We start from the raw sequence: 41,644 nt of genomic DNA, 5'->3' as shown, positions 1-41,644 counted from the left end.
ACCCTCTACCCCCTACCCCCTGCCTCCTTCAATACATTCCTCATCAGCCATGACACCCCCTGAGCCAAAAACTGATTTTGAAGACAATCTTCCCCAAACCTCATTTGAACCACCTCCTGGAAAAAGGCGATCGCTGTGGTTATTTTTAGCAGCACTATTATTGTTAGGAGGCGGAGCAACTATAGTTTGGCCTTTGCTCACTCCCCAAAATTCAGCACCTTCAACTGCTAACACTCAACCTCAAGGGGTAAGAGTCAAAATATCGACGGTACAAAGCGGCATAATTGAGGAAAGTTCAGATTTCATTGCTAGCCTAAAATCCCAGCGCTCACTCACACTCCAGCCAAAGATTCCGGGTCAAGTCACTCAGATATTTGTGAAATCGGGAGATCCAATCACAGAAGGAGCAGCAATTATCCAAGTAGACTCTAGAGCGCAACAAGCAACGGTAATAGGAAGCAATACTACCCCTCAGGCATTTTTAGTCCAACTGGAAAATGTCCGCGCTACACTCAAATCTCTGGAAGCAGAACGGCCATCCTACGTTTTTTATGTGAAAATGTACCAGCAGGACTACGAAAAGTATTCCGCTTTAGCTGAGGAAGGAGCCGTATCTCGACTGGCTAGGAATCAGTCTGCTAATAGACTTGCCACTGCTAAAACTAATCTTGATGCCATTGATTCCAGGATTCAAGCCCAACGAGCCACCATATTGCAGGCTGAAAAAACCTTGCAGCAAACTAATCTAAATACTCAAAACCAACAAGTTCAAATTCAGGACGGCAAAATTACCGCTCCCTTTGGTGGTACAGTTGGCGACATCCCCGTGAAAGTAGGTGACTTGGTTAATACTTCCACACAATTAGTTACTATCGCTCAAAATCAACCTTTAGAAGTTAACATCTTTGTACCACTACAGCGATCGCCACAGTTGCGTAAGGGAATGCCAGTGGATATTTTGAACGCCCAAGGTCAGAAGTTAGATAGAAGTAGGGTATTTTTTATTGCACCTAATAGCAGTAATAAAACACAAGGAATATTGATCAAAACCCTCTTTAACAATCCTAAAGGTCAGCTACGTGCAGATGAATTGGTAAGGGCGAGAGTGATCTGGAATCAGCGCCCCGGAGTCTTAATTCCGACAACAGCAGTAACTCGTGTAGCTGGAGAAACTTTTGTTTATGTAGTTGAAACAGAAAAATCTCCCCAAGGTATATCCCAACAAGTAGCTCGGCAAAAACCAGTCAAGCTAGGCCAGAGCAGAGGTAATCATTACCAAGTTATCGAAGGATTACAGCCAGAAGATCAGATTATTATCTCAGGACTGCTCAATCTTAGGGATGGTGTTGCGATCGTTCCAGAATCTTAGAAATAAAGACGCGATTTATCGCCGTCTTTACAATAATCAGTCCTTTGTAGAGACGGCGATTTATCGCGTCTCCTGCCTTAACCGAACCGTGTTGACAAGTCAGGGATATATTTTATATTTGTTAAAATTGTAAAAATTCCGAGTTCCGAGTTCCGATCTCAAAGTTCCGAGTTCCGATCTCGAAGTTCCGAGTTCCGATCTCAAAGTTCCGAGTTCCGATCTCAAAGTTCCGAGTTCCGATCTCGAAGTTCCGAGTTCCGAGCTTAAAGTTCCGAGTTCCGAAGCTAGTAGTTCCGAGTTCCGAAGCTCGTAATAAATAGAAATTTCAGTCTTATCCAAACTCATATTGACAGTGTTAAACCTAAGAGGATGTCTTAAAAGTATTTGGCTGTGATTTTAGGCACTTATTGATCCCCCCAACCCCTTAAAAAGGCTACGGTGTACAGACAAGTCTTCTAGAGTTGTCCCACAGGCTTTTGATTCCCCCAACCCCCTTAAAAAGAGCAGTAGCGAATTCTATTCACCCAATACTTTTCAAACATCCTCTAAGACCTAATCCCCAATCCCCAATCCCCATGTTTGTTGATTTCTTCATTAAGCGACCTGTATTTACAAGTGTTTGCGCCATTGTCATTTTGCTGGTAGGAGCTATCAGTATCCCTACACTACCCACAGATCAATATCCAGAGATTAGCCCAACTCAAATTAACGTTACTGCTAATTATGTCGGTGCTAATGCTGAAGTCGTAGAAAATACCGTTACGACTATCTTAGAGCGGCAAATTAACGGCGTTGAAGGCATGAAGTACATGACTTCAAATAGCAGTAACAATGGCAACAGTACGATTACCGTCACATTTGACGCATCGCGTAATAAAGATATTGCAGCAGTCGATGTGCAAAATCGGATTTCTATCGCCGAACCTCAGTTACCAGAAGTTGTGCAGCGAACTGGAGTCACCGTCACTAAACAATCTAATAACATCCTCTTAGCGATCGGGCTGTACTCAAATGATAAAGAATACGACAACATTTTTTTAAGCAACTACGCTGACCTTTACATAGTAGATGCCCTCAAAAGAATCAAAGGTGTGGGTGAGGTACAGATTTTTGGTGAACGCCGCTATGCGATGCGCTTGTGGCTCAACCCCAACAGCCTTGCCAGTCGTAACCTCACCGCCCAAGATGTGATCGATGCACTCAACGAGCAAAACTTACAGGTGGGTGCTGGGCAAATTGGGCAGCAGCCAACATTACCAAATCAGATGTATCAAATCGATTTGCAAGCTGTTGGCAGACTAAGTGGGATAGAGGAATTTGCTGACATGGTGATCAGCACATCTGAGAATGGTACGCTGGTAAAGCTTAGAGATGTAGGTCGAGCAGAGTTGGGAGCAGAAAATTATAGTACTTTTCTGCGATTTAAAGGCAATGAAGGTGTGGGTCTTGGGATATTTCCCAGTCCGGGGAGTAATGCTTTAGACGTTGCTAAGGCAGTGAAAGCTGAAATGATCCGACTGAGGAAAAGTTTTCCACCAGGATTGGAATATCAAGTGGCGTTTGATACAACACTTTTTATCGAAGCATCCCTAGCAGAAGTAGTTAAGACGTTGATAGAAGCGATCGCTTTAGTCGTCTTAGTAATTTATATCTTCTTGCAAGACTGGCGAACTACACTCATTCCGGTGATTGTCGTTCCCCTAACCTTGATTGGGACTTTTGCCTTTATCAAGGCTTTTGGATTTTCGATCAACACTCTGACCATGTTTGGTTTAACTTTGGCAACAGGATTGGTGGTTGATGACGCAATTATCGTCGTTGAAAATATCTCTCGCTTAATTGAAGATGAGGAGATGTCACCCGGACAAGCTGCCTCTGAGTCAATGCGGGAGCTGTTCGGGGCAGTAATTGCCACATCCCTAGTGTTAATGGCTGTATTTATACCCGTGGCATTCTTCCCAGGAGCTACAGGACAGATATACAAGCAATTTGCGCTAACGATCGCCTTTTCAATGGCAATTTCTACCTTTCTGGCCATTACCTTGACTCCTTCTCTCTCCGCCTTGCTGCTGCGTCCGGGGCAAAGACAACGCGGTTGGTTGGGTTGGATTTTTGGGCAGTTTAACAGGTTTCTTGAGTGGATGCGTCGGGAGTATGAAGGCGTACTCAAGGGTTTGACACGGATCAAAGCGATCGTCGTGGGAGTATTTATATTGTTATTGGGGGTGACGGGCTGGCTTTACATCAGCGTACCTACAGCCTTTATCCCTGATGACGACCAAGGTTATTTCATTACCATTATCCAAGGGCCAGAGGGAGTTTCACTCAACTACACCAGCAAAGTCATGGCTCAGGTGGAAAAAGAAATCCTGAAATTGCCGGAAGTCACAGGTACTTTTGCGATCGGAGGCTTTGGTTTTAGTGGTAACTCTGCCAATAGTGGAGCGATTTTTTCGACACTCCAGCCTTGGGACAAGCGTCACGAACCGGGACAGTCAGCACAAGCAATTATTGCCAAGTTGGGGGGAGTGCTAGGGGGAATTCCCGAAGCGAGAATTTTCGCAGTGAATCCGCCATCTATTCAAGGTTTGGGTAGTTTTGGCGGCTTCCAGTTTCAGCTACAAGACAGAACCGGTAACAGTGGTTTAAATAACCTACTGCAAGTTATGGGTCAGTTACTCCAAAGCGGGAATCAGACACCAGGATTGCAAGCTGTGTTTAGCACTTTTAGCGCAAATACACCGCAGATGTTGATTGAAGTAGATCGTAACAAAGCCAAATCCCTGCAAGTAGAAGTAGACGATATCTTTAATACCCTACAGTCTTACTTGGGTTCGCGGTATGTCAACGACTTTAATTTGCTACAGCGCACTTATCGGGTGTATGTCCAAGCGGACGCTCGGTTTCGCTCTAACCCGGCGGATATCGGTAAATTATACGTGCGCTCTGCTACCAATCAGATGATTTCCCTGAGCAATTTTGTGAAAATTACTCCTACTACTGGGGCGCAAACGATCAATCACTACAACTTGTTCCGCTCCATTGAAATCAACGGCTCCGCCGCTCCTGGTTATAGTTCCGGTGAAGCAACAACAGCAATGGAGAAATTAGCAGAGAAGGTTTTGCCAGCAAGTATGGGCTATGAATGGTCGGGGATCGTCGCCGAAGAGAAACAGTCTGGTGGTCTAGCGCCCTTAATTTTTGGATTGGGACTTGTCTTTGTGTTTTTGGTGCTGGCTGCTCAGTATGAGAACTATGTTGACCCAATAATTATTATGCTGTCAGTTCCTCTGGCTATTTTGGGGGCGTTGTCAGCGCAGATGTTGCGCGGTTTAGCTAACGATGTGTTTTGCCAAGTTGGTTTAGTAATGCTGATTGGTTTGGCAAGTAAAAATGCCATTCTGATTGTGGAATTTGCCAACCAACTGCAAGAGCGGGGTCTTTCAATTACCAAAGCGGCGGTGCAAGCATCACAAGAACGCTTGCGACCGATCATGATGACTTCCTTCGCTTTTATCTTGGGTGTTTGGCCATTGGTAAATCCCGAAGGAGCAGGAGCAGCTAGTAGAAAATCTCTTGGGACTGCGATCGCTGGTGGTACTATTGTCTCTACTTTCTTGACTCTGTTTTTTGTCCCAATTTTATATATCGTCATTGGCAACATTCGCCATCGCTTGAGTCCACGTCGTCGTCAGCTTCAAGAGGTAGATGTTAGTCAAGATGGCAAAGTTCCTTTTACTAGCCATCACTAAGGGAGCAGGGGAGCAGGGGGGCAGGGGGAGAATACATTACTAGTGACCCTTGACCTCCTTCGCCTCATCGATCGCCAGAACCTATCGTAAAATTGAAGATGATACATCAAGACTTTTAGGCACTGTGAACTTTTTTATTGGTTGTGCTGTTTGGGCGTATAAAGGTTGGGTGGGCGAACTCTATCCCCAAGGCACTCGCACCACCGATTTTCTCCACCTCTACAGTCGCCGCTTCACCACTGTAGAAGGTAACACTACCTTCTATGCCGTACCTAACCAAGAAACTGTAACCCGTTGGGCTGCTGAAACACCTACAGGGTTTGAATTTTGCCTAAAATTACCGCGAGATATTACCCATCAAGGGTTACTACAACCATATACATTTACTGCTTTAAAATTTCTGGAAGGGATGCGCCCTTTAGGTAAGCATCTTGGCCCGATATTTGCCCAGCTACCACCTAGTTATGCACCTGCATTGCTTGACGATTTAACGAGCTTTTTGTCAGCTTGGCCGCGTACAGATGCACCTCTAGCGCTAGAAGTTCGGCATCCCGACTGGTTTAAGGAACCCCATGCGAGTAATTTGACGGCGCTTTTAGAAAAGCTAGGCGTGGGACGAGTATTGTTGGACTCACGCCCCATCTACACCGGAGATGATGATCCTCAATTACAATCAGAACGGCGTAAACCTAAATTACCGTTGCAATTGAGTGTAACAGCACCTTTTACTCTGATTCGGTTTATTTCTCATCCTACTTTATCAGTGAATCAACCGTTTATGGAAGAGTGGGCGAAGCAGATTCAGCAATGGTTACAGATGGGAGTGCGAATTTATTTCTTTGTTCATTGTCCAATAGAAGAGCGATGTCTGACGACAAGCCGCTTCGCGTCTACGCCCAGCAGTGCGCGTCACTTCCAACAGCTATTGGAACAAAGTGGTACATCAGTTGCACCCCTACCTTGGAATCAACTTGAGCATCCCCCAAATCAACTCAGTTTATGGTAAATACAAAATGCACAAGTTTCCAAGTCATGGGATGGTATAATAACAACTATTTTTGCTGTTACTATTTGTTTGCCAGAATTTTCTGGTAGGCTTGAATAGTTTGTTGTGCGATCGCATCCCAGCTAAAATTTTGTAATGCATATTTTTGGGCATTTAATCCCCGTCGTCGGCATTCTGCGGGATTTTGCAAAGCTTCTTGCAGTAATTCAATCAGTGATTGTACATTTGTTGCGCCCACCCAACCGGACTCACTATCAAGTACCTGCTGATAAATATGCACTTGGTCAGAAATTAGCACCGGTGTTCCTGCTACCATCGCTTCAGCTACAGCAATCCCAAAATTTTCGTAGTACGAAGGTAAAACAAATAAATCCGCAGATTGTAGTAAACTAACTTTTAGTTCACCAGTCACAAAACCAGTAATTGTAGTGTGCGATCGCAGTGGTGAATTTTGAATCTGAAATTTTATCTTTTGTTCGTAATTTGGATCTTGGGGATTTGTTCCAGCCAAGACAAAATGAAACTCATAACCAATTTCTAACAGCTTCTCTAGTGCCGGAATCAACAAATTTAACCCCTTTTTCGGATCAATTCGTGACATAAACAGCACCAAAGGGATCTCAGCAGGAATATTGAATCGCTGAGACACGATATTTTCCTTCTCTTCTTTTTTAACACCCAAGGGAATTACTAAATCTGGCGTATCTACGCCAAATCGCTCTGATATTTTGGCTTCTTGAGCGCTAGTAAAATGAATTGCTGCCGCACCAGCTAAATTTTGACGTTCTATAATTGCGACATAAAGCTGTTTTAATTGCTTCTTTTTGCGTAAATCAGCTGGATCGAGAGTACCTAAAGGACGCAAAATATAAGGTATTTTTTGCTGACGACACACAATAGCAGCAGCACTACTTATGGGAGAGAATAAAGCATGAATATGTGCTATGTCAAACTCTTGAGCATGACATTTTAGCCAGTTTAATAAATCTAGGGAAAATTTGTAGCGACGAAACGGGGCACAACGAAAGTAAATTATTTCATAGCCATCTTGTTTAATTGGACGATTTAAAGGAACATCCAGAGGTGCTTGACCATTGTCGCCATTACTATCAGTTGTGAGAATTGTAACTTCCACTCCCTCTTTTACCAACGCTGGAGCTAATCCTAGTACCATTTGACTAGGGCCGCCGTAAATTAGAGAAATTGAGGGGACAATTTGTAATATTTTCATTTTTTTGTCATTAGTCATTTGTTAATAGCTAATTAAATAGGTAGGCGTAATTAAACATAAGATAAAACCTCACCCTGCCTCCGGCTTCCCTCTCCTTACTAAGGAGAGGGATTGAGGGTGAGGTTTTATCTTTAATTTGACTCACTTACTCCTGACTATTAACCAATTCTTGATAAAAATCTAATTGCTGTTTAGCTAAAGCCTTATTCGTATATTTGATCATTGCTTTTCGATAACCCATTTCACCGAGAGTATGAGCAAAATCAGGTTTATCCATTAATTGAACTAAGCAATTAGCAAACGCTTCGGTATCACCTTCGGGAAAGACTAAACCAGCATCACCAATTACATGAGGAATTTCACCAGAATCGGAACCAATCACAGGTACTTGGCAAGCCATTGCTTCAATTAGTACATGACCAAATTGTTCTTTCCAGCCAACAGAAGTTAAGGTTTTAAACTTGTAAGTTGTTTCTGAAGGCAGTACCAAAGTACTCATTAAATTGATATAGTTTGCAACCTCGTCATGGGGGACACTTTCTACCAAAATTAACCGTTCTTTGATATTATTTTCTGCTGCTATTTGGATTAATTCAGTTTGCAATTCCCCCCGTCCCAGCAACAGTAATTTCCAAGGTTTATTTTTTAACGTTACCAAAGCTTTTAAAAGCGTTAGCAAACCCTTTTCTTGCACAAAACGCCCAACAAAACCTACCACAAAATCCCCTTTTTCAATCCCCAACTTAGTTGCTAATTCTAGTTGGGCTTTGGGAGTAAATAGACTTTCATCTACACCTAGTTGTGGCATGACTTTAACTGGCCCTTGATATCCCCGCGATCGCAAAACTTCTGCTCCATCCTGATTGCCAGAAATAATGCCATGACTGTGGTTGAGATTATATTTTTCTAATAAAGCAACTGGTAATTTCAGTTCATAAGGTAGATTCCACCAGGTAAAAAATACATTTTTCGCCTTGATCCCTAAGAGTTTATTCAAAGCAATCATCTGACTATAAGCCAGCCCTCTAGACCCTTGTTCTACCTGGATAATTTGCGGACGAAATTGTTTTAACAAAGATATTAAATCAGCACCAAAGGTAAGGAGTCCTTGATGATTTTGACTAAAATTAGAAACAGGAACGATTTTAAACGTGCCTTCATCACGGTATTCAGTTTCAATGATTTTGTTTTGCACACCACCTGGTTTCCAACGCTTTGGGACTACAACTGTCACTTCAATGTCTGGTTCTAGTCGAGATAAAGCGCGTAATTTTTCACAGTTCAGGTCTACGATATAAGTGTGACTAGCAACTAAAATTTTCATTGATATTTGTCATTTTTTTTTAATAACTAATGTCCAATACTTCTCTACGAGAGGCTGCGCCAACGGCTTCTCTCCGAGACGCTACGCGAACGCTCAGTACAAGTGCCCAATTACTAAACTTGTTGATCCAATTGAGTATAAACTTGACCATCGTTCCATATTGATTGGATGACAGTACCCAAGGCTTTGAAAAAACCCAAAGTGTAAAAAACAGCACGAGTTGCAATTTTGATCGGGGAACCGCTTTTGTGACAAGGTGGGCGTCCCAAAACGTGACAGTCAAATAAACGGGCGTAGAGACGTAAAGCTTGAATAACAGTGAGGTTTTTCAGCCCCAATAAGAAATGGTTGTGGTAGAAAGTGAGTTGATATTTGAGCGATCGCATACTAATATCATGACAACCCCCTGTTTCTTCGCCTAAATGCACCAAATGCGCCTCTGGATCATACCAAATCTTATATCCAGTCTGGCGCACCCGCAAACAAAAATCTGACTCTTCGCGCACTGCACTACCGCCAAACCTCTCATCAAACCTCAGTCCGTACTTAGTAAAAATTTCGCGGCGAAAAGACATATTACAACCCCTTGCTGTCAGTACTTGTTGGGGCTTGATTGTATGTACTAAATCAATATGATACCAAGCAATTCCTGGGTCCATAGCTTGGGGAGGCAGATATTCAATCTCTAAATCTCCTCCAGAATCACCCAATTTCATCCTGTCAAATACCCGTCCAGCGACAGCCCCCACCTCTGGGTTTTGTAAATAATTTTTTGCATGGGCTGCTAACAATCCTGGCGTTAGCTGAACATCATCATCAATAAACAATATTATTTCACCAGATGACCGTCGTACAGCATAATTCCGCGCTCCTGGCAAACTTGCCCAATCTAAGCGCAACCATTTAATTTTACCTGCCCCCGCCATCTCCTCTAAATAAGCTTGAATTTCTGGCTGGTGTTTTGGGGTTTGGTCTATCACCAAAACTTCAAAATTCGGATAGTCCTGTTTCAGAACATCCACAATGCTGTCTCGTAGTGGTTCCTCCCGACCATATGTCGGGATAACCACACTAATTAAAGGCCAATTATTCATGATTTTTATTAAGCAATTTTACTATTTTTATAATAGCCTTGTAATAATTAATTTTGAGGAATTTCCGTAAGCTGCCATTGCTTTAATTTACATCCAGTTAATAGCCGTATGATTGGCTAATATTACATTTTCGCATTTTTAGTTATTTATACTCATACTGCTGCATAAAGATTATCAAATAACTCATTTTGCTTTTCGGAGTTATGCACAATTTGCGCTTGAGCTAATGCTCCTGCACTTAAAAATTCATAATGTTCTCGTTTATCGGTTCTCTCTAGAAATTGGATAATTTGTTGTAATGCTTGCTCTGCCAAATAGTCATAGGTGCTATTCAAAATTTCCCAATATTCATCAGTTTTGGTTTTTTCTCCGTACAGCCAATTACTCCAGTGCCTAATTTCATCAATTGGTAACTCTAAAATATAGCCATTTTCGCCATGACGAACAAACTCTGGTAAGGCACATACATTTGTCGTAATTGCCGGAGTTGCAACTGAAAAGCCTTCGATGATACTATAGCCATAGGTATCATGTAATGTTGCCATTAATTGAAAATGACTTTGCGATAATAACTCAATAACTTTCTCATTAGGAATATTTTTATGAAAGATAACGTTGTTTAAATTAAGTAATTTTAAATCCTCTACATATTTGGTGCGATCGGGAAAATCAGTCGGGACTCCTGAACCATGTTCAAGTCCCGATATTATATGTATAGTAATAGGTAAACCTAATTTTTCAGCTTTCTTCGCTAGCCTTAAAGCAACAACTCCGCCTTTGCGGGCAATGTGATTTCCGATAAATACAATCTGGAGATTTTCTTTTTCTTGATAAAGTTTAGATTGATGAACTCTGACTGGAAAACTTGGATGGATTATATCCAATTTTTTGATGATCTTTTCTTCTATCTTCCACCCTTCTATCCGCTTAACTAATCTCAACTTTGCATAATCAGAGATAGCGATAATTTTTTGGCAATTTTCCAGTGCTAATCGATTATTTAATAATTCATAAATTACAGCTTCTTGCTTATTTTGAGGATTTCTATATAAAACCCGATGATCCTCAAAAGTGAGAAACCAAGGTTTATTTGTGTATAAAATTCTGTTGAAACAATGGATAGCTTGGTATTTTTCCCATACAGGTTGCCATGCAATAAAGCTGCCTAAAGGATACCAAATTTTTTCTATAGGATATCTGCCTGCGGGAAAAGCCTTGGGGTAGATGAGTGTATGCCGAGAATTTCGAGGTAGGTTTGGAATGCTGAGGTGTTTTTGACCTGCTATAATAACTTTTACCATTTTTGTTTCATTTAAATTGTTTTTAAACGTTTTTTCTGGTTTTTTTGCTGAGGGTTTGCATCTTCCAAATCTTGTTTTTCTAGTTCTGGCAATTTAAAAAGAACTCCCGCATAAAACCAATAATAGACAGCAACCGGATCAACATCCAGAGGGTAGTAATAGGTGTTGCAGCTAATAAACAATATAAACACCCACAAAGCTGCTCCGTAACTGCGGAAATTACGGTTCTTTATGGAGCGATAAGTTTTAAAGGCAATAATTGTTAAACTTGTTACCAAACCCAGAAAAGCGAGTACTCCAAGAATTCCAACTTCATAAAGTACTTTCGGGTAGTAGGTTTCCACAAGCTTAGTTTGACCCATTGCACGGGCAGAGTTAGTTGCTCTACCTAAACCACTTCCCAATGGCCCATCTACGTTTTTCCAATTTTCTTCAAATTGCTGGACGATAAAATCTTGAGGTGGTGAAGCGTTCCATCGGCCGGTAAAACTCTCGGTTCTCTCTTGCACGAGAGCAGGGTTAGTCACCATCGCAATTCCCACAATCAAGGCAAGTCCTACACCTATGGGGATAAATCGTTTCAGGTTGCCAATTTGTCCGGTGAGCAATAGCAAAATCCCGAAGCAGATTGGTACTAAAGCTAAGGCAATTCTCTGTCCAGAGATTACAGCATTGATAAAGACTGTCACTAAAGAACCTAAACCCACCAGCCGCCATATTGGGGAGGGGTCGGTGAAGCCAGTGGCAAAGGTAAAAAAGGTGCTAGCAATTAAGAACCATGCCCACTGCCAAGGAGCTACAAATGTCCCTGGTAGGCGAATAACTCCTTCATCGGGACTATATACTAGCGCCCCACCAAAATAACACCTGGCTTCGAGTGTTGCTCTAAATAAGGCATCTCCTTCAAGACCTCTAGTACCTTGACATACACCAGTTATTAGTAACAGGTATTGAATAAATCCCAGCACACAGCAAATCAGTATGAGGCCAATCTGGAGGCGCGATAAAAATAGAAAATCCCGCTTATTGCGAATTAGATAATAAGCACAACCAATCAGTGGAACATAGCCTAAAAATACTTTCAGTCCTAGAATTCCCATACCTAATGGTATTTCTTTGGGTGCTTTTTCCAATAGTCCCACACTAGGCGGGTTAAACTGCTGACCACCATTAATAAACAACAGTGTTAGCAGACTGCAACCTAAAACAATATAAAGTGGGATTTTAATGCCTTGAGGAATAATTATGGGTAGCCCCTGTTTACGGCAAGTCTGCCAAAGTCCAATTAGCGCTGGAATATAAAAAGCATCTTTAGCTAATTGGAGTATAGGACTATTGCCCAAGTAGTAAGTGATAGTACCCCCAATAGGTACGTAAATAATGAAGGCATACAGCGCTTGGCGGGGGTATTTATAGGAAAGGGACATAATGAGTATCCCTAAGACACCAGGAATTGCTGCTTTAATTCCACCTACAAAAAAAAGCAGAATGCCAACAAAGACACTGCCAAAGGTAGCGGTGGTGAGTAAGCTAATGAATTCTTTACGTCCTTGGGCTGCTTTGCGTTTTTGGGCTAACTGTTCTTTGAGGCTAAGGGTAGAAGTTTCTTTTCCAGCCTGTTTTTTTGATTTTTGATTTTTTGACTTGGATTTCAGCATAGTGGGGCTGTAGCCTATCAGCCTTAAAAAACATCTAGTAGGACTCCGATTTGATTTTTGAAAAGATACTGAGACTGAAAAGCCTGTTTTATCAGGGTTTCATTTGAAATATTTTCACAAATCAGACAGGAGTCCTATATAGCTTACATACAAATCAATTGGAATGGCTAGAGCGTGTACAAGCCAAATTCATCCTTGACTGATTGAGTTAAGGATTTTCGATCAAAAATATTGAAGTTTAACTTCATTGAACCGTAAAAAAGATTTTCTCCTGTTTCTACAATGTAAACTGCTCCAGGAAATGGTAATGGTTGAATAAGTTTATCTTTGTTTTCTAATACGCCTTTGACTTTACCGTGATCTATATAATATTTGTAGTATCCATAACCCCGATTATATTCTGCGTTTTCTGGTAAAAAATTTAAGTCATATCGGATAATATTGGATGTACCGCACATTGAATAGAAATTTTTTCTTTTGATATATATATTTACTACCTTCTTTATATTTATAACCTTTATTGATAAACCAGCCATTAGAGTTAGGATGTTGCTTAATAAATTTAGCTAAGTTTTTACTGATGCAATCATCTGCATCAACTGCCATAGTGTGAGTTGGAGAAAATTGACGAGCATAGATTAATCCCTTCAAGATTTTTCGCCCTTTATCTGTGTCTCCTCTAGCTATACGGTCTGTCTCATTGGGAGGAGGAAAGTCAACTGTAATGTACGTAATCCGGGGATGATCAAATTTTATTTTTGGTTGTTCATGGCAAACGACAATAGCATGAAAATCAGGAGAGATTTGATTGCAAATTGATTTAATGCATCTTTCAAATCCTTGTGTGACACGCTCCCAGGAATTGGAAACTTGGGGACTTTTAAGTGGGATAACAAAAACAAGCATTTTATTACCTTTTTTATTACCTTATAGAAAATAAGCAAAGAAACGAAAATAATTGTAACATATATAGACCTCTTTTCTAACAAAGAAAGAGGTTTACAATATACGTAAAAGTGCAAATGCAAATGCTACATCTTTCGCAGATGACCAAGGCTGATTAATTTGCAGAAGTGGTAACGACGAAAAAGTTGCATTTTTGAAAGGTGAGATAGTCGCATTGCTCCCGGTCAGCATTGGCAGCTTATGCCATAACCCTGATCATTAGTTTTATACCAGAGGCGCGAACTAAAATTCTGCCGATATCACTCATTGCAGCTTCAGCAAGAGCGATCGCTTCTTGCAAGTTCGGTAATAATTGTGGATAGGTCTGGAAGGTTTGCTCTACAGACTCTTAGTTTAAAGGTGTCGTGGAATTTTTGCTATCTTCTTAAACTGCGGGGGTCGAGGGCATCTCTCAGCCCGTCACCGAGTAAGTTGAATGCTAGTACTGTGAGGATAATTAGCACAGTCGGTGGCCAGATTAACCAAGGTTGCAGTACCAAAATTGAAGCATTGCTAGCCAGGGAAAGCATATTGCCCCAAGAGGGATCTGGTTGTTGAATACCCAAGCCGATGAGACTGAGTATCGCTTCTGCACTAATAAAACTGGGAACTGCAAGAGTAGCAGAAATAATTATATAACTAGCCGTTTGCGGCAAAACGTGGCGAAGGATGATATAAAGTGGGTTCCCTCCCATTGCGCGTGCCGCTTGCACAAATTCTCGCTCTTTAATTGATAGTACCTGTCCCCGAATTACTCGTGCTAAACCAGCCCAGCTAATGACCGAAGTAATCACCACAATCAACAAAAAGCGCTGGGTACTGCTTAAACCAGGCGGCAAGACTGCGCCCAAAGTCACCAAAAGATAAATACTGGGGAAAGTCATTAGCACTTCTGCCAAGCGCATGATGATGCTATCAGTCACACCGCCGAAATAGCCGGAAATTCCACCGATGATCAAACCGAGGGGATAAGTAATGATAATGCCAAAAATTCCGATGAACATACTGATGCGGCCGCCATGCAGCAGGCGACTAAATTGGTCGCGGCCTTGGTCATCAGTACCCAAGAGGTTGAATTTTGCCCCGCTTGTTGTGCCAAATAAATGCCAATTTAAGGGAATACCAGGAAAGATTGTCACTTCATCCCACTTGGGTGGTAGTGGCAAAGTCATCTGCAACAATCGGTATTCTGGGCCGGAGATAAATAGACGCAGGGGTGAAGGCTTTGTAAAGTCTACAATGACTTGGCGATCGCCTGTTTCTAAATTTGTGTCTCCCTGAGTTGTCGGATAAATATGGGGCCCGACAAATTGCCCTGACTGAGAAACCCAGTGTACCTGAGTTGGTGGCAGCAGTGAACCATTGGGTTGTGAGGCATAGGGATCATAAGGAGCTATGAAATCTGCTGCAATGACTGCTATATAGAAAACTAACAGCAAAATTGCCCCAAATCGTGCCAAAGGATTTTTATTCAGTCGTCGCCACCAATCCATAGTAGTTAGGAGTTATGAGTTAGGAGTTATGAGTTATTAAGGTTTTATCTTAATTCATAACTTATTCACGATTAATAATTTTTAACTCCCCACTCCCCACTCCTAACTCCCTACTCCCCACTCCTAACTTCTAACTCCCAACTCCCCACTCCCAACTCCCCACTCCTAACTCCCAACTCCCCACTCCTAACTCCCAACTCCCCACTCCTAACTCCTAACTCCCAACTCCCCACTCCTAACTCCTAACTCCTAACTCCTAACTCCTAACTCGCAACTCCTAACTTTTCTAAATACCGTTGCTGTTCTTGCTGTTGTTTTTCGTGTTCTACAACAAACACATTTGAGTAGAGATTAGCCAAAATTTGTTTTCCCTGTTGTGTCAATGACAGATAATGCAGTCCTTCTTGGATATAGGGAAAAACGCCATTCCAGTAAAATTTAGCGTAGTTATTACGTAAATCGGCAGGGGTTTTATAGCCCAAAACTTTATTTACACCAGTTTCTTCAAACTCGTAAAATAAAGAAGTAATTTTCTTCAAGTAACGTGGGTCGCTTAGTTGCCCAATCAAATCAGCAGCACGTACTAACCCTGCAAAGCACTTTGTCTCTTGCTGATCCTCTGCCGCAGGCACGGGAAATCTAGTCAATTCAATATTGCTCTTAATCGCTTCAGCATCTATTAACTTGTGACCCCCAAAACGCTCATCAATAAATAGCTTTGCTCTATCAACATGATAGGGTGTGAGACTGGCATCAGAAGCGCCAGAAGCTACAGCAATCATTTTGCCATTCTTACCTGTGGCATATAAGTCTGCTGCTTCTCGGTCTTGCCGGCAAACTCCCTTAACGTAGCCAATATCATGACACACTAAGGAAATGATACAATGCAACCAGTCTTCACTGGAAACACCGCCTTCTCTAATGTGTTTCCCACGTAAAATTTCTTGCCCCACTAGGGCTACTAGGACAGTGTGTTCAACATTGTGATAAAGGGCATCGCTGTTGGCAATGTTTTCCAAAGCCATGTTACCAGCCCAGGCAATAATGTCCTGATAATCATTTTTGAAACAGCCATAAGTGCGACGGTAGCCTTCTCGAATTTCATCAACGAAGGCATCAATTAAAATTTCAGTGGCATTGAACATATTTGATTAATTTGGTAAATACCAATTATTTATTGATTTTATTGATTGATTTCAAAATTCCATAATCAGGGCCACCCTTGCTGGAATTTAGGGCAATGGAGTTTGCTCCTTTGTAACTCAGGTATAGGTCTGGATGCTAGCTTTCCCTATGTGTAGATTGCATGGTAGACCATAACTTCTTTGCAACATAAAGGGTTCTGAGGGATTATGGGTTGCGTAGAAAAAATAATTGGCTAGTGTACAAAGATACATTAATGTTTTTGATTTTAATTAGCTAAGTCTACATTAGCTTCATCAGTATTTCATAGCTAACCACTGGTTGACAGTGATCTAAATACATATTGTGTGTGACTTAGAGTAGCCAGATGAGATAATTTTTCGCATCATCATTTACATAATTTTCTTAGTAATTACTCGTAGTATAATATAGTTTATGCAATATTTTATACTATAAATTATGAAGGACATTTACTGATAAATGCGTCATAGTTGATATAAAGTAAATAAATTTCAAGTTTTCTTAAGAAAATATTTAAAGTTGTATGGGTAGACGAAAAGTGGAGGTGAGACTGTGAGCGATGAAAGAGTTTCAGAAGTCGGGGTGGAAGAACCTGTAATATCTGAGGATGCTAGCTTTACGAGCCAGTTAGATGAAAAACAAACCAGAGCATGGTTGAAGCCATTATTCTTGGGTGCTGGTTTAGGAATTGCGATCGCCTTTGGTGGGATGGGTGTATTAAATCGTCTTCCATCTGGTCAACAAAGTGCGATCGCGGATAAAAAAGTTAACCCAGCGCTGACAGTCACCATCGCTACAGTAAGAACCGCCCGTGTTGTCCGTACCCTCAAAACTACTGGGACTGTCGCAGCGCGTGATTTAATTCCGGTGTTACCGCAGACAAACGGCTTACAAATCAAAAGCATCCCCGAAGATGTGAAAGAAGGAGCTTTTGTGAAAAAAGGTCAAGTTTTGGCGGTATTGGATGATTCCATACTGCAAAACCAAATTAGCCAAGCAAAAGCAGATGTGGAATCTAAGCAAGCAGATGTAGAATCCAAACAAGCGGATTTAGCATCAAAACAGGCGGATTTAGCATCAAATAAAGCGATAGTCCAGCAAAAACAAGCCGATTTAGCTCAAGCTAAGGCGAGGCTAGAGGAAGCAGTCAAAAATTATCAACGCTATCAACAACTTGCTGACTCTGGGACGATTAGTAAACAAGAACTTGATACTCGTTCCTACAATGTGAAAACTGCCATCCAAGTTGTGAATCTCGCCCAAGAAAATGTGCGTAGTGCCCAGGCGAATATTGGCAGCGCCCAGGCGAATATTGGTAACGCCCAAGCTATTATCAACAAAGCCAAAGCCGATGTCCGCAGCAGTTCTGCCAAGGTGCAACAACTGCAAACTCAGTTGGGACAAACTGTGGTGCGTGCGTCGGTTTCTGGAACGATCGCCGAGAAACTAGTTAGAGTAGGTGATGTTACTGGTGTACCGCCGCAAACCCAAGTCGGGACTGTGATTGGTGGCACACAAAAGCTATTTTCTATTATCCAAGATCAAAAACTAGAACTTCAAGCAAAGGTTCCCGAAACTCAACTAAATGAGGTGAAAATTGGCGCATCCGTGCAAATTACTTCTGGTGTCGATCAGCGTGTGCGATCGCAGGGACGAGTTAGGGACATCCAACCACAAGTGAACGATCAAAGGCGTGAAGCTACAGTAAAAATTGACTTGCCAACAACAAGTTTACTTAAACCAGGGATGTTTGCGAGTGCCGCCATTACTACTAACTCAGGGATGAGGATGGTAGTGCCGCAAAAAGCAGTCCAGTCTCAAGCAGACTCAAGTGTAATTGTATTCACCTTATCGGGTGTAGATACAGTCCGCACCCAGAGAGTAAAGTTAGGAGATCCTGCTAGTGGTGACAAAGTGGAAATTATGAGTGGGTTGCAGTTAGGCGATCGCGTCGTAGTTGATGGTGCAGGTTATCTCAAAGATGGCGATAAAGTTCGAGTGGCAAATTGAAGAAGGAGTCAGGAGTCAGAAGTCAGGAGTCAGAAGCGATGCCCTGAGCCTGCCGAAGGGTCAGAAGTCAGAATGCAAACAGTGGCAATACTGCTCGTTTAAGCCTAAAAAAGCACTCCAGGGTAGGTTGGGTTTCGTTCCTCAACCCAACCTACAAATCTACTGAGATATCTAATCTAAAATCTAAAATCTAAAATCTAAAATTTCCCGATGTCTTTCAATATCTCCGCTTGGTCGATTAAAAAACCTGTTCCTACAATAGTTTTATTTTTAATTTTGACAGTGGTGGGTTGGTTCTCCTTCATATCCTTGGGGATTGATATTAACCCAAATATTGATGTGCCAACAGTTTTGATAAATGTCACCCAACCGGGTGCAGGCCCGGCAGAACTAGAATCCCAAGTGACGAAAAAAATTGAAGATGCCGTCGCGGGGTTGGGCAATATCGATTATATGATTTCCACTGTCAGCGATGGAAATTCTAGAACGACAATCAGTTTTGTTTTGGGTACAGATAGCGATCGCGCCACCAATGATGTCCGCAATGCGATCGCTCAAATTCGCCAAGATTTACCCCAAGATATCAACGATCCAATTGTGGAACGCCTGGAATTTTCCGGTGGCTCGGTGATCACCTACGCGGTTAAATCAGATCAGCGTTCTGTAGAAGAATTAAGCAACCTCGTAGATCAAACCATTAGCCGCGCCTTATTGGGAGTCCGTGGTGTCGCCCAAATTCAGCGTGTGGGTGGAGTTGACCGAGAAATTCGGATCAATCTCAATCCCGATCGCTTACAATCTTTAGCGATCACCGCCACCCAGGTAAACGACCAAATCCGCGCTTTGAACATTAACTTACCTGGCGGGCGTGCCGAAGTTGGTGGTAGCGAACAAAGTATCCGTACTTTAGGAAGTGCCACCAGTGTAGATATTTTGAAAACCTACGAAATTCTCTTACCAGAGGGTGGTTCCGTACCCTTATCCAGCTTGGGAACCGTAGAAGATAAATTTGGCGACGTGCGCCAAACTGCCCGCCTGAATAATCAACCTGTGGTAGCTTTCCAGGTATTGCGTAGTACTGGCAGCGTTCTGGTGACAGTGGAAGAAGGAGTCAAAGCAGCAGTTAAACAACTCGAAAAAACACTTCCCGCAGATGTCAAGCTGGATTTAATTTTTACTAGAGCCGATATTGTCCGCCAATCTTACCAAAGCACCATTGAGGAATTGATTCAAGCTTCCGTGCTGGCGATCGTTGTTATTCTAGTGTTTTTGCGTGACTGGCGAGCAACATTAATTACTGCTGTTGCCTTACCTTTATCAATAATTCCCACCTTCGCAGTGCAGCAAGCCTTTGGTTACACCCTCAACAATATGACTTTGTTGGCATTAGCGCTGGCGGTGGGCAACTTGGTAGATGATGCCGTTGTGGAAATTGAAAATATGGAACGGCACATGGCTATGGGCAAGTCAGCTTGGAAAGCGGCTTTTGATTCTTCTGAGGAAGTAGGATTAGCGGTTGTAGCAAGTGCCGCGACGATTATTGCCGTGTTTATGCCCGTTGCCTTTATGGGTGGGATTCCGGGGCAATTTTTCCAACCATTTGGTGTTACAGTTGCCGTTTCCACAATTTTTTCAACTCTTGTAGCGCGGATGGTTACGCCCATGATGGGGGCGTATCTCTTGCAGGAGAAACAGGAGCAGGGAGGCAGGGGAGCAGGAAGGCAGGGGGGCAGGGGAGTAGTAAAATTCTTTAATTTTAAATTTACCCTTCCAGGTAGCGGGAACGGAAATAGAAAACTCAGCACTGAAAAGCGTCGGCGTTTTCAACCTTATAGATCACTTTTAGAATGGGCATTACGCCATAGATTGACAACGATCGCGATCGCCTTAGCTTTCTTTATTGCTAGTCTGATGCTAGTTCCCTTAATTCCCAAGGGTTTCGTTGATGATGGCGACTTCGGATTTTCCAATGTATCCGTAGAACTAGCTCCCGGTTCCACTTTAGAAGACGTTAACAAGGTAGTCACACAAGCAACTAACATCATTCGGCAAAACCCAGTAGTTGAAAGGGTACTAGCAACGGAACAGATCAATTCTGCAACCCTTGCCATTAATCTCAAACCTAAAGAGGAACGAAATATTTCCCAAAAACAGTTTGAGGAACAAGTGCGCCCTTCCTTTGAGCAAATACCAGGAGCTAGAATTAGTTTTCAAAGTCAGTCACCAGGTGGCAGTCGTAAAGGTTTATCAATTGTTCTCAGGAGTGAAAATCCTCAAGCATTGAATCAAACTGCTGATGCCCTAGAAAAGCAGATGCGAGCTATAACTGGATTGGTAGAAGTGTCTTCTAGTGCGAGTTTAGTTAAACCAGAGATTTTAGTAATTCCTAACCCACAACGGGCAGCAGATTTAGGAGTGACAGTGCAAGCGATCGCTCGGACTGCTTCCCTTGCCACCATTGGCGACAATGATGCTAACTTAGCAAAATTTAATTTAAGCGATCGGCAAATCCCCATTCGTGTCCAAATCGACCCGAAAGCACGGGCTGATATCAACACAATTACAAATCTCCAAGTCCCCAGTCAAAATGGTAGATTAGTTCCCCTTGTGGCAGTGGCAGATATCCGCTTTGGTAGCGGCCCTGCTACCATTGACCGTTACGATCGCGCCCGTCAAGTTGCCGTGGAAGCCAATTTACAAGGGATTTCTTTAGGCCAGGCAGTCGAGACAATCAACAAACTACCTGTGATGCAAAACTTACCGCCAGGAGTTGTACAGCAACCTTCAGGCAGTGCCAAAATTATGCAAGACATTTTCGGTCGTTTTGGAGTAGCACTGGGGCTGTCATTAATGTGTATCTATGCAATTCTGGTGCTGCTGTATAACAACTTCCTGCATCCATTATCGATCATGGCAGCCTTGCCCTTTTGTTTGGGTGGCGCACTGATAACGTTGATGATTGCCCAAAAACCCTTGGGACTTTATGCGTTGATTGGTGTCGTGTTGCTGTTGGGGATTGTTACCAAAAACTCGATTTTGTTAGTTGACTATACAATCATCAATATGCAAGAAGGCAAAACCCAACGTCAGGCACTCGTAGAATCGGGTGTGTCACGTCTGCGCCCGATTTTAATGACTTCTCTGGCAACGATCGCCGGGACTTTGCCCCTAGCATTAGGAATTGGCGCGGGTTCTGAAGTCCGCCAACCAATGGGAATTGCCATAATGGGCGGTTTCACAACTTCCACCCTGCTGACACTGGTGGTAGTACCAGTAATATTTAGCTACATTGACAACTTCCAAACTTGGATTATGGATACATTGCGCTATGGCTTTGGCAAGAAACCATCGCGCCAATAATTGTAGAGACGGCGATTTATTGCGTCTTCTTAACCTTTTGATTAGACTGCAACAGAAGTAAACCTGCTAAAACTGCATCTGATTCATAGGCTGTAAACTTTGCCAGAGATAGGGAAAGGATGAAAGGGGAAAAGTTAAAGGGAGATTTAATTCCTTTTCTTTTCCCCTTTCTGTTTTCTATAGGACTTACGCAAAACTACACGCTGTAGGGGCAATTCATGAATTGCCCCTAATACGGTTCAGTTAAGGGCTACTGGTACAAAACTTTGGGTTTTTGAGACGCGATAAATCGCCGTCTCTACAAATGTTTTGGTCTTATCTGAACTGTATTGGAATTGCCCCTACCTGAAAATCAAGGTTTCGACTATTGGTTGCGTAAGTCCTGTTCTAAACTCGTGGACGAGTCTTTAATACTCATGGACGAGTCTTTGATACTCGTGGACGAGTCTTTAATACTCGTGGACGAGTCTTTAATACTCGCGGGAGAGTCTTTAATACTCGCGGGAGAGTCTTTAATACTCGTGGACGAGTCTTTGATACTCGCGGGAGAGTCTTTGATACTCGTGGGAGAGCCTTTGATACTCGCGCGAGAGTCTTTGATACTCGTGCGAGAGTCTTTGATACTCGTGAGCGAGTGTTTAGGACTTATTGAATAGCCTAAGAAAACCTCACCCTGTTTCTGCTACGCAAAACCTGTTCCTCTTCTTAGTAAAGCTATGGTGTACACACAAGTCAGACAGGTTTTACTCCAATACACTTGGGATAAACCAGAAAGCCCTCATGTAGAGACGCGATTTATCGCGTCTAAAATACTGGAACGTTAGAGAGACGCGATAAATCGTCGTCTCTACAGAGAATGTTCTCGTCAATTATTCCTTGACAAAGTAGTATGATTTATTGCGTCTTCAAAAACTAGCCCTGGCGAATGGAATTCGCCCAATACTTTTCAAATATCCCTAAGTGCGATCGCATTCCTGGCTATGATCGAGTGAGTAACTCTGGGAGTTGATCTAAGAAATGCCTAACACGCTATACGATCAAGATTTGCAATTATGGATTGAGCAAACCATTCAACAGTTACAAAATCATGAATTTGAGGCGTTGGATATTGAGCATTTGATTGAGGAGCTAGTTGATTTGGGTAAGGCAGAGAAAAATGCGCTCAAAAGCAATCTGACAATTTTATTGGCGCATTTACTCAAGTTACGAGTTCAGAATGATGTACCTGATATGATGAAAGGAAGCTGGTATAGCTCAATACTTGAACATCGTCAGCGAGTTCTGAATAATTTGGCAGATACTCCTTCTCTAAAAAGTTTTCTGGTAGAGGCGCTGGAAAAAGCCTACCCAGATGCTCGGAAGCTAGGCATTAAGGAAGGTAAGCTTGCTAAGTTTGGGGTTCGGATACCCTATGAAAGTGAATATCCCACTGTTTGCCCTTTTTCGATTGAGCAGATTCTAGATGAGGATTTTTATGGGTTGTAGAGGATTGCGTAGGCGTAGCCCGCACTTCTCTACGAGAGGCTGCGCGTAGCAAGATCGTCTCCGACGGGAGAAGGATACGGCAAGCTCAGTGACCATCGTAGACATCGCAATCATATTGGTTTATGTGTAGATGAATGGACAGGTTGACCGAAAAGTTCTACAATCTGACTGATTGCGGTAAATTTACCTATTGCCCAATCCACATAAGCATAGTAAAGATTTTCTAGTGATTGCGTTTGATTGCGGAAGCACTAAATTAATATAGGGAAGTCTTTCATAAAGGGCAGCAAACAAATGGATGTAAAGCTGATTCTAGCTGGATTAACAGTTATATTTACGCTTTCGTGCTTATTTTTTGGTACGAAAAATGGATTCTATGATTCAGACAACTATCACGGCAATGGCTCCGCACATTGAAATAAGTCTGTAGATACTTGGGCGACTTCCCGTAGAGTGAGTTGGCTAAGATAGCTCAGAACTTGCAAAGGGAAAATAAACAACAGCCAAACTCCTTTAGCTCCTAGTTTGATGGCTTTTGGTTAGCCCACCTTTCCGAACCAGTGCAAGTTCGGTGCAAGCGTCCTCCCCAATCAAAAATCTGTATTCTCAGGGTGTAGGGGCGCACAACAAAACTTACCCCTAAGTCACAAAACCAAAATTTGTGTAACTTTTGGCTTTTGGGATATGTCCATGATGATCAGGTTTGAGGGGAGGAGAGCATGAGGGATAATCTGTCGGTATCCTCTCGCGTAGATGCTGCGGAAGCGGGTAGTGAATTAGAATGTTTGCCCTATAGTGTCCAGCATGACAACGAGGGCGTGTGTTTATTGGTGAAGATGGGGCCACACCGCATCCTGTTGGACTGTGGTATGGAGGATATTTCATCCCTGGCGAAGGGGCTTACTAAATCGGTACATGGAACTAGTTCGCCTTTACCGGCAGATTTAGTTTTGGTTAGTCACGCCCACCCAGATCACGCCAGAGGCTTACTGGCACTGCATAAAGCTTTCCCAAAGTTACCTGTTTATGGCAGTGAGGTGACCACCAAGTTACTGCCACTGAATTGGCTAGACCAAAACGCTGAGGAAATTTCCCAATTTTGTCATGCCTTGCCGTTGCGATCGCCTGTGGAAATCCAAGAGGGTCTAATAGCAGAATTATTTCCCGCCGGGCATTTACCAGGAGCAGTAGCAATTCTGCTTACTTACACTACCCAGCAGCGTACTTACAAGCTACTATATACAGGCGACTTTTTCCTATCAAACTCCCGGTTGGTAGAAGGTTTGCGTTTAGAGGAACTGCGGGGCTTAGACTTAGATGTGCTGATCATTGAAGGCAGTTATGGCACATCCCGTCATCCCCATCGCCGCAACCAAGAAAATCAACTAGCAGAGCGAATTAATCGGGCGATCGCTGACCATTGTTCTGTAATCTTTCCCACTCCGGCTTTAGGATTGGGTCAAGAACTATTAATGCTCTTACGCTCTCATCACCACTTCACCGGACGAGATTTAGATATTTGGGTAGATGCTGCTGTTGCCACTGGGTGCGATGCCTACCTAGAACTACTACCCCACCTCCCCCCATCCGTCCAGAACTTCGCCCGCCATCAACCTTTGTTTTGGGATGAACGGGTACGTCCCCGCGTGCGTCGTTTACAGCCAGAACATCGTGCCACTGTGGGCAAGTCGCCTTGTATCGTCCTTACCGACTCTACATCTGATTTGGGTGAATATTGCCAATTAGACACTGGCCCCTGGCTGATCCTCCTGCCAGAAAAAATTGATATAAAAGTTAACAAAGAATATTTAACACCCACAACTGTCGAAACCTATCTTCTAGCTCAACATAGTGATGGCCCTGGCACTACGCAGCTAATTCATAATTTGCGGCCCCAACACGTAATTTTTGTTCACGGTTCTCCTGCCTACTTGGCAGACCTAACTAGCTTAGAGGAGTTACAAAACCGTTACCATGTGCATTCGCCGGCGGCTGACACCTTAGTAGAACTGCCCATCGGCGATACATTTTTACAGCCGGCAGCACCAGAGACTAACTACGAAGGTGAACTTACAGAGTTAGGAACAGTAATCACTATCACCCTACCTGATGTGATTACTGCTGATCCGCGTTGGCGGCAGTTTGCCGATACTGGTTTAGTCGAAGCTCGTTGGCAAGGGGAAGAACTAGTATTACGGGGATTGTCTCAACGAGAATTGCTCAACCAAAACAGCGATCGCTATACATGGACAGATGTAGACTGTTGCGGTACTTGCCGACATCAAAGGGGGCAGAGGTGTTGGAACCCAGCTTCCCCGTTGTATAACTTTAAGGTAACTCTAGAAGGTTACTGTCCTGCCTTTGAAGGTTTGTCTAGCCCTGAGTCCTGAGTACTGAGTTAGGTATTTATTAATCAGCACTCAGTAGTGATTATTCAGGATTTGAGTCAGTGTAATGGTTGCGGATGCGTTCAGCTTCAGGACAGTCTTCAGTCATTAGAGGTTCCACGTTACCGCGTGGTACTGAAGCCAATTTTTGCGTTACAGCACCAATGCTCTCAAGGCGAACCATTTCTTCCCAAGAACAAACTTCGTCCTCTTCTTCTGTTTCATAGCGTAGGGTCACTAAATCTCCCTCGATATCGATGATGCGGGCGCGTTCAATCCAGCGTTGCTGGTCCCGCAAGAAAACACATACCTCGCGCCCATCGCAACACAATTGATAAATCTTGCGGTGTAGCATGTATTGTTTCTGCCTTTTTAAACAATGTAGTTAAACCTATCAAAATCTCGGTTCTACCCCTTTACATTACACCCTTAGGAGGTTAATTTCACGGTTCAGAACAAGTACGTCTCCTGACTAATCGCAAGACTTGCTTGTAGTTGTCAGAATCTAGCGTAATCTTGGGTTATCAACCTGTACCAATCAACTCAATCTCCCTCAGGCTCATTCTCGGAAATGTCTGCTTCATAGAAGTCAAACAATCCGAAATTTGTCCTAATAAGGTTAGTATTTGCTGGTGAGTCCTTCTTACTATTATATAAAGTAATAAAGAATACTCCCACACAAGCGTTGATTGCGGTTGTTTAAGTTGCCTACTTATAGTAATTGGCATTACTGGGAAGTCCGCGGACTCGGCTTTATTTTTACCCCTATTGTGTTTGATCTTAACTCATTCTCTTGCTGACCTTCATGGTTTTCAACAACAACCCCCAAAGAGTTTTGAGTTTTTAGGGTTTTTACGTGATCAGGACTAGGGTAGGACTTACGCAAAATAGATTCCCCAATCTGTTTAAAAAGGGGGCTTTTAAGGCTACGGTGTCACACAAGCCCTAAAAACCTAGCTTAATAAGGCTTTCCTCGTTCCCCGGCTCCGCCTGGGAATGCATTCATTGAGTCTCTGGCTCACATGTCTGACTGGAGGCAGTAGCCCCTAATCGGCCATTCCCATGCTCTGCATGGCAACGAGAGAGCAATGGGAAATCGAGCTTTTTTGGACTTATGTGTACACCGTAAAGTAGTTTACTTCCACTTGTATGTACACCGTAGCTTTTTAAGGGAGACTAGGCGAGATAAAACTTTCAGGTTTTCAGTGCGTAAATCTTGTAAGGAAAAAGTAAGGGAGTAGGGATTAGAAAGACTTACACCAAGTTCCCTTGTGCCCTTCTGCTCTCCTGCTTCTGTTGAAGTATCAGCACTATTTATCCGGTAGGGTAAATTCCATGAGCACATTCGACGCGGATGCTTCTCGTTTAATTTGACCTGAGCGAACTGCATTGTATAGAGATGCGATCGCTGGTAAGTCTTCTGACTGATAGCATTTAGTGGTGAGCACTTGATGGAGCAAACCCTCAGATTCAACACTAAGATATCCAGTTTGGAAAGCAGATTCAACGAGTGTACGAATCATGTTGATTAGGGCAGAGTGAGCAATTGTTACATCTAGTGTGAAACATTTTCTTCTGCTGCTAGTTGATATGGAACATTAAAAGCATGTGATTATAGTTACAACTAATTAGTGATTTCCGTCACAAGATGGCTAGATTTAAAAATTTTAGATACATATATCACTGATATACGGATATAAGTTGGTACAAAAATTTCCAGTAACAATATTAAAATATAAAAAAATCTTTAGACAAGCTTCAAAAATATAGTCAACCACACGCAATCAAGCAAAAAACTGGCGGAAATCTTCATCCTTTTGACTCAACTGCACCCAGTCTAGGTTTAAGGACTGGAATTTTTGCACCAAGCGATCGCACGCCGGGCGTTCGGTAGCATAATGTCCGGCGTCGATTAAAATTAGATTGCAATCGCGGCTTTCTTGAAACTGATGAAACTTACAGTCAGAAGTCAGATAAGCTTGAGCGCCAGTTTTGGATACAGATGAAATGTAACTAGCCCCCGAACCACCCAAAACAGCAACTCGTGAAATTGTTTGCTGTAAATCAGCAGTTGGGGAGGAAATCAATTTAGGGGGAGCAAGTCGGGTTTGAATAGTTGTAAGTAACTCCTGTAGTGTCAGAAATGGCTCTAGCAAACCAACACGACCATATCCTAATCCTCCTTGTGTGGGTACTATGGGAGTAACTTCTTTGAGTTCCAAAATCTGAGCCAAAACGTCAGCAGTACCATCCTGCACTTGATCAAAATTCGTGTGGGCGCTGTAAATACCAATATTGTGGGTAAAGGCTAACCGTACCATTTCTGCGATCGCTTCACCACTGCGTAAAGATTTGGGAGGAGTAAAAATTAAGGGATGATGGGCAAAAATCAGATTAGCATTAAGAGCGATCGCTTCGTGCATTACCGCTAAAGTTGGTGTTAAACACACCAGAATCCGTGCTTTTTTCTGCAAAACTCCTGGCTCAATCTGCCAGCCACAATTATCCCAGCTTTCACACCAAGCAGGATTTGCCCATGCTTCAAACCAAGTAATTAAATCAGCAATTTTCATAATTATTTTCTTCAGCAATTAAAAATTGCCAATCAGTGTTTCTGTGGTTGAATATTTAATTTTAATGCTAATTGCTGGCGCATTTCCTGGAAAGGTTTGTTCCATACAGGGCAGGCATTCCACTCCCACACTGCCACTGGTATAAGTTGTTCTTCAGCAAGATAAGTTAGCAGACGATATTCATCTTCTGGTTCACGGGAAAAGGTGAAGGGGTTACGATAACCTGTGTCACACAGTTTATAAGATGTAATATGATCCTGACTAATACGTTGTAAAAGTTCTTTACCTTTGACGAGCAAATAATCCAAAAAAACTAGACTAAAAGGCTCTATATGTGCGCGATTTTGTGGCTCTTTTTGTACCCATCTTGCCCACTCAAATCCATACATAAAATCGTGAGCATAACGGAAGCGCATTTCCGTTTTATTTCCGAACATCTCTATCAGAGAAACCATCTTTTCACTAAAAACTTTTAAAAAAGGAATAGCGCCCTGATCTGCTACTAAAGCCTGCCTAAGCATACTACTTACAAGAAAATCAAAATCCCAGAAGATATTTTCTGGGAAATTTTGCAACTGAGTATACACTATGGATTCGAGAGTTTCCTGAAGGGCTATGATGAGTTTAATTTCGGTGTTTTGTTGAGTAATCAAATTTCCCAATTCTGCAAAACTGGTAATTAATTTCTTTTGGGGATTAAGTGACAACAGATTAACAGACTGCCGGGCAAGAATTACATCAATAAATTGGAAAGCATGAGTTGGTGTCAGTTTTTGCTTCATAGTAATTGAAATAGCCCAGACAGCTTACACCAAATATTAGTTTAGATTTAATTAACTAGATGATTAAACAATGACAAATAAACTTAACTTTTTAATTTACAAATTTAAACAAATTATTCAGTGTCTATCTGATTAATTTCGGATCAATGATTTTCATAGGAAAGTTATCACGACGAAATCATCATCAACCATTTGTCAATAAGTAATAGTGCTTAAAGCTTTGCCAAAATCAAAAGACCTCTTGCATAAATAATTTTTTATCTCACGCAAAGGCGCAAATTTGCAAGAAGTCTAAAGTCGTAAACACAATTTCTCAGTCAGCAATGCCTACGCCTGGCTACGCCTAAGCATCATACTTAAAAGCATATTACCGCTCATTTAACAATATTATACACATAGGATACGCAATAGAAACAGGGTATTTAAACCCTACAAAACTATACTTTAAATAAATGAAAACTGAGAACTATCTATCCAGAAATATGGACAACCAATTCTCTTAAATGACTGTGCTGGCGGTGTTCCCAAATATAAATTCCTTGCCAAGTTCCCAGCACCAAATGACCTCGATTAATGGGGATATGCTCAGAAGTTTGGGTGAGTACGGTACGAATATGTGCCGGCATATCATCGGCGCCTTCTGCATTGTGAATGTATTTTCCCGATTCTGGCACGAGTTTTGCCATAAAGTTAGCTAAATCTACAAGGACATCAGGATCGGCATTTTCTTGGATTACTAAACTGGCTGAAGTGTGGCGCAAAAATAGAGTACAAAGACCAGTTTCAACTCCCGACTCTGCAACTGTGGCTTCAATTTTCGCAGTAATGTTGTAAAAAGATTTGGCAGTGGTGGAAATTTTTAGTAACTTTTGGTAGTGACTCATTTGAAACAGTAATTATTGATGAAAGTAAAAGCTAATAAGCAATTCAATCTGCTTGATTTGGTTGTTGTTCCGCCGTTGATTGATTACTAGACTGAGTATGTCTTCTCTTAAAGAGGCTTAACACCGCATTTACAGATTCTTTTAGGAAATCGGGGATAATAGGTGTGCTAGGCAGATTGTGAGATAAAGCTGTAATGTTAGCCCGATCTGGCTCTGGCAGTTGTAAACTATTTTTAGAAGATTTTGTATCGTCTTGGTTGGTATTCATAGTTTTTGTAATTCAGGAATGAAATAAACTGTTACTTGATGTAACAAGGCAACAAAGGCGATTCCGGCAGTCACAAAAGTAGCGTATCTCAATCTCAAGGATTGAGAAATATCCTCTACTTGCTTCTGGTTCTCATTATAAGTCTCTCTCAAGTTAACTAACATCTGTGACTGGTATTCGTGAGGTGAGAACTTCAAATATTTATTCTGAAAATCGTCAGTTTCTAGGTTGGGGCTGACAAAAAATTTGCGTGGTAATAAAGCCCGTATTAGTAGCATAAAATTGACGAGAACTAACAATATCTCTAACGCACTGAAAAGACTAAATATCGTAATCAGTCTAGAGATTGTTAAAAAACTTAATAATGCAGTGTTTGTGACAAATAGGATGTTCATCTGAGTGATTAAAATTTGCCGTTCTTCTTTTTGTCTTTCAATCACTCGACGCACATCTTGGGAGGCTAATTCCAACGTTTCTTTGTCTATTGTTGGACTTTCCATGATTAATTTATGTTGTTTTGAATAACTTTAATTTGACTGTAAATATTTAATAACGGCATGAGCGATCGCTTCATTACCATTTTTAGCAATTAGTTCATATTGCTTCGGTGGTTGAGGTAACTCACGCAGAAAATCCCAAGTCCCTTGAAAAAACTCAGATGGGGTGATGATTTGATGCTGGTTATAATTAGTTATGCCTTCTAGTATAAAAGTTGCTTCGGCAAAATCATCACGCGGGATCGTAACAATAGGCACTCCCAATAGTGTGGCTTCAGCAAAAGTGCCGTAACCAGGTTTAGAAACAACTCGCCCACAAATAGGCATAAAATCTACAGGGCGGTATTTGCGATCGCTAATTTTCATTAAATTAGGTAAATCAGGGGCAGATTGATCAAAAACGATAAATTGCCAATCTGGAAATTGCCGCAGGTTATCATAGGGAATTTGCTGTAAACCCAAGCCGCCAAAGGTCAATAAAATAGTTTTTTCAACTGGTGCAGTTATTCCCCAAAGAGAACGTAAATCATCAGCAGAGTAACGGGGGGAACCGCCTGTTAATCCGACATCTGTGATATTATTAAAAGCTTGCATCGGTTCATGGAATGGTAGACGAAACAAGCGATCGCACTTTGAATACCAATCACTAATCCAATCGGCAACTGCTATAAATTCACCTCCCCAATCTCGGTAGATCAAGTCCCAGCCAAAGTTACTCATCATCCAGCAGGGAACATTTGCAGCTTTGGCAAATCCAGAAGCTAGGAAAGGAATATCTGCCAAGATGAGATTAACGCGATTTTGGCGGATAAAATTGACTTCTGAAGCAATCAGCGAATTTTGATGCTTCTTAATATCGAGCAACTTTTCTAAAGTCGCTACTTTATCCATTGTCAGACTATCAGTTTGCACCACACCCAAATCAAATGCACGGGGACGATAGATAAAATCGCCTTCTAGATAACACTCTAGTAACCAGCGTGGGGCAGTAGTCGCTAGAATTAGCAGAACTTCTGGACATAACTTTTGAATTGTCGCAGCTACAGAAGCCGTGCGCGCTGCATGACCAAAGCCGTGATTAGTTATGGCTAAATATAAAATTGGGCGTTCCATTTTCAAGTTAGGAGTCATTCAATTTTGGATTTTGGATTTTAGATTTTAGATTGAAGAAAAATCTAAAATTGGCAGAGTTAGGAGTTAAAATCATCATTTCCACACTGATAAGTTATAACTCCTAATTTTTAACTAAGTTTTGCAAAAGCTTTGAATCGTCTCAACTAATTGGTCAATTTCCGATTCTAAAGTAAAGTAATGGACGGTGGCGCGTATACAGCTAGGATCGGCAATTGTGCGAGTTAATATTCTTTGTGAGTCTAAAAATTGCACCAATTTGAGATTAGCTTGGGGCTGATTATTTGTAAGTTGAAAAGAAACTATACCGCTTTCAGGTGGGGAAGTTCGCAAACATTTAACATCGGGTAACGCCGCTAACTGTCGCCAGAGGTAATGACTGTTATGGCAAATTTGCTCGTAACGTTCTTGTGACGTTCCCCATTGCTGATGGATGGCGATCGCTTCCCGTAACCCAACATACAATGGATAAGCTAATGTAGACACTTCGTATCGTCGCCCATCTGGAAGCCAATCCACAGGTTGAGATTGACTATCTACAACAATGCCATTCAAGCCAATAAATGTTGGTTTCAGGCTTTCTCGTGCTTCTGGTCGCACATACAAACCACCCGCACCCGCAGGGCCACATAACCATTTGTGACCAGTGAAAGCATAAAAATCTACTCCCAATTCAGTTAAGTTTAAAGGCAACAAACCAGCAGATTGGGCAGCATCTATCAATAGTAAAGAATGATTATTTCTGCATACTTCGGCAATTTTATCAAGAGGTAAAACTTGACCCGTATTCCAGAAAACATGACTCAATATCACAAGACGGGTATTAGGGCGCAAATGTTGGACAATAATTTTTACGGGATCGCCCTCATTTAAGGTTGCCTTTAAGGGACAGGTAGTAACTTCTACAGCGAATCTCCGCGCGATTTCCTGCGATGTAGCAATCACGCCTGGATGTTCGCAGTCTGAAAGCAATATATGGTCGCCAGCACGCCATTCAATGCCCCACATGGCGATATTACAGCCAACAGTGACATTTTGGGTGAGGGTAATTGTTTGACTTGGTGCGTGTAACTCCGAAGCGATCGCTTCTCTTGCGGCTTGAGTCTGGGGTGCTATCCAGCCATACGCCTCATTGCCAAAGGGGCCAATATGCTGAACATGAGCTTGAGTTTGGGCGATCGCATCCATTGCTTTTTGGGGCATCGGGCCTTGTCCGCCGTAGTTAAAATAAGTCTTATTTGCTAAAGCGGGAAATTGCTCTCGATGCCGATGCAGCTTGATTGGTGATGCAGAAATACTAGTCATAATTTACAAGGGATATCTGTTGTTTGCAAGCTATTAATTAATATCAGAGGTATTCGTACTTTGCGGTATGAACAACGCTAAAAATAGTGATGAGATTAATTTAAGCCCTCGCTGCCAAATTTCATCTCGTAAGTTGCAAAGTTTAGTGTTGGATGAAAACTGCACTCTTATATTATAATACGTAGCCGCTTGTTATTAGACATTACTTGACTTGTTAACACTTGACCAAGTTAAATCACACAAGGAGATGATTAGACAAAAAATTGAATATGCTACAACAAGAAGACATTCGCAATGCGATCGCTATTAGTTTGGGTGCGATCGCAGGTGCTTTAAGTCGCTACTATCTGACATTGTGGTTTGCCCAACGCTTCGGCAGCAGTTTTCCTTATGGTACTTTTTTTATTAATCTTAGCGGTTGTTTAGCAATGGGATTTTTCGCTACCCTGGCTGTAGAGAAGGTGGCAATTATTTCCCCAGAAATGCGGTTATTAATAACAACAGGATTTTTAGGAGCATATACAACTTTCTCTACCTACGGTTTAGATACTATCTCCTTATTACGTAATAGCACTTTGTTAACAACAACTCTCTACTGGGCTGGCAGCGCCATCTTCGGAATTATCAGTGTTCAGTTAGGGGTACTTCTTGCCAGATTATGGAGGTAGAGAAATGAGAGAGATACTGATTTAAGCAAGTTTTAAAGTTATTCGTAAGTTATTAAGTGATAAGAGGTTTGACAAATGAAGAATCATGGATTTGGCAAATTAGTTATCTTTCTAAATCAATTGGAACAAGAGAGAATTAGTTACACTCTAGCCCATCATCGGGATGAAACCATTATGGTGAATGTAGCTGTGGCTGGAGAGCGATGGGAAGTGGAATTTTTTGAGGATGGTTCGGTTGAGGTAGAACGATTTGTTAGTAGTGGAGAAATTAATGGGGAAGAGGTTTTTAGTGAATTATTTGCTATGTATTCAGAGCCAGAAAGTCATTCTGCCAAACTTACCCAAAACGCTAACTTGGCAAGCAGAAGATGAAGGCGATCGCACAACAGACTCGGTTAAAACCTGCTCAACTAAAATACTCATTAATTTTCCTCTACTACTGTTGATGATTTTGCTAACTGTTCCCTTACCCATTGACGCAGATGACGAATTAAGCTCGTTTCCCCCATCGTTAAACTTAACTCCAAAAACTTCATCAGCACAGCAGCATCAAACATAGGCAATACTAACGACACCTCACGGGGTTGATAGTCATCATTAACCAAACTGCAAATTGTCAAAATCTCACGATCAAAACGCCACACCTCTGGCACACCCAACGCCGCATAAATACCCATCCGATTCATCGAACTGGTGGTACTATCAACCTCAATCGCCAAATCTGGGGGTGGATCAATTGTCAAATTAATCGCATCCTTACCGCGCACAGCTAACTCATTTTGAATGTAATAACACTCATCTGGCTCTAAACCCTTTCGTAAATCTTCTCGTGTCCAAGTTGTAGAACCTAAACTGCAAATTTCAATTCCTAACTCTTCCGTAGTAGCTTCAACAAAACGACCCAATAATCGTTTATAACGTTCGTGTGGTGGTAGCGGCATCATAATCTCCAAAGTTCCATCATCATAAGTCAGTCGCGTTCCTGGTTGTGACTCCAAGTCTCGCACTAAATTCTGATAGGTATCCCAGTGAATGCCTTGAAGTATAGTTATGTTTGTAGGTAATGATTTTGCCAAAGGCGTGTCAGAAGCGATCGCAGAAGTCATAGTTTTCTCCTTTAGCTATAAATATTCAGTTCTTTGAGATATTCCACTCATTTTAACTCGCACCTCAGATAGATCAGTGCCATCTTTGAAGATTAAATGAGTGCGATCGCATTTTATCTACCCTGTAAAATCGAACCTTTAATTTAACTGCTCATCTCAAGGCTAATCATTATTTGTATATGTGATTGCTGGGTCACGAAGTTCGTATCCGACTATGGCAGAGTAGAGACGGCGTATAACGTCTTCAATTTTATAACTTTTATCGCGTAAATCTGGATAGAAAGCCCCTTCATGTAGAATCTTGCTGCGGATTGCATAAGCTTCGTCCAGAATTTTTAATGCCATTTTGTCCTCAGTTAAATGAGTTATAAAAAGACGTTTAATAGCGTGTGAGACAGATTCACGCGTTAGATTACTGATACTCCCTTCGAGCGATCGCTTTATATCATCAGGTAAATCCAGTGAATCTTGCACCTTATTTAAGGTATCTTTTACAATTTTTTTTAAATCTGGGTATTCAAATTTTTTCTGTTCAGCTAATGGCTCAAGTGCTGATACAAGACCAACAAATCTTGCACGTTCTGTCGCCTCTAAACGAGCTGCGGCAAAAAGCTCCATTGAGACGAGCAGCCGTTTATTATTAATTGGGATATTAGAAGTGAAAGTTTGCTCCACTACTTCAACAACTAGGTTTGCTCCACTAGTTGACATACCACGAAATTCTATCCCCATCAGCATCCCTTCGTGTAGAGTCCGATCATATACTACACATGGCAGTGGAGTGTGATATTCTAACCGCAGTGGACATTTTAATGAGACTGCTGCCCACAAAACTGACATTGCAAACTTTAAACCAGCCTCCTCTGCTTCGCTAGCAGTAGCAAAACCTTCTAAATAGGCTGTAAATTTCTGAAATTCAAACTTTTTATTTTGGCGAGGAATCAGACGAACAATCAGATCATTGCCCAAAATGAGACAACTTTCTCCATCAAAACCAAACTGATGGGTATCACCAAGAATAATATCAACCTTTGAGCCATAGGGTCTAAGTTTAGGTTTGTCTGCTATTTCGTATCTTGTTTTTGGTAAATGATTACTTGGCATTTACTAATCTTACTCCTCTAAGTATTGCTAGTTAGGTAACTTTAACTATAACCGTTAAGATACCAAAACTGATGCCCAACAAACCTACACCTTAAAGTTTTCCGTAATTTGCTGAACTGTTTAACTCGCCATTTCTCTCACCATTTCCCGAAATGCGATCGCACCTTATACTGCTTATTTTTATTTACTAAATCATTGCTTCCAATTCTTTCAAAGCTTGAAAACTTCCGACTTGCCAACTACGTTCCACAGCAGCCGGTATAATTTGAGTAATAGCTATATCTTCAAAATTAGGATTGGTATTAGATTTTATGTACTTCCCATCTTTCAGCAAATAAATAGAAAGGCTCCCGCGATCGTAAACCCATAGTTCTGAGACTCCAATCGCTTCATAAGCATCAAGAGTAGTTGTCGATGTGACATCAGTTTCAATCGCTAAATCTGGCGGCGGATCATCAGGTTGTAAACGGCGATGACCAATCATCCGTTGATAATTCTGAATATAAAAGCAAGCATCAGGTTCAACTCCTGCTACACCTTGCCGTTTAAAGGTGGTGGAACCAAAAGGTTGATATCTAATATCTTTAGCCTTCAGCAATATTTTGACAATATCAGAAATTAAATCTTTAGGTATTTCATGTTCTGGTAAGGGAGCCATAATTTCTAAAGTACCCAGGCTATAGGCAATTCGTGTAGTTCTTTTTTCTCCCAATTCTTTTAAAATAGATTCAAATTCTTCCCAGCTAACATCTGGAATGGTCACGGTGCTACCAGGTGCTAACTGCATCTGGCTAACAGCTTTGAAAACGGGGATGGCAGCAGTCATAACTAAAATATAAATAATTATCAGGTTGCGGTGGATAATACAGCCCACCGTAACCTTTAGATTAATAGATTGAGTTTAACAAAAGCGGCTAAAAGCGATCGCTTTACACCTGAAATTTCTCAGCAATCCGCTTCATCGCCTCTTCGACATTCTCCCGACTGTTAAACGCCGAAATGCGGAAGAAACCTTCACCCGCAGCACCAAAGCCAGAACCGGGTGTTCCCACAACGTTAACAGTTTGCAATAACTTATCAAAGAATTCCCAACTTGATAAACCATTAGGCGTTTTCACCCAGACATAAGGTGCATTCACGCCACCATACACCGCTAATCCGGCGGCTGTGAGTTTCTCGCGGATAATTTTGGCGTTTTCTAGATAGAAACTAACCAATCCCTTAATTTGTGCCTGTCCTTCTTCAGAGTAAACTGCTTCGGCTCCCCGTTGGACGATGTAGGACACGCCATTAAATTTGGTGGACTGGCGGCGATTCCACAGTTTCCATAGTTCCACATCGGAACCATCGGCAGCTTTTCCTGTGAGTGTTTTTGGTACAACAGTTAATGCACAGCGAGTTCCCGTAAAACCTGCATTTTTGGAGAAAGAACGAAATTCGATCGCAACTTCCCTTGCACCTTCAATTTCATAAATTGAGTGGGGAATCGACGGATCGGTAATGTAGGCTTCGTAGGCTGCATCAAAGAAAATAATCGAGTTATTCGCTTTGGCATAGTCCACCCATGTCTTGAGATATTCCTTCGTAGCAGTTGCGCCAGTGGGATTATTGGGGAAGCAAAGATAAATTAAATCAACTTTCTTTGAGGGAATCTCTGCGGTGAAATTGTTGTCAGCCGTAATTGGCAAATAGACTAAACCCTCAAATTCGCCTTTCTCGTTGGCATTCCCCGTATTTCCCACCATTACATTCGTATCTACATATACGGGATAAACGGGGTCAGTAACGGCAATTATATTGTCATGACCAAAAATCTCCAAAATGTTGCCACTGTCGCACTTGGAACCGTCGGAGATAAAGATTTCTGAGGCATCGATCGCAGCTCCCCGCCCTTGGAAATCTTGAGTAGCAATTTTTTCTCGTAACCAAGCATAACCTTGCTCTGGGCCGTAGCCTTTGAAGGTGTTGCGATCGCCCATTTCCTCTACAGCTTTAATCATCGCTGTGCGGCAAGCCTCCGGCAGAGGTTCGGTAACATCGCCAATGCCCAGTCGGATAATTTTAGCATCAGGATTCGCTTGTGCAAAGACATTCACCCGACGAGCAATTTCTGGAAACAGATAACCCGCTTTCAGCTTCAGGTAGTTGTCGTTAATAGTTGCCATTATGTAAATTATGAAAAACGCCCTAAAATAGCTTACTGCTAATTTATAAGGGCGGGGAGTAAGAATTTTAGATTTTAGATTTTGGATTTTAGATTGAAATTTAATCCAAAATCCAAAATTGAATTGCCCAATGCCCCATAATCAACTAGACATTTATCGGCTGTTTATTACTCGCTGATGTGTAATAACCTTTACCATCGCCAATTCCGAACGGCGTGAGTGATTCTTGACCTGTAATCAATCTTGCTCCACGATTACGGCTGAAATAGTTCCATGCCCACTGAATTGTCACTATTAATTTGTTGTCAAATTCAATTAAAAAGTAAACGTGAATCAACAGCCAAAACAGCCATGCAAAGAAACCTTTAAGCTTGATAAAGCCCAAATCTACCACGGCAGAATTATGCCCAATCATCGCTAAACTACCGCGATCAACATAAGAAAAGGGTGGTAAACTGTTACCTGCAAGCCGCTTTTGGACTAGTTTTGCTACATATTCTCCTTGTTGGGTTGCTACAGGTGCAACACCAGGTAGTGGTTTACTATTTTGATGAGAAAAATTTGCTAAGTCGCCAATTACAAAAATATTGGGATGTCCCTTAATACTCAAGTCAGATTCAACGATAATCCGTCCAGCGCGATCGCATTCGGCACCTGTGTGTTCTGCTAGCACTTTTCCCATTGCTGAAGCTTTCACACCTGCTGCCCATAATACGGTTTTTGAGGCAATTTCTTTCACTTCATCGCCTTGTTTGAGGGTAACAATATCGTTCTCAATATTCGTTACCAATGTTTTTGTTTGGACAATCACCCCCAACCGCGTCAGAGATACTTCTGCTTCTTGTGATAACTCTGATGCAAAGGGTGGCAGAATCCGATCCAAACCTTCTAATAACAAAATATTGGCTTCCGATGTGTCGATGTTGCGGAAATCTTCTTTGAGAGTTTGGTTTGCCAATTCTGCGATCGCGCCTGCCAATTCTACACCAGTAGGGCCACCACCAACAATTACAAAAGTTAACCAAGCACGGCGTTTTTCTGGATCAGTTTCTTTTTCTGCGGCTTCAAACGCCGTAAAGATTCGACGACGCATTCCTATGGCATCTTCTACGGTTTTCAAGCCTGGGGCGAATTCTTCCCAGCTGTCTTTACCAAAATAAGAATGCTTGGCGCCTGTAGCAACAATTAACGTATCGTAAGGTATTGCTTCGTCACCTACAAGCACTTTTTGTGCTTGTGGATCAATATTATTCACCTCTCCTAGCAGCACTTTTGTATTCTTGCTCTTACTCAGTATGGAACGCAAGGGTGAGGAAATATCAGCAGGAGATAGGGTACCTGTGGCAACTTGGTATAAGAGAGGTTGAAATAGATGAAAGTTGCGTTTATCGATTAGAGTAACGTTTACCGCCGCCTTCGCGAGTGTTTTTGCAGCATAAAGTCCACCAAAACCACCGCCAACAATAACTACTTGATGGGGTGGATTATTGTCAAGTGAATTTACCATAAGAAATATTTCCCTGGGTAAGGAGTGCTGTAACTATTCTTTACAAATTTTATATCAAAATTGTCGTCATTGGTTCTGTATAGCTTTTTACATCTGTAACCACGAGGGAACGGAGGGTTGGGGATAAGGGGGCAATGCCCAATGCCCAATGTTGATTTTTAGTTACTCAATTTGGGGTACAATCGAAAGTCTGCAAATTAATGACGATGCTTGCTGACAGGAGATGCTTCTATGGCCCGGATGTATTATGACGAAGATGCCAATTTAGACCTTTTGGCTGGAAAAACTATTGCCATCATCGGCTATGGTTCTCAAGGTCATGCCCATGCTCTCAATTTAAAAGATAGTGGTTTGAATGTGATTGTGGGACTATATCCGGGTAGTAAGTCAGTAGCAAAAGCTGAAGCATCTGGGTTAACTGTGAAAAATGTTGCAGATGCTGCCAATGCTGCTGACTTGATCATGATTTTGCTACCTGATGAAGTCCAAAAAACGATTTACAAAAACGAGATTGAACCAAATCTACAAGAAGGAAATGTGTTAGCTTTTGCCCACGGATTTAATATTCACTTTGGGCAAGTTGTACCACCTGCTAACGTAGATGTGGTGATGGTAGCACCAAAAGGGCCGGGGCATTTAGTGCGGCGGACTTTTGAACAGGGGGAAGGTGTACCAGCGCTATTTGCAGTTTATCAAGATGCTAGTGGTCAGGCACGCGATCGCGCGATGGCTTATGCTAAAGGTATCGGTGGTAGCCGCGCCGGGATTCTTGAAACGACTTTCCGCGAAGAAACCGAAACAGATTTATTTGGCGAACAAGCAGTATTATGTGGTGGTTTGAGTGCTTTAATCAAAGCCGGATTTGAAACTTTGGTAGAAGCTGGTTATCAACCAGAATTGGCTTATTTTGAATGTCTCCATGAAGTCAAGCTGATTGTTGACTTGGTGGTAGAAGGCGGTTTAGCTAAAATGCGCGACAGTATTTCTAATACTGCTGAATACGGCGATTATACCCGTGGCCCAAGGATTGTCACTGAACAAACTAAAGCTGAAATGCAGAAGATTCTCAGCGAAATTCAATCTGGACAATTTGCACGGGAATTTGTTCTGGAAAACCAAGCTGGTAAACCCGGATTTACCGCCTTGCGTCGCAAAGAAGCTGAACACAAAATTGAGGAAGTTGGTAAAGATTTACGCGCTATGTTTAGCTGGTTGAAAAAGGCTTAATTAGAATGAGGAGCCAAAGACTAAAGTCGCGGCTATATGGACTAATCAGCGCGCCCACAAATTTTACTGTGGGCACGCTTCGATAATGACCGATCGCACCATCAAACTCTTCAGTAAAACATCATCATTTAAAATAATACAGGCGATCGCACGTAAATATCTAAGCTTTCGTCAACAAAATCACGATTTTTATCACTAACATTGCGATTTTTGTTATAAAGCTTTGCTTGTTGGTTGTGTTTAGCAGAGAATACAGTTGCGATCGCACTATTATCAACCAAAGCGATTCCCAATGCAAAATGGTATCACCTGCGTGTGCCAATATCATCACATAAATGGCGATCGCTCTTGCTCACATTGGGGTTATTTTGCAAATAATCGCGCACCCAAGCACAACCCTTAACCATTAAATCATCCAAATTGAGATTCCACAACTTCACCGTCTTGTCAGAACTTGCAAAGGCAATGGTTTGGCCGTCGGGGCTAAATGCCACGCTATAAACCGGATAGCTATGGAACTCTTGCAGAGTTTGTAACTCCTGCCCCTGGCGATTCCACAACTTCACCGTGTTGTCAGAACTTGCAGAGGCAATGGTTTGGCCGTCGGGGCTAAATGCCACGCTATAAACCGAATTGCTATGACCTTTGAGCGTTTGTAACTCCTGCCCCTGGCGATTCCACAACTTCACCGTCTTGTCTAAACTTGCAGAGGCAATGGTTTGGCTGTCGGGGCTAAATGCCACGCTATAAACCGAATAGCTATGACCTTTGAGAGTTTGTAACTCCTGCCCCTGGCGATTCCACAACTTCACCGTGTTGTCAGAACTTGCAGAGGCAATGGTTTGGCC

Annotated in this window: 36 protein-coding genes and 1 pseudogene; 11 read left to right on the top strand and 26 right to left on the bottom strand. The window is 42.1% G+C overall.

The genetic code is table 11. The annotated features are described in order from the left end of the window. The first annotated feature begins 49 nt into the window (after positions 1–49). The 3 genes from F8S12_RS35800 (at position 50) to F8S12_RS35790 (ending at position 6,127) form a co-directional block, all read left to right on the top strand. Entirely contained in the window at positions 50–1,369 is a 1,320-nt protein-coding gene (locus F8S12_RS35800; RefSeq protein ID WP_196521095.1) for an efflux RND transporter periplasmic adaptor subunit, read from the top strand. Positions 1,370–1,944: 575 nt separating this feature from the next. Continuing rightward, positions 1,945–5,121: an efflux RND transporter permease subunit gene (locus tag F8S12_RS35795; RefSeq protein WP_196521094.1), complete on the top strand. Its 3,177-nt coding sequence runs from the start codon at positions 1,945–1,947 to the stop codon at positions 5,119–5,121. A 124-nt stretch (positions 5,122–5,245) separates the two neighbouring features. Then, on the top strand, positions 5,246–6,127 hold the full coding sequence (locus F8S12_RS35790) for a DUF72 domain-containing protein (protein ID WP_196521098.1): 882 nt from the start codon (positions 5,246–5,248) through the stop codon (positions 6,125–6,127). Between the two features lie 61 nt (positions 6,128–6,188). Here the strand turns inward: F8S12_RS35790 and hpsP are convergent, their stop codons facing one another. The 10 genes and pseudogenes from hpsP to F8S12_RS35750 form a co-directional block, all read right to left on the bottom strand. After that, entirely contained in the window at positions 6,189–7,358 is a 1,170-nt protein-coding gene (gene hpsP / locus F8S12_RS35785; RefSeq protein ID WP_196521097.1) for a hormogonium polysaccharide biosynthesis glycosyltransferase HpsP, read from the bottom strand. Between the two features lie 145 nt (positions 7,359–7,503). Continuing rightward, positions 7,504–8,682, bottom strand: a complete 1,179-nt coding sequence (gene hpsO, locus F8S12_RS35780; RefSeq protein WP_196521093.1) for a hormogonium polysaccharide biosynthesis glycosyltransferase HpsO — start codon at positions 8,680–8,682, stop codon at positions 7,504–7,506. Between the two features lie 113 nt (positions 8,683–8,795). Beyond that, positions 8,796–9,776: a hormogonium polysaccharide biosynthesis glycosyltransferase HpsN gene (hpsN, locus tag F8S12_RS35775; RefSeq protein WP_196521092.1), complete on the bottom strand. Its 981-nt coding sequence runs from the start codon at positions 9,774–9,776 to the stop codon at positions 8,796–8,798. A 152-nt stretch (positions 9,777–9,928) separates the two neighbouring features. After that, complete coding sequence (locus F8S12_RS35770) at positions 9,929–11,077, bottom strand: glycosyltransferase family 4 protein (RefSeq protein WP_196521091.1); 1,149 nt, start codon at positions 11,075–11,077, stop codon at positions 9,929–9,931. Between the two features lie 11 nt (positions 11,078–11,088). After that, positions 11,089–12,735 carry a hormogonium polysaccharide biosynthesis protein HpsL gene (gene hpsL, locus F8S12_RS35765; RefSeq protein ID WP_196521090.1) on the bottom strand — a complete coding sequence of 549 codons (1,647 nt, stop codon included), beginning with the start codon at positions 12,733–12,735 and terminating at the stop codon, positions 11,089–11,091. Between the two features lie 167 nt (positions 12,736–12,902). Continuing rightward, positions 12,903–13,193: a hypothetical protein gene (locus F8S12_RS41345; protein WP_230968505.1), complete on the bottom strand. Its 291-nt coding sequence runs from the start codon at positions 13,191–13,193 to the stop codon at positions 12,903–12,905. Beyond that, positions 13,162–13,641 (bottom strand): hypothetical protein, encoded by a 480-nt coding sequence (locus tag F8S12_RS41340; protein ID WP_230968504.1) that lies wholly within the window; start codon positions 13,639–13,641, stop codon positions 13,162–13,164. Before F8S12_RS41340 ends, F8S12_RS41345 begins: the two co-directional genes overlap by 32 nt. A gap of 244 nt (positions 13,642–13,885) precedes the next feature. Beyond that, positions 13,886–14,029 (bottom strand): annotated as a pseudogene (glmM, locus tag F8S12_RS41335) (phosphoglucosamine mutase); the annotation flags it as partial. A 28-nt stretch (positions 14,030–14,057) separates the two neighbouring features. Beyond that, on the bottom strand, positions 14,058–15,173 hold the full coding sequence (locus F8S12_RS35755) for an ABC transporter permease (protein WP_196521089.1): 1,116 nt from the start codon (positions 15,171–15,173) through the stop codon (positions 14,058–14,060). A 263-nt stretch (positions 15,174–15,436) separates the two neighbouring features. Beyond that, complete coding sequence (locus F8S12_RS35750) at positions 15,437–16,318, bottom strand: Npun_R2479 family HD domain-containing metalloprotein (RefSeq protein ID WP_196514468.1); 882 nt, start codon at positions 16,316–16,318, stop codon at positions 15,437–15,439. 571 nt (positions 16,319–16,889) lie between these two features. Between F8S12_RS35750 and F8S12_RS35745 the strand changes: the two genes are divergently transcribed. The 5 genes from F8S12_RS35745 (at position 16,890) to F8S12_RS35725 (ending at position 25,582) form a co-directional block, all read left to right on the top strand. After that, a complete protein-coding gene (locus F8S12_RS35745) occupies positions 16,890–18,347 on the top strand; it encodes an efflux RND transporter periplasmic adaptor subunit (protein ID WP_196514467.1) in 1,458 nt (485 codons plus the stop codon). A 210-nt stretch (positions 18,348–18,557) separates the two neighbouring features. Then, a complete protein-coding gene (locus F8S12_RS35740; protein WP_196514466.1) occupies positions 18,558–21,707 on the top strand; it encodes an efflux RND transporter permease subunit in 3,150 nt (1,049 codons plus the stop codon). A 329-nt stretch (positions 21,708–22,036) separates the two neighbouring features. After that, complete coding sequence (locus tag F8S12_RS35735; RefSeq protein ID WP_230968503.1) at positions 22,037–22,363, top strand: hypothetical protein; 327 nt, start codon at positions 22,037–22,039, stop codon at positions 22,361–22,363. A 361-nt stretch (positions 22,364–22,724) separates the two neighbouring features. Next, entirely contained in the window at positions 22,725–23,192 is a 468-nt protein-coding gene (locus tag F8S12_RS35730; RefSeq protein ID WP_196514465.1) for a DUF29 domain-containing protein, read from the top strand. Positions 23,193–23,911: 719 nt separating this feature from the next. After that, positions 23,912–25,582 carry an MBL fold metallo-hydrolase gene (locus F8S12_RS35725; RefSeq protein ID WP_196514464.1) on the top strand — a complete coding sequence of 557 codons (1,671 nt, stop codon included), beginning with the start codon at positions 23,912–23,914 and terminating at the stop codon, positions 25,580–25,582. Positions 25,583–25,622: 40 nt separating this feature from the next. Here the strand turns inward: F8S12_RS35725 and F8S12_RS35720 are convergent, their stop codons facing one another. From F8S12_RS35720 to F8S12_RS35680, 9 genes are all read right to left on the bottom strand, one after another. Next, entirely contained in the window at positions 25,623–25,934 is a 312-nt protein-coding gene (locus F8S12_RS35720; protein ID WP_196514463.1) for a DUF6679 family protein, read from the bottom strand. Between the two features lie 955 nt (positions 25,935–26,889). Next, positions 26,890–27,102: a hypothetical protein gene (locus F8S12_RS35715; protein WP_196514462.1), complete on the bottom strand. Its 213-nt coding sequence runs from the start codon at positions 27,100–27,102 to the stop codon at positions 26,890–26,892. A gap of 261 nt (positions 27,103–27,363) precedes the next feature. Beyond that, on the bottom strand, positions 27,364–28,152 hold the full coding sequence (locus F8S12_RS35710) for a Nif3-like dinuclear metal center hexameric protein (RefSeq protein WP_196514461.1): 789 nt from the start codon (positions 28,150–28,152) through the stop codon (positions 27,364–27,366). Positions 28,153–28,184: 32 nt separating this feature from the next. Then, on the bottom strand, positions 28,185–28,934 hold the full coding sequence (locus tag F8S12_RS35705) for a hypothetical protein (protein ID WP_196514460.1): 750 nt from the start codon (positions 28,932–28,934) through the stop codon (positions 28,185–28,187). 470 nt (positions 28,935–29,404) lie between these two features. Further along, positions 29,405–29,818 (bottom strand): secondary thiamine-phosphate synthase enzyme YjbQ, encoded by a 414-nt coding sequence (locus F8S12_RS35700; RefSeq protein WP_196514459.1) that lies wholly within the window; start codon positions 29,816–29,818, stop codon positions 29,405–29,407. A 43-nt stretch (positions 29,819–29,861) separates the two neighbouring features. Continuing rightward, positions 29,862–30,086 (bottom strand): hypothetical protein, encoded by a 225-nt coding sequence (locus F8S12_RS35695; protein WP_196514458.1) that lies wholly within the window; start codon positions 30,084–30,086, stop codon positions 29,862–29,864. Further along, positions 30,083–30,586, bottom strand: coding sequence for a hypothetical protein (locus F8S12_RS35690; RefSeq protein ID WP_196514457.1), 504 nt, complete (start codon positions 30,584–30,586; stop codon positions 30,083–30,085). Before F8S12_RS35690 ends, F8S12_RS35695 begins: the two co-directional genes overlap by 4 nt. Before the next feature lie 27 nt (positions 30,587–30,613). Continuing rightward, a complete protein-coding gene (locus tag F8S12_RS35685) occupies positions 30,614–31,696 on the bottom strand; it encodes a glycosyl transferase (RefSeq protein ID WP_196514483.1) in 1,083 nt (360 codons plus the stop codon). Between the two features lie 132 nt (positions 31,697–31,828). Next, a complete protein-coding gene (locus F8S12_RS35680; protein WP_196514456.1) occupies positions 31,829–33,019 on the bottom strand; it encodes an aminotransferase class V-fold PLP-dependent enzyme in 1,191 nt (396 codons plus the stop codon). Positions 33,020–33,288: 269 nt separating this feature from the next. Between F8S12_RS35680 and crcB the strand changes: the two genes are divergently transcribed. Beyond that, entirely contained in the window at positions 33,289–33,687 is a 399-nt protein-coding gene (gene crcB / locus F8S12_RS35675; protein ID WP_196514455.1) for a fluoride efflux transporter CrcB, read from the top strand. Positions 33,688–33,762: 75 nt separating this feature from the next. Beyond that, the gene (locus tag F8S12_RS35670; protein ID WP_196514454.1) at positions 33,763–34,059 is read left to right on the top strand and encodes a hypothetical protein; all 297 of its coding nucleotides are present in this window, start codon (positions 33,763–33,765) and stop codon (positions 34,057–34,059) included. Between the two features lie 50 nt (positions 34,060–34,109). Here the strand turns inward: F8S12_RS35670 and F8S12_RS35665 are convergent, their stop codons facing one another. From F8S12_RS35665 to F8S12_RS35645, 5 genes are all read right to left on the bottom strand, one after another. After that, a complete protein-coding gene (locus F8S12_RS35665) occupies positions 34,110–34,793 on the bottom strand; it encodes a Uma2 family endonuclease (protein WP_196514453.1) in 684 nt (227 codons plus the stop codon). Between the two features lie 162 nt (positions 34,794–34,955). Next, entirely contained in the window at positions 34,956–35,897 is a 942-nt protein-coding gene (locus tag F8S12_RS35660; RefSeq protein WP_196514452.1) for a HEPN domain-containing protein, read from the bottom strand. Positions 35,898–36,084: 187 nt separating this feature from the next. Next, complete coding sequence (locus F8S12_RS35655; RefSeq protein ID WP_196514451.1) at positions 36,085–36,723, bottom strand: Uma2 family endonuclease; 639 nt, start codon at positions 36,721–36,723, stop codon at positions 36,085–36,087. Between the two features lie 103 nt (positions 36,724–36,826). Then, positions 36,827–38,062: an LL-diaminopimelate aminotransferase gene (locus F8S12_RS35650; protein WP_196514450.1), complete on the bottom strand. Its 1,236-nt coding sequence runs from the start codon at positions 38,060–38,062 to the stop codon at positions 36,827–36,829. 145 nt (positions 38,063–38,207) lie between these two features. Continuing rightward, a complete protein-coding gene (locus F8S12_RS35645) occupies positions 38,208–39,569 on the bottom strand; it encodes an NAD(P)/FAD-dependent oxidoreductase (protein ID WP_196514449.1) in 1,362 nt (453 codons plus the stop codon). A 231-nt stretch (positions 39,570–39,800) separates the two neighbouring features. Here F8S12_RS35645 and ilvC point away from each other — a divergent pair, with 231 nt between their 5' ends. Then, the gene (gene ilvC, locus F8S12_RS35640) at positions 39,801–40,796 is read left to right on the top strand and encodes a ketol-acid reductoisomerase (protein WP_196514448.1); all 996 of its coding nucleotides are present in this window, start codon (positions 39,801–39,803) and stop codon (positions 40,794–40,796) included. A gap of 128 nt (positions 40,797–40,924) precedes the next feature. Here ilvC and F8S12_RS35635 read toward each other — a convergent pair whose 3' ends face one another. Together F8S12_RS35635 and F8S12_RS35630 are read right to left on the bottom strand one after the other, a co-directional pair. Continuing rightward, positions 40,925–41,089 carry a hypothetical protein gene (locus tag F8S12_RS35635; RefSeq protein WP_196514447.1) on the bottom strand — a complete coding sequence of 55 codons (165 nt, stop codon included), beginning with the start codon at positions 41,087–41,089 and terminating at the stop codon, positions 40,925–40,927. A 12-nt stretch (positions 41,090–41,101) separates the two neighbouring features. After that, a partial coding sequence (locus F8S12_RS35630) for a WD40 repeat domain-containing protein (RefSeq protein ID WP_196514446.1) occupies positions 41,102–41,644 on the bottom strand: 543 nt, incomplete at its 5' end.

Source organism: Nostoc sp. WHI (assembly GCF_015714725.1).
Classification (GTDB): domain Bacteria; phylum Cyanobacteriota; class Cyanobacteriia; order Cyanobacteriales; family Nostocaceae; genus Nostoc.
The sequence above is the reverse complement of the archived record's forward strand: the minus strand, read 5'-3'. Positions and strand labels throughout refer to the sequence as shown.

Excerpts from the sequence above, each read along its gene's own strand:
- F8S12_RS35800 (WP_196521095.1), top strand. The coding sequence starts at position 50 with ATGACACCCCCTGAGCCAAAAACTGATTTTGAAGACAATCTTCCCCAA.
- F8S12_RS35795 (WP_196521094.1), top strand. The coding sequence starts at position 1,945 with ATGTTTGTTGATTTCTTCATTAAGCGACCTGTATTTACAAGTGTTTGC.
- hpsP (WP_196521097.1), bottom strand. The coding sequence starts at position 7,358 with ATGAAAATATTACAAATTGTCCCCTCAATTTCTCTAATTTACGGCGGC.
- hpsO (WP_196521093.1), bottom strand. The coding sequence starts at position 8,682 with ATGAAAATTTTAGTTGCTAGTCACACTTATATCGTAGACCTGAACTGT.
- hpsN (WP_196521092.1), bottom strand. The coding sequence starts at position 9,776 with ATGAATAATTGGCCTTTAATTAGTGTGGTTATCCCGACATATGGTCGG.
- F8S12_RS35770 (WP_196521091.1), bottom strand. The coding sequence starts at position 11,077 with ATGGTAAAAGTTATTATAGCAGGTCAAAAACACCTCAGCATTCCAAAC.
- hpsL (WP_196521090.1), bottom strand. The coding sequence starts at position 12,735 with ATGCTGAAATCCAAGTCAAAAAATCAAAAATCAAAAAAACAGGCTGGA.
- F8S12_RS41345 (WP_230968505.1), bottom strand. The coding sequence starts at position 13,193 with ATGTGCGGTACATCCAATATTATCCGATATGACTTAAATTTTTTACCA.
- F8S12_RS41340 (WP_230968504.1), bottom strand. The coding sequence starts at position 13,641 with ATGCTTGTTTTTGTTATCCCACTTAAAAGTCCCCAAGTTTCCAATTCC.
- F8S12_RS35755 (WP_196521089.1), bottom strand. The coding sequence starts at position 15,173 with ATGGATTGGTGGCGACGACTGAATAAAAATCCTTTGGCACGATTTGGG.
- F8S12_RS35750 (WP_196514468.1), bottom strand. The coding sequence starts at position 16,318 with ATGTTCAATGCCACTGAAATTTTAATTGATGCCTTCGTTGATGAAATT.
- F8S12_RS35740 (WP_196514466.1), top strand. The coding sequence starts at position 18,558 with ATGTCTTTCAATATCTCCGCTTGGTCGATTAAAAAACCTGTTCCTACA.
- F8S12_RS35730 (WP_196514465.1), top strand. The coding sequence starts at position 22,725 with ATGCCTAACACGCTATACGATCAAGATTTGCAATTATGGATTGAGCAA.
- F8S12_RS35725 (WP_196514464.1), top strand. The coding sequence starts at position 23,912 with ATGAGGGATAATCTGTCGGTATCCTCTCGCGTAGATGCTGCGGAAGCG.
- F8S12_RS35720 (WP_196514463.1), bottom strand. The coding sequence starts at position 25,934 with ATGCTACACCGCAAGATTTATCAATTGTGTTGCGATGGGCGCGAGGTA.
- F8S12_RS35715 (WP_196514462.1), bottom strand. The coding sequence starts at position 27,102 with ATGATTCGTACACTCGTTGAATCTGCTTTCCAAACTGGATATCTTAGT.
- F8S12_RS35710 (WP_196514461.1), bottom strand. The coding sequence starts at position 28,152 with ATGAAAATTGCTGATTTAATTACTTGGTTTGAAGCATGGGCAAATCCT.
- F8S12_RS35705 (WP_196514460.1), bottom strand. The coding sequence starts at position 28,934 with ATGAAGCAAAAACTGACACCAACTCATGCTTTCCAATTTATTGATGTA.
- F8S12_RS35700 (WP_196514459.1), bottom strand. The coding sequence starts at position 29,818 with ATGAGTCACTACCAAAAGTTACTAAAAATTTCCACCACTGCCAAATCT.
- F8S12_RS35695 (WP_196514458.1), bottom strand. The coding sequence starts at position 30,086 with ATGAATACCAACCAAGACGATACAAAATCTTCTAAAAATAGTTTACAA.
- F8S12_RS35690 (WP_196514457.1), bottom strand. The coding sequence starts at position 30,586 with ATGGAAAGTCCAACAATAGACAAAGAAACGTTGGAATTAGCCTCCCAA.
- F8S12_RS35685 (WP_196514483.1), bottom strand. The coding sequence starts at position 31,696 with ATGGAACGCCCAATTTTATATTTAGCCATAACTAATCACGGCTTTGGT.
- F8S12_RS35680 (WP_196514456.1), bottom strand. The coding sequence starts at position 33,019 with ATGACTAGTATTTCTGCATCACCAATCAAGCTGCATCGGCATCGAGAG.
- crcB (WP_196514455.1), top strand. The coding sequence starts at position 33,289 with ATGCTACAACAAGAAGACATTCGCAATGCGATCGCTATTAGTTTGGGT.
- F8S12_RS35670 (WP_196514454.1), top strand. The coding sequence starts at position 33,763 with ATGAAGAATCATGGATTTGGCAAATTAGTTATCTTTCTAAATCAATTG.
- F8S12_RS35665 (WP_196514453.1), bottom strand. The coding sequence starts at position 34,793 with ATGACTTCTGCGATCGCTTCTGACACGCCTTTGGCAAAATCATTACCT.
- F8S12_RS35660 (WP_196514452.1), bottom strand. The coding sequence starts at position 35,897 with ATGCCAAGTAATCATTTACCAAAAACAAGATACGAAATAGCAGACAAA.
- F8S12_RS35655 (WP_196514451.1), bottom strand. The coding sequence starts at position 36,723 with ATGACTGCTGCCATCCCCGTTTTCAAAGCTGTTAGCCAGATGCAGTTA.
- F8S12_RS35650 (WP_196514450.1), bottom strand. The coding sequence starts at position 38,062 with ATGGCAACTATTAACGACAACTACCTGAAGCTGAAAGCGGGTTATCTG.
- F8S12_RS35645 (WP_196514449.1), bottom strand. The coding sequence starts at position 39,569 with ATGGTAAATTCACTTGACAATAATCCACCCCATCAAGTAGTTATTGTT.
- ilvC (WP_196514448.1), top strand. The coding sequence starts at position 39,801 with ATGGCCCGGATGTATTATGACGAAGATGCCAATTTAGACCTTTTGGCT.